Origin of the sequence: Phaeobacter sp. A36a-5a (assembly GCF_037911135.1) — a bacterium.
GTDB lineage: Bacteria > Pseudomonadota > Alphaproteobacteria > Rhodobacterales > Rhodobacteraceae > Phaeobacter > Phaeobacter bryozoorum.
Genome location: NZ_JBBLYU010000001.1, coordinates 453,467 through 510,699, shown reverse-complemented (window position 1 = coordinate 510,699; position 57,233 = coordinate 453,467). Strand labels below are relative to the sequence as shown.

General features: G+C 61.9%; 51 protein-coding genes and 1 tRNA gene (2 of these 52 running past the window's edge). 23 read left to right on the top strand and 29 right to left on the bottom strand.

The genetic code is table 11. The annotated features are described in order from the left end of the window. Both WLQ66_RS02350 and WLQ66_RS02345 read left to right on the top strand, forming a co-directional pair. Positions 1-572: the 3' portion of an SCO family protein gene (locus WLQ66_RS02350; RefSeq protein ID WP_340544736.1), read on the top strand. It extends 178 nt beyond the left edge of the window; the window shows 572 of its 750 coding nt (coding positions 179-750); the start codon falls outside the window, past its left edge; its stop codon occupies positions 570-572. Continuing rightward, positions 569-1,789, top strand: coding sequence for a cytochrome-c peroxidase (locus tag WLQ66_RS02345; protein WP_340544734.1), 1,221 nt, complete (start codon positions 569-571; stop codon positions 1,787-1,789). Before WLQ66_RS02350 ends, WLQ66_RS02345 begins: the two co-directional genes overlap by 4 nt. Positions 1,790-1,879: 90 nt before the next feature. Here WLQ66_RS02345 and WLQ66_RS02340 read toward each other — a convergent pair whose 3' ends face one another. After that, the gene (locus WLQ66_RS02340; RefSeq protein WP_340546287.1) at positions 1,880-2,329 is read right to left on the bottom strand and encodes an Lrp/AsnC family transcriptional regulator; all 450 of its coding nucleotides are present in this window, start codon (positions 2,327-2,329) and stop codon (positions 1,880-1,882) included. A 152-nt stretch (positions 2,330-2,481) separates the two neighbouring features. Here WLQ66_RS02340 and WLQ66_RS02335 point away from each other — a divergent pair, with 152 nt between their 5' ends. Then, on the top strand, positions 2,482-2,916 hold the full coding sequence (locus WLQ66_RS02335) for a universal stress protein (protein ID WP_340544733.1): 435 nt from the start codon (positions 2,482-2,484) through the stop codon (positions 2,914-2,916). Positions 2,917-2,935: 19 nt separating this feature from the next. Then, positions 2,936-4,480 (top strand): alanine/glycine:cation symporter family protein, encoded by a 1,545-nt coding sequence (locus tag WLQ66_RS02330; RefSeq protein ID WP_340544732.1) that lies wholly within the window; start codon positions 2,936-2,938, stop codon positions 4,478-4,480. A gap of 37 nt (positions 4,481-4,517) precedes the next feature. Here the strand turns inward: WLQ66_RS02330 and WLQ66_RS02325 are convergent, their stop codons facing one another. After that, complete coding sequence (locus WLQ66_RS02325) at positions 4,518-6,887, bottom strand: Hint domain-containing protein (protein ID WP_340544731.1); 2,370 nt, start codon at positions 6,885-6,887, stop codon at positions 4,518-4,520. A gap of 409 nt (positions 6,888-7,296) precedes the next feature. On the opposite strand from WLQ66_RS02325, the gene mscL reads away from it, so the two are divergent. Both mscL and WLQ66_RS02315 read left to right on the top strand, forming a co-directional pair. Beyond that, positions 7,297-7,731, top strand: a complete 435-nt coding sequence (gene mscL, locus WLQ66_RS02320) for a large conductance mechanosensitive channel protein MscL (protein ID WP_340544729.1) — start codon at positions 7,297-7,299, stop codon at positions 7,729-7,731. Positions 7,732-7,861: 130 nt separating this feature from the next. Continuing rightward, complete coding sequence (locus tag WLQ66_RS02315) at positions 7,862-8,668, top strand: mechanosensitive ion channel family protein (RefSeq protein ID WP_340544728.1); 807 nt, start codon at positions 7,862-7,864, stop codon at positions 8,666-8,668. Positions 8,669-8,728: 60 nt separating this feature from the next. On the opposite strand, the gene WLQ66_RS02310 is transcribed toward WLQ66_RS02315, so the two are convergent. The 3 genes from WLQ66_RS02310 to WLQ66_RS02300 form a co-directional block, all read right to left on the bottom strand. Further along, the gene (locus WLQ66_RS02310; protein ID WP_340544726.1) at positions 8,729-9,256 is read right to left on the bottom strand and encodes a GNAT family N-acetyltransferase; all 528 of its coding nucleotides are present in this window, start codon (positions 9,254-9,256) and stop codon (positions 8,729-8,731) included. Beyond that, positions 9,253-9,702 (bottom strand): YtoQ family protein, encoded by a 450-nt coding sequence (locus WLQ66_RS02305; RefSeq protein ID WP_340544724.1) that lies wholly within the window; start codon positions 9,700-9,702, stop codon positions 9,253-9,255. Before WLQ66_RS02305 ends, WLQ66_RS02310 begins: the two co-directional genes overlap by 4 nt. 178 nt (positions 9,703-9,880) lie before the next feature. After that, the gene (locus WLQ66_RS02300; RefSeq protein ID WP_340544723.1) at positions 9,881-10,516 is read right to left on the bottom strand and encodes a class I SAM-dependent methyltransferase; all 636 of its coding nucleotides are present in this window, start codon (positions 10,514-10,516) and stop codon (positions 9,881-9,883) included. An 87-nt stretch (positions 10,517-10,603) separates the two neighbouring features. Here WLQ66_RS02300 and WLQ66_RS02295 point away from each other — a divergent pair, with 87 nt between their 5' ends. Continuing rightward, the gene (locus WLQ66_RS02295) at positions 10,604-11,482 is read left to right on the top strand and encodes a LysR family transcriptional regulator (RefSeq protein WP_340544721.1); all 879 of its coding nucleotides are present in this window, start codon (positions 10,604-10,606) and stop codon (positions 11,480-11,482) included. A gap of 67 nt (positions 11,483-11,549) precedes the next feature. On the opposite strand, the gene pheT is transcribed toward WLQ66_RS02295, so the two are convergent. The 7 genes from pheT to pyk all read right to left on the bottom strand — a co-directional run bounded on the left by pheT (position 11,550) and on the right by pyk (position 18,750). Next, positions 11,550-13,946, bottom strand: coding sequence for a phenylalanine--tRNA ligase subunit beta (pheT, locus tag WLQ66_RS02290; protein WP_340544720.1), 2,397 nt, complete (start codon positions 13,944-13,946; stop codon positions 11,550-11,552). Positions 13,947-14,035: 89 nt separating this feature from the next. After that, entirely contained in the window at positions 14,036-14,857 is an 822-nt protein-coding gene (locus WLQ66_RS02285) for a CE1 family esterase (protein ID WP_340544718.1), read from the bottom strand. A gap of 127 nt (positions 14,858-14,984) precedes the next feature. After that, complete coding sequence (pheS, locus tag WLQ66_RS02280; RefSeq protein ID WP_340544717.1) at positions 14,985-16,058, bottom strand: phenylalanine--tRNA ligase subunit alpha; 1,074 nt, start codon at positions 16,056-16,058, stop codon at positions 14,985-14,987. A gap of 215 nt (positions 16,059-16,273) precedes the next feature. After that, complete coding sequence (gene rplT, locus WLQ66_RS02275; RefSeq protein WP_014873789.1) at positions 16,274-16,639, bottom strand: 50S ribosomal protein L20; 366 nt, start codon at positions 16,637-16,639, stop codon at positions 16,274-16,276. A gap of 15 nt (positions 16,640-16,654) precedes the next feature. Further along, positions 16,655-16,855, bottom strand: coding sequence for a 50S ribosomal protein L35 (gene rpmI, locus WLQ66_RS02270; protein ID WP_014873788.1), 201 nt, complete (start codon positions 16,853-16,855; stop codon positions 16,655-16,657). A 190-nt stretch (positions 16,856-17,045) separates the two neighbouring features. Then, positions 17,046-17,267 (bottom strand): hypothetical protein, encoded by a 222-nt coding sequence (locus WLQ66_RS02265; protein ID WP_340544710.1) that lies wholly within the window; start codon positions 17,265-17,267, stop codon positions 17,046-17,048. Positions 17,268-17,304: 37 nt separating this feature from the next. Next, entirely contained in the window at positions 17,305-18,750 is a 1,446-nt protein-coding gene (gene pyk / locus WLQ66_RS02260) for a pyruvate kinase (RefSeq protein WP_340544709.1), read from the bottom strand. 120 nt (positions 18,751-18,870) lie between these two features. Here pyk and WLQ66_RS02255 point away from each other — a divergent pair, with 120 nt between their 5' ends. Both WLQ66_RS02255 and WLQ66_RS02250 read left to right on the top strand, forming a co-directional pair. Continuing rightward, positions 18,871-19,608 carry an N-formylglutamate amidohydrolase gene (locus WLQ66_RS02255; protein ID WP_340544708.1) on the top strand — a complete coding sequence of 246 codons (738 nt, stop codon included), beginning with the start codon at positions 18,871-18,873 and terminating at the stop codon, positions 19,606-19,608. Between the two features lie 88 nt (positions 19,609-19,696). Beyond that, positions 19,697-20,014 carry a DUF1244 domain-containing protein gene (locus tag WLQ66_RS02250; RefSeq protein WP_340544707.1) on the top strand — a complete coding sequence of 106 codons (318 nt, stop codon included), beginning with the start codon at positions 19,697-19,699 and terminating at the stop codon, positions 20,012-20,014. A gap of 136 nt (positions 20,015-20,150) precedes the next feature. On the opposite strand, the gene WLQ66_RS02245 is transcribed toward WLQ66_RS02250, so the two are convergent. Further along, on the bottom strand, positions 20,151-20,582 hold the full coding sequence (locus tag WLQ66_RS02245) for a DUF1489 family protein (protein WP_340544706.1): 432 nt from the start codon (positions 20,580-20,582) through the stop codon (positions 20,151-20,153). 185 nt (positions 20,583-20,767) lie between these two features. Here WLQ66_RS02245 and WLQ66_RS02240 point away from each other — a divergent pair, with 185 nt between their 5' ends. Continuing rightward, positions 20,768-23,062, top strand: coding sequence for an adenosylcobalamin-dependent ribonucleoside-diphosphate reductase (locus WLQ66_RS02240; RefSeq protein WP_340544705.1), 2,295 nt, complete (start codon positions 20,768-20,770; stop codon positions 23,060-23,062). Between the two features lie 535 nt (positions 23,063-23,597). Here the strand turns inward: WLQ66_RS02240 and WLQ66_RS02235 are convergent. Both WLQ66_RS02235 and WLQ66_RS02230 read right to left on the bottom strand, forming a co-directional pair. Continuing rightward, positions 23,598-23,684: transfer RNA gene (locus WLQ66_RS02235), tRNA-Leu, on the bottom strand. A 156-nt stretch (positions 23,685-23,840) separates the two neighbouring features. Next, positions 23,841-25,514: a peptidoglycan-binding domain-containing protein gene (locus WLQ66_RS02230; RefSeq protein WP_340544704.1), complete on the bottom strand. Its 1,674-nt coding sequence runs from the start codon at positions 25,512-25,514 to the stop codon at positions 23,841-23,843. 124 nt (positions 25,515-25,638) lie between these two features. Here WLQ66_RS02230 and lipB point away from each other — a divergent pair, with 124 nt between their 5' ends. Then, entirely contained in the window at positions 25,639-26,310 is a 672-nt protein-coding gene (gene lipB, locus WLQ66_RS02225) for a lipoyl(octanoyl) transferase LipB (protein WP_340544703.1), read from the top strand. Positions 26,311-26,339: 29 nt separating this feature from the next. On the opposite strand, the gene WLQ66_RS02220 is transcribed toward lipB, so the two are convergent. Both WLQ66_RS02220 and WLQ66_RS02215 read right to left on the bottom strand, forming a co-directional pair. Beyond that, positions 26,340-28,253 (bottom strand): alpha/beta fold hydrolase, encoded by a 1,914-nt coding sequence (locus WLQ66_RS02220; protein ID WP_340544702.1) that lies wholly within the window; start codon positions 28,251-28,253, stop codon positions 26,340-26,342. A gap of 451 nt (positions 28,254-28,704) precedes the next feature. Then, entirely contained in the window at positions 28,705-29,133 is a 429-nt protein-coding gene (locus tag WLQ66_RS02215) for an HIT family protein (RefSeq protein WP_340546286.1), read from the bottom strand. A 326-nt stretch (positions 29,134-29,459) separates the two neighbouring features. Between WLQ66_RS02215 and WLQ66_RS02210 the strand changes: the two genes are divergently transcribed. The 3 genes from WLQ66_RS02210 (at position 29,460) to WLQ66_RS02200 (ending at position 32,834) form a co-directional block, all read left to right on the top strand. Then, the gene (locus tag WLQ66_RS02210; protein WP_340544700.1) at positions 29,460-31,133 is read left to right on the top strand and encodes a cytochrome c oxidase subunit I; all 1,674 of its coding nucleotides are present in this window, start codon (positions 29,460-29,462) and stop codon (positions 31,131-31,133) included. A 157-nt stretch (positions 31,134-31,290) separates the two neighbouring features. Next, positions 31,291-31,782, top strand: a complete 492-nt coding sequence (locus tag WLQ66_RS02205) for a DUF2244 domain-containing protein (protein WP_340544699.1) — start codon at positions 31,291-31,293, stop codon at positions 31,780-31,782. Positions 31,783-32,012: 230 nt separating this feature from the next. After that, positions 32,013-32,834 carry a prephenate dehydrogenase/arogenate dehydrogenase family protein gene (locus tag WLQ66_RS02200; protein WP_340544697.1) on the top strand — a complete coding sequence of 274 codons (822 nt, stop codon included), beginning with the start codon at positions 32,013-32,015 and terminating at the stop codon, positions 32,832-32,834. 27 nt (positions 32,835-32,861) lie between these two features. Here the strand turns inward: WLQ66_RS02200 and WLQ66_RS02195 are convergent, their stop codons facing one another. After that, positions 32,862-33,335, bottom strand: a complete 474-nt coding sequence (locus tag WLQ66_RS02195; RefSeq protein ID WP_260087338.1) for a GatB/YqeY domain-containing protein — start codon at positions 33,333-33,335, stop codon at positions 32,862-32,864. A 220-nt stretch (positions 33,336-33,555) separates the two neighbouring features. On the opposite strand from WLQ66_RS02195, the gene carA reads away from it, so the two are divergent. Both carA and WLQ66_RS02185 read left to right on the top strand, forming a co-directional pair. Next, entirely contained in the window at positions 33,556-34,719 is a 1,164-nt protein-coding gene (gene carA, locus WLQ66_RS02190) for a glutamine-hydrolyzing carbamoyl-phosphate synthase small subunit (protein ID WP_260087337.1), read from the top strand. 137 nt (positions 34,720-34,856) lie between these two features. Continuing rightward, positions 34,857-36,809 carry a glycosyltransferase gene (locus WLQ66_RS02185; RefSeq protein ID WP_340544696.1) on the top strand — a complete coding sequence of 651 codons (1,953 nt, stop codon included), beginning with the start codon at positions 34,857-34,859 and terminating at the stop codon, positions 36,807-36,809. Here the strand turns inward: WLQ66_RS02185 and WLQ66_RS02180 are convergent. Continuing rightward, a complete protein-coding gene (locus WLQ66_RS02180) occupies positions 36,806-37,459 on the bottom strand; it encodes a GntR family transcriptional regulator (protein WP_340544695.1) in 654 nt (217 codons plus the stop codon). The genes WLQ66_RS02185 and WLQ66_RS02180 overlap by 4 nt on opposite strands. Positions 37,460-37,639: 180 nt before the next feature. Here WLQ66_RS02180 and WLQ66_RS02175 point away from each other — a divergent pair, with 180 nt between their 5' ends. The 3 genes from WLQ66_RS02175 (at position 37,640) to WLQ66_RS02165 (ending at position 40,014) form a co-directional block, all read left to right on the top strand. After that, positions 37,640-38,281, top strand: coding sequence for a pyrimidine 5'-nucleotidase (locus WLQ66_RS02175; protein WP_340544694.1), 642 nt, complete (start codon positions 37,640-37,642; stop codon positions 38,279-38,281). Positions 38,282-38,463: 182 nt separating this feature from the next. Continuing rightward, on the top strand, positions 38,464-38,706 hold the full coding sequence (locus WLQ66_RS02170; RefSeq protein ID WP_340544693.1) for a hypothetical protein: 243 nt from the start codon (positions 38,464-38,466) through the stop codon (positions 38,704-38,706). A gap of 111 nt (positions 38,707-38,817) precedes the next feature. Continuing rightward, positions 38,818-40,014 carry a UbiH/UbiF family hydroxylase gene (locus WLQ66_RS02165; protein ID WP_340544692.1) on the top strand — a complete coding sequence of 399 codons (1,197 nt, stop codon included), beginning with the start codon at positions 38,818-38,820 and terminating at the stop codon, positions 40,012-40,014. 88 nt (positions 40,015-40,102) lie between these two features. Here WLQ66_RS02165 and WLQ66_RS02160 read toward each other — a convergent pair whose 3' ends face one another. Together WLQ66_RS02160 and WLQ66_RS02155 are read right to left on the bottom strand one after the other, a co-directional pair. After that, the gene (locus WLQ66_RS02160; RefSeq protein ID WP_340544690.1) at positions 40,103-40,561 is read right to left on the bottom strand and encodes an Lrp/AsnC family transcriptional regulator; all 459 of its coding nucleotides are present in this window, start codon (positions 40,559-40,561) and stop codon (positions 40,103-40,105) included. Next, positions 40,558-41,013: an Lrp/AsnC family transcriptional regulator gene (locus WLQ66_RS02155; protein ID WP_340544689.1), complete on the bottom strand. Its 456-nt coding sequence runs from the start codon at positions 41,011-41,013 to the stop codon at positions 40,558-40,560. The genes WLQ66_RS02160 and WLQ66_RS02155 overlap by 4 nt, the downstream gene beginning before the upstream one ends. A gap of 132 nt (positions 41,014-41,145) precedes the next feature. Here WLQ66_RS02155 and ilvC point away from each other — a divergent pair, with 132 nt between their 5' ends. The 3 genes from ilvC (at position 41,146) to WLQ66_RS02140 (ending at position 44,177) form a co-directional block, all read left to right on the top strand. Continuing rightward, positions 41,146-42,168 carry a ketol-acid reductoisomerase gene (ilvC, locus tag WLQ66_RS02150; protein WP_340544688.1) on the top strand — a complete coding sequence of 341 codons (1,023 nt, stop codon included), beginning with the start codon at positions 41,146-41,148 and terminating at the stop codon, positions 42,166-42,168. Positions 42,169-42,257: 89 nt separating this feature from the next. Further along, a complete protein-coding gene (locus WLQ66_RS02145) occupies positions 42,258-43,166 on the top strand; it encodes a DMT family transporter (protein ID WP_340544687.1) in 909 nt (302 codons plus the stop codon). Between the two features lie 93 nt (positions 43,167-43,259). After that, a complete protein-coding gene (locus WLQ66_RS02140; protein WP_340544686.1) occupies positions 43,260-44,177 on the top strand; it encodes a DMT family transporter in 918 nt (305 codons plus the stop codon). A 117-nt stretch (positions 44,178-44,294) separates the two neighbouring features. Here WLQ66_RS02140 and glmM read toward each other — a convergent pair whose 3' ends face one another. The 8 genes from glmM to WLQ66_RS02100 all read right to left on the bottom strand — a co-directional run bounded on the left by glmM (position 44,295) and on the right by WLQ66_RS02100 (position 55,201). Next, a complete protein-coding gene (gene glmM, locus WLQ66_RS02135) occupies positions 44,295-45,641 on the bottom strand; it encodes a phosphoglucosamine mutase (RefSeq protein ID WP_340544685.1) in 1,347 nt (448 codons plus the stop codon). 21 nt (positions 45,642-45,662) lie between these two features. Continuing rightward, positions 45,663-46,658, bottom strand: a complete 996-nt coding sequence (gene folP, locus WLQ66_RS02130; RefSeq protein ID WP_340544684.1) for a dihydropteroate synthase — start codon at positions 46,656-46,658, stop codon at positions 45,663-45,665. Beyond that, a complete protein-coding gene (locus tag WLQ66_RS02125) occupies positions 46,655-47,575 on the bottom strand; it encodes a dihydroneopterin aldolase (RefSeq protein ID WP_340544682.1) in 921 nt (306 codons plus the stop codon). Before WLQ66_RS02125 ends, folP begins: the two co-directional genes overlap by 4 nt. A gap of 151 nt (positions 47,576-47,726) precedes the next feature. Continuing rightward, on the bottom strand, positions 47,727-48,410 hold the full coding sequence (locus tag WLQ66_RS02120; protein WP_340546285.1) for a cell wall hydrolase: 684 nt from the start codon (positions 48,408-48,410) through the stop codon (positions 47,727-47,729). Between the two features lie 135 nt (positions 48,411-48,545). Continuing rightward, positions 48,546-51,125 (bottom strand): putative PEP-binding protein, encoded by a 2,580-nt coding sequence (locus WLQ66_RS02115; RefSeq protein WP_340544681.1) that lies wholly within the window; start codon positions 51,123-51,125, stop codon positions 48,546-48,548. Positions 51,126-51,328: 203 nt separating this feature from the next. Then, positions 51,329-53,557 carry a glycine--tRNA ligase subunit beta gene (gene glyS / locus WLQ66_RS02110; RefSeq protein WP_340544680.1) on the bottom strand — a complete coding sequence of 743 codons (2,229 nt, stop codon included), beginning with the start codon at positions 53,555-53,557 and terminating at the stop codon, positions 51,329-51,331. A gap of 145 nt (positions 53,558-53,702) precedes the next feature. Next, positions 53,703-54,236, bottom strand: a complete 534-nt coding sequence (locus WLQ66_RS02105) for a DUF6446 family protein (protein WP_340544679.1) — start codon at positions 54,234-54,236, stop codon at positions 53,703-53,705. 35 nt (positions 54,237-54,271) lie between these two features. Continuing rightward, positions 54,272-55,201, bottom strand: coding sequence for a glycine--tRNA ligase subunit alpha (locus WLQ66_RS02100; protein ID WP_340544678.1), 930 nt, complete (start codon positions 55,199-55,201; stop codon positions 54,272-54,274). Between the two features lie 258 nt (positions 55,202-55,459). Between WLQ66_RS02100 and WLQ66_RS02095 the strand changes: the two genes are divergently transcribed. Next, a protein-coding gene (locus WLQ66_RS02095) for a serine protease (protein ID WP_340544677.1) crosses the window boundary here: on the top strand, positions 55,460-57,233 show its 5' portion. It continues 17 nt past the right edge of the window; 1,774 of the gene's 1,791 nt are visible here — the first part of the coding sequence; its start codon is at positions 55,460-55,462; its stop codon lies off the right edge, out of view.

Here is a 57,233-nt window from a genome sequence, read left to right as displayed (position 1 = left end):
TCAGCCCACCGGAACCGGGATCCTACAGGCTGAACCGGCTGAAGCCCGCACCCGATGGCGCGGTTCTGACCACAAACGGAATACAAACCCGCCTGCACCAGCTGTTCGACGAGAAAATCACCCTTGTCAGCTTTGTCTATCTTACCTGTGGCGATGTGGACGGCTGCCCGCTGGCCTTCTCGACGCTTTATGACATTCATGATGCCAGCGCCCAGCTGCCCGGACTGCGCCAGAAGGTGCAGCTGATGACCATCAGCTTTGACCCCGAGCGCGACACGGTAGAGGCGATCGCCGCTTTTGCCCACCCGGTCAGCAGCGACCCCGCCAGCGCGCAGAAACTGGACTGGCACGTCCTGACCACCGCTGACGCGGAGGCGCTGCGCCCCTTGCTGGATGGATTTGGCCAGGTTGTTGATCGCGGATCCTCGGATGATCAGATCAATCACCTGCTGCGGATGTATCTGGTCGACACCCAAGGCATGATCCGCAACGTCTATGGTCTTGGCCTGATCGACCCGCGCCTTTTGATGACCGACGTGGAGACCCTACTGATGGCGGAGGCCGCAGAGTGACCCGCCGCCCGCCTGCCTTGCTGCGCCAACATCTTGCACCATGTGCGGCGCTTCTGGCTCTGCTCTGGACCGTCCCGGCATCGACTGCGGCACCGCTACAGATCTCGGCGGAAACCTGTGAACGCTCGCCCGATAATTGGGCTGAAGCTGCGTCAAGACGTAGCCGGACGCCGCAGCTCGGCCTACCGCCATTGCAACATCCGGCCGACAACCCGCCCACAGCAGCACGCATTGCGCTTGGCCGACGGATCTTTTTTGATCGCGCCTTGTCGATCAACAACACCATGTCCTGCGCCATGTGCCATGTGCCGGAACAGGGATTTGCCAATTGGGAGCTGGCGACCTCCATCGGCGTCGAGGGCCGCAGCGTGAAGCGCAATGCTCCCAGCCTGATCAATGTCGGCCTGCTGCGGCCCCTGTTCCATGATGGGCGCGACCCTACACTGGAAACCCAGTTCATCGGACCGCTCACCGCCCGTAACGAGATGGCAAACCCATCGGTGGGCCACGTGGTTGCCTATCTTCAGGAGCAGGCTGACTATGACCGATTGTTTCGCGAGGCATTTGGTGCCTCCGCGTCTCTGGATCGCATAGGTATGGCGCTCGCGGCCTACCAGCGCGCGTTGACGCTGGGCAACAGCTCGTTCGATCGGTGGTTTTATGGCGGCGACAGCGCTGCTGTTTCTGCAGCGGCCAAACGTGGTTTTGACCTCTTTCGCGGCAAGGCAGGCTGCGTCTCCTGCCACAGCATCGGACCAGATGACGCGCTCTTCACCGATCAGCAGTTCCACGACACAGGCTACGGGCAGATGCGCGAACTGGCGCGACAGAACCCGCCCGAAACCCTGCCGGTTCAGGTCGCTCCCGGCGTGGTCCATCAGATCGACTACGCGCTGGTTCGCGCCGTCAGCGGTCCGCGGGAGGCCGATTTGGGGCGCTACGAAGTCACCGAGGATCCACGCGACCGATGGCGTTTCCGCACGCCGACGCTGCGCAATCTCGCCGTCTCGCCGCCCTATATGCACGACGGCGGGTTCGGCACCCTTGCTGAGGTGATCGACTTCTACAATGGTGGCGGTGCCAATCTGCCCGGTCAGGATCCGCGCATTCGACCGCTCCGTCTGACCGATGGCGAACAGCGAGACCTGCTGAGCTTCCTCGAGACGCTCACCTCTTCGGGACTGGACTGCCTCGTCGCGGAGGCACGCCAGCGATAGGCGCCGAACCGCCCGCAAAACCGGTCGGGCGTCCTGAAATCGCCCAAACTCCATGATCAATAGCCGAAACAGACCTGAAGAGGGCGCGTCTCACTCTAGGTGATAGCCGCGAAACTCCTTCACCGTAGAAACCGCCAGCAAGGTCTTCATCTGTGCGACCGACGGGATGTCCGACAACCGGTTGCGATAGAGGTTTTCATAGGTTTCCGTATTGCGCGCCGCGACGCGTATCAGATAGTCGAACTCCCCCGAAATCAGGTGGCATTCCAACACCTCGGGCATACGGGCAATGGTGTTCTCAAAGGCCTGGATATGCTCGCGCTGCTGACCGACCAGCTTGATCTCGATAAAGATCTGAAGCTCCAGACCAATCTTCTTGCGATCCAGCCGCGCGGCATAGCCTTCGATCATACCGCTGGCTTCCATCAACTTGACACGACGGTGACATGCGGACAAAGACAGCCCTACTTTCTCCGAGAGGCGCGCCATTGATATCTGACCATCCTGCTGCAGGGCGGAAAGAATACGAGAATCCAGCATGTCCATCGGAAATTTTCCCAATACTTAATCGTTATCCGCACATTTTTCCGAAATTTTCCGAATAGGCAAGGAAATCGAGAACCTTTCCTATCAACAACGTCATAAAATTGAGACACTTCGTCACAGGGATGACGTAACCAAGGGAGGGGCAGATGGCCTCAAAAATCGTAGTTGGCTACGACGGCAGCACAAGCGCGCGGAGTGCGCTCAACTTTGCGCTGGGTGTAGCAAAGGCACAGGGCGGCAGCATTGTAGTCGCGCATGTGCTGGAATGGTCACCATATTCTTTTCTATCCGCAGCCGAGCTGGCAGAGCGCCACAAGCGCCGCACCGAAGAGCTTGAACGCGCCGAGACCGCGCTGATCCAGCCCCTGCTCAAGGATGTTGAGACCAGCGGTGTCGAGGTCACGGCCACCGTGAAATACGGCAATATCGCCGAGGTTCTCGTGTCCATCGCGAAGTCCGAAGGGGCCAATCACGTGGTTATCGGGCGCACCGGCCATTCCGCATTGTCATCGCGGCTGTTTGGTTCGGTCGCAGGCAGTCTGGCGCAGGCCGCGCCGGTTCCGGTCACCATTGTCCCATAACTGATCGACAGGGGTCATCATGAACAGTTTTTCCAAAGCGGCCGCACTGGCCGTCCCCGGCGCCCTAGTGCTGTCGGGTCCGCTAATGGCACAGAGCATCGACCAGAAGGTCAACGATCTCTTTGCCAGCTCCACGGGCTGGTTTGTCAATTTCATCTTCAGCCCATTTCCGGGCACCAGCTTCCCGTGGATCGTGGCATGGCTGGTAATTGCAGCGACGATTTTCACCATTTATTTCGGCCTGATCCAGTTCCGCGCCTTCCCGCACTCGATCTCGCTGGTGAAGGGCGACTACTCCGACCCGAATGACGCAGGCGAGGTCAGCCATTTCCAGGCTCTGGCCACCGCGCTTTCCGGCACCGTTGGCCTTGGCAATATCGCAGGCGTCGCGGTTGCGGTTGGCATCGGTGGTCCTGGCGCAACCTTCTGGATGATCCTCGCGGGTCTGATGGGGATGGCGTCGAAATTCACCGAATGTACGCTCGGTGTGAAATACCGCAACGAATACCCTGACGGCACAGTTTCCGGTGGCCCGATGTACTACATGACCAAGGGCTTTGCTGCACGGGGCCTGCCCGGGGGCAAGTTCATGGCGGTCCTGTTCTCGATCTTCTGCATTCTGGGCGCCCTTGGTGGCGGCAACATGTTCCAGGCCAACCAGGCCCATGCCCAGCTGACCAATGTTCTGGGCGACTATCCGGGCTGGGTCACCGGCGTTATCTTCGCTGGTGTCGTCTTTGCCGTGATCATTGGTGGCCTGAAGTCGATCGCCAAAGTCACCGAAAAAGTGGTGCCGTTCATGGGCGTGCTCTATGTGCTGACCGCGCTGGTGATCATCCTGATGAACTTTGACAAAATCGGCTGGGCCTTTGGCCAGATCTTCGACGGTGCCTTTACCGGTCTTGGCGTTGCGGGCGGCATGGTTGGCGCACTGATCCAGGGCTTCAAACGCGCGGCCTTCTCCAACGAAGCGGGCGTTGGCTCCGCGGCAATTGCCCACTCCGCCGTGCGGACCAAGGAGCCGATCACCGAAGGTTTCGTCTCGCTCTTGGAGCCGTTCATCGACACCGTGGTGATCTGCACCATGACCGCCTTGGTGATCATCATCACCGGCCAGCTGGTCAGCAACCCTGAAACCGGTCTCTACGTGCTGAACGAGGCAGGAAGCGCGATCCAGACCGTGGATGGCAATTCCGGCGTGGCTCTGACATCTGCGGCCTTCTCGTCGGCATTTGGCTGGTTCAAGTATATTCTGGCCATTGCGGTGATCCTGTTTGCCTTCTCCACCATGATCAGCTGGTCCTACTACGGCCTCAAAGCCTGGACCTTCCTGTTCGGTGAGGGCAAGACGACTGAACTGGTCTTCAAGGTGATCTTCTGCCTGTTTGTCATCATCGGCGCCGCGGCCAGCCTGGGTCCGGTCATCGACTTCTCCGATGCGGCAATCTTTGCCATGGCCGTGGTGAACATCGTCGCGCTCTACTTCCTGATGCCAATCGTCAAGGGTGAGCTGAACAGCTACATGGCACGCCTCAAGACCGGTGAAATCAAGAAGTTCCAGTAACAAAGCAGCAACCCGGCCGCCGATGGTGGTCGGGTTATTAGGCTGATCCGTCGCCGCGATTGTGCCGACCTGCGGACAGCAACACCCGCGCCTCATGGCTGCGCAAGGACCGCCGCGCCGTCGGAAAGGCCTGCCCCATACTCTCCAGCTCCGGGAACAGTTGGCAAAGCTCTGACCGCTGGGCCATATCCATCCCCGCCAGTGTCAGGTCACCGGGTTGAAAACTCTCGCTCCAGGCTCCATCGGCGCAGATGATTTCATGCTGATCGAAGAGCAGATGAATATAGGTCACATCCAGTGTTCGCGCCCGGCGGATATCGCGATCGTTGATCAGATGCACAGCCGCCACCAGCACCTCGTTTGAGCCGAACAGCAGTTCGGCACGGCTTCCCGTCAGCAGCATCCTGTGTTGCGGTGACACCATCATATCCTGGTTCGGCACAAGCTCGGCCCCCTCCTGGCCGAGCGCCCCGGCCTCAATCAGGATCGGTTGGAACTGAGGGCGGCGTGCCAACTCTGCCGTTGTAACCACCCGTCGCGCGATCCAGCGCAGGGTTTGCAGCCCGCTGTCGCGCGTCAGGACGCGATCACCAATCTCTAGATCCTCGACCGGAACCGCACCCTGCGGTGTCAGGACAAGGCTGCCCGGCGTAAAACAGGGAATGACCTCTTCGATGTTATAGAAGGTCAACGTTCCAACGGTGTCATTGTTGTTGTTCGTGACCTCGACCCGGCCGTCCTCGCGGTCAGCGCTGGTATAGATGATCCGGGTGTTTCCAAGCGCGCGCAGCTCGCTGATATCAAGCCGGTCGTAATCATCACCACCTTCGCCACCATCGACGATATCCCCGGCCCCGCCGATCAACAGATCCCGGTCATCCTCGCCGTATAGGCTGTCCGCACCCGCACCGCCGATCAGCGTATCAGCGCCGCTTCCGCCTTCGATTATGTCATCTTCGCTGCCGCCATCCAGCGAGTCGCCGCCTGCGCCGCCACTCAGCTGGTCATAGCCCTCGCCGCCCAGCAACGTGTCATTGCCGACGCCGCTGTTCATCACGTCGTCGCCACGGCCACCTTCGCCATAAAAGGATGACCCGGCGGTGCTCCCATCGAGATAGTCATTGCCATCATCGAGGAAGATGCGGTCGGAATCTTCATAGACACCGATAAAGGCGAGGTCGTCGCCATCGCCGCCATGGATCTCATCATTGCCCTGGCTGCCCGCCAGAATGTCATTGCCAGCCCCGCCCCAGACGGTGTCGGTTCCCATGCTGCCGATCAGCGTGTCATTGCCGTCTTCACCATAAATCAGGTCATCCTGATCGCGGCCAAAGACATGGTCGTCCCCTTCCCCCGCATAGATCAGATCGTTACCATAGAGCCCTTCGAGCTGGTCATTGCCAGCCCCGCCATAGATCGTGTCATCGCCATAGCCTGCGGTGATCGTATCGTTGCCATCGCCGCCCAACAGCAGATCGTTATCGTCGCCGCTGCTAAGCGAGTCATGCCCGATACCACCTTCCAGCGTGTCGCGCCCGGCGCCGCCCTCCAGCGTGTCGCTACCGATGCCACCTTGCAGCAGATCATCACCGGCGCCGCCCTGTAGCAGATCGTTCCCATCGCCGCCAAACAGGGTGTCCGACCCGATACCCCCTTCGACCGAGTCATCGCCGGCGCCTGCATCGACCCGGTCATCCCCCTCACCTGCGATAACGGTATCATTGCCGCCGCCGGCCTCGATCACGTCATCCTGAGAGCCATCAGCCGCGTCGGCGCTGTCGACCCGATCGCCTTCGGGATCGCCCAGATAGTTGACGTCGATGCGCTCGCCGGAATCGGTGCCTTCGACGATGTAATCCAAGGCCGGCGGGATCGTGAACGTCAGATCGGACAGTCCCGCTCCGCCGGAAACAGGTGCGTCCCCCCCATTGTCAAAGATCACATCCAGCTGCGAAACGGGGCCGTCGATTGCAATACCGATATCGGCGGCTGTGCTGCCCTCAGCCTCGATCGAGACCGTGCCATCGGCGTTGACCGTGACCTGATGGTGGGTAACCCCGGTCAACCCCGCGATGATCTGCGATGCGGGGATCAACACACCGCTTGCGTCCAGCACCCGAAGCGTAAACTTATCGTCATTCGAACTGCCGTTCGAATTCACATGCTGAAGATCAAACCGTAAATTTGTGACAGGATTGGAGAACCCGTAACTTGCGGTGATGGGATCGCTGACGCCAAAGGCACCGAAATCGGAAACCGCGTAGCCATCCTGCGAACTGTCCCAGCTGTCCGCTGTGAACGTGCCTGTCACAACCGTGGTATTGCCGCCTTCACTCAGTGAGGTAGACCCACTTTGCGCGGTGCCGTTGATGCCGGTCAACCAGATCGCATTGTCAAGAATGGCCATGTCTCGCGTCTACCTTGTACCTAACAATTAACTCCGCTCCAGCAACAGCAGCGGACACCCCGCGCCGATACAGCCGGCTCCCCCGATGACGCGCCCGCGCCCAGATCCCACAGGCGGCGCGCTGTTCGGGTCCAGGGAAAAACACATCCAACGGCCAAGATTTACCCGGCAAACACGTCCAACACAGGACCGCTCTGGGACCGGTGCTGGCCCATTTTGCGGTCAGAATATGGCGAAACGCCGGACCGGTGCCGCTGCGATGGTCCGCGCGACAGGGCTACGGCTAGAGTTTTCAATGCAAAATCAATAGCAGCGGCGGCCAAAACCTGACTAAACTGCGGTCATGCAGCGCGCAGATGATCGCGACGTCTGCTCAATGAAAATGACTTCGTTAACAGGGACAAACAACATGCTTCAGGAATTCAGAGATTTCATTGCCAAGGGCAATGTGATGGACATGGCCGTCGGCATCATCATCGGCGCCGCCTTTACCGCGATCGTCAGCAGCATGGTCAACGACCTGATCAACCCCATCATCGGATTGTTCACTGGCGGGATCGATTTCACCAACTCCTACCTGGTCCTTGCGGGCAACGTCCCTGAAGGTGCCAGCCTGGAGGCCGCACGTGAGGCGGGCGCCGCTGTGTTTGCTCACGGTGCCTTTGTGATGGCAGTGATCAACTTTCTGATCATCGCATTCGTGGTGTTCATGCTGGTGCGCTACGTCAACAAGGTCAAAGACGCCGCTTTCCGCAAGCAGGAAGCCATGCCCGCCGAGGAAGCCCCCGCCGGCCCCACAGAGCTGGATGTCCTGTTGGAAATCCGCGACTCCCTGAAACGGTAAGCAGACACAGACGATCCGCAGGTGGCATCCTGCGGCCGGTCGGACTAAGGCCACATCTCGGGCACCGGCGACCTCGCGTTGCCGGTGATCGGGCATTCCTTTGAGACAATGGCAGGGACCAGACAACGACATGGAAGAATGGATCGAACAATTGGGCGCGCTCTGGCCCTTGCTAATCAGTGCGGCCAAGGCGCTGGTTGTGCTGGTGCTTGGCTGGATAACCGCCGGTATCATCAGCAGCACCGTGCGCCGTCGCATCAACGCTACGCCACATCTGGATCAAACACTCGGTAATTTTGCCGCCAGTGCCGTCCGCTGGATATTGCTGGCCATCGTGCTGGTCGCCGTGCTTGGCATCTTTGGGATAGAGGCCACCAGCCTGGTCGCCATGCTCGGCGCTGCGACCCTGGCGATTGGCCTTGCTCTCCAGGGAACGCTGAGCGATCTGGCTGCGGGCGTCATGCTGGTTCTATTTCGCCCCTACAAGCTCGGCCAGTATGTCGATATCGGCGGCACCTCCGGCACCGTGGTTGACCTGAACCTCTTCGTGACCGAACTGGTCACACCGGACAACGTCCAGATCATCATTCCCAACGGTCAGGCCTGGGGTGCAATCATCACCAACTACTCTGCCCATGACACCCGCCGCGTGGATATGGTCTTTGGTATCGACTACGGCGACAGTGCCGATGACGCCAAGGAGATCATTATGGCCCTCGCCGAGGCCGATACACGGGTCATGGCGGATCCTGCTCCTTGGGTCCGGGTGACCAATCTTGGCGACAGCTCGGTCGATCTCACCGCACGTCTGTGGTGCAAGGCCGCGGATTATTGGGAGCTGAAGTTCGCAATGACCCAAGCCGTCAAAGAGGCTTTTGACGACAAGGGCATCTCAATCCCCTACCCGCACAGCGTGGAAATCAAGAAAGAGGGCTGATCTCCCGGCAGCCGCCCCGGATCTACGTACAGGGCGGCTGTCTATGGCTTCGAAAGCGTGTTAGCGCGGGATCGCTCTGGTCATCACCAGTGTCGGCTCTTGACGGTAGTTGGCTTCGTGACTGGCGCTGTAGCCCATCTTCTCGGCGACTCGGATCGAGGCTGCGTTGTCAGGATCCAGAAGACAACAGGTTGATCGCCATTGGGTCTCCTCGGCAGCCCACCGGTGTATGCGCTCGACCGCCTCTGTCGCCAGCCCCTTCCCATGCTCCGCTGGCATCAGCCCCCAGCCCGCCTCGGGCACCGAGCCGAGCGGAGGGTCGATATCGCGCTGATAATCGGCAAAGCCGGCGGTGCCGAGATACCGTCCGTCGTCGCGGCTGGTGATCGCCCAGTAACCGTAACCCAGCACCTGCCAATGTCCGATGTAGCGCAACAGGCGCGTCCAGGTTTCCTCGCGGCTGGCCGGGCGACCGATTGTATGACGGACAACCACCGGATCCATCCACAACGCCGTCAGCGCATCAAAATCCTCCAGCCGGTGCGGGCGCAGCGACAGCCGCTCCGTCGTCAATGTCGGCCCGGTCACGCAGGCAGGCTCCCCTGCAACACGTAGCGCAGGATTTCGACAACCTGCCGCGGTTCTTTCGCGACAGCCAAGGCAGCGGCATGTACCTCTTTCAAGGCATGCTGATGCTCATCCTGGGACAGGACAATCAGCGACTTGCCCAGAGCGGCCGCATAGCCCGCATCAAAGGCCGCGTTCCACTGTTTGTATTTTTCGCCAAAGCGGACCACGACGATATCCGCGTCTGACAGACCCTTGCGGGTGCGAATGGCATTGACCATCGCGCCTTTGTGGTCGTGCCAATACTTGTTCGGCTCACTGCCCAGAATAGCCACACCGCAGTCATCGCTGATGTCATGATCGGTAACCGGGCTGGCAAAATGCACATCCAGGCCCGCTGCACCATCAATAATCTGGTCCCGCCAATCGGTGTGAATTTCGCCTGAGAGATATACGTTCAAAGTCACGGAATGTCCTTTCCTGCGCGAGCAGCTGACGGTTTCGGCCCGCCCTGCCAGATCCTGTCTGTTGCTGGCCCCGCCAATGTGATGTGCCCTGGCGCCGGGACCATAGCCCATCCGGCCAGCAGGCAGAGTATCCACCAGCTGCAACAATTCGTCCACCGCTTCGCGTCAGGTCAGGAAGCTAGCGCCGCCGTGCCACCAGATAACGGCTCGGTATCGAGATCGGGTAATTGCCGGTCTCGATAATCTCGAACCCGGCCCGCTCCACGGCGGCCTCCAGCTCAGCAATACTTAGCAAAGCCACCGAGCTCGGCGCCTTTCCGACCAGACGCATCAATGGGATCAGTACCGAGAACATCCAGTACTTCAGGCTGCCACGCGCCTCGCCCAGACAGGGTGTCTTGGAAATGAACAGCTTCCCGCTCGGCACGCGTTCGGCGACCGACGCAAGTGCGGCATCCACATCCGGAACCAGATGCAGAAGGTTGAAAGCCATCACCACGTCAAACGGTCCGGCTGGCAGCGCGTCGTCACCGCAATGTTCAAAGGTCACGTTGTCCGCCCCGGCCTGCGCGGCCCTGTCGCGACCGATGCGCAGCATTCCCTCCGACAGATCGGTTGCAGTCATCGCCGAAACCGCGTCCGACAGTGCGATCGCGGTGGATCCCGTACCGCAGCCCACTTCTAGCACGTGGTCGCCCGCCTTCAGATAGGCTCTCGTGCGCTCCAACGTGTATTGATAGGCGGCCTCATCCCGGATTTTGGATTTGGCGTATTTGGGGGCAGTCCTGTCCCAGAAGCGCGCATCGGTTGTCATCTCTGTCCTCCTAAGATGGCTACAGGCTACCCATGCAGAAACCTAAGTAAAATTGCCAAAATTTGCAGGTGAGGTATACATATTTGTATGGATAAACTCGACTGGAATCATATCCGGGCGTTTCTGGCGACGGCAGAAACCGGCTCCCTCTCCGCCGGTGCGCGCAAGCTGGGGCTGACCCAACCGACCCTGTCCCGACAGGTCGCAGCCCTAGAAGCCGATCTCGGTGTGATGCTGTTTGAACGTCCGGGGCGCCGTCTGGCACTGACTTCCGCAGGGCAGGATCTGCTGGACCACAGCCGCAGGATGGGGGCCGCAGCCGAGGGCCTGTCACTGGCGGCCAGCGCCTCGGCCCAAACCATCGAAGGCACCATTCGGATTACCGCAAGCGACGTCGTGTCGGCCTATGTGCTGCCGCCTGTGCTGCGCCAGATCCGACAGCGCGCGCCGCGGCTGACGATTGATGTCGTGGCCGCCAACGACATCCGGGACCTGATGCGACGCGAAGCGGATATTGCCATCCGCCATGTGCGCCCTGACCAGCCGGAACTGATCGCGCGCCTCGTGGGCGAAGCCCGGGCGCATTTCTACGCGGCCCCGAGCTATCTGGAGCGACGGGGTCGTCCGGCATCAACCAAGGAGTTGGCAGACCACGATTTTGTCGGTTTTGCCGATGTGGACCGTTCGATTGACTTCCTGGCACCGCTTGGAATCCATCTTGCGCCGGAAAACTTTCGGATCAAGTCCTCCAGCGGTCTTACCGCCTGGGAGCTGGTCAAACAGGGCTTCGGCATCTGCCCGATGATGGAGGATGTGGCCGAGCCCACGCCCGGCATTGAACGGCTACTGCCGCGGCTGGATCCAATCGTATTTCCGATCTGGCTGACCACTCACCGCGAGCTCCACACCAGCCGCCGCATCCGGCTGGTCTTTGACATTCTGGCAGATTTTCTCGCCCAGAACTGAAAACGCGCCCTCAACCGGGGCGCGTTTCCAGAATAATACAGGTTTCAGCCAGAGGTCACAGGCGCCGTTATCCGCGCAATGTGCCGCCGGTGGCCTTGGTGACTTTTGTGACAATCTTGTCGCTGACCGCTTCGATATCCTTTTCGGTCAGGGTTTTTTCGGTCGGCTGCAAGCGGACCGTGATGGCCAGAGACTTGTTGCCCTCTCCCAGGCTGCCGCCGATGAACTCGTCAAAAACGCGCACATCATCAATCAGCGCCTTGTCGGCGCCTGCGGCGGCATTGACCAGGGTAAGGGCTTCGACGTCCTCGGCCACGACAAAGGCGAAATCACGCTCGACCGCTTGCAGGTCGCTTTGAACCAGCGCACCACGATTGGCCCCGGTTTTGCGTGGCATCGGAACTTCGTCAGGCCAGATGGTAAAGGCAACAGCGGACCCCTTGATCCCCATTTCGCTCAGAACCTTCGGGTGCAGTTCGCCAAAGACACCCAGCACTTTCTTCGGACCCAGGCAGATTTTGCCATGCCGCCCCGGATGCCACCAGGGCTCTGCCCCGCGAAGGATCTGGACCTTGGCAGGCGCACCGATTGCGGCCAGAACCGCCTCGATATCTGCCTTGGCGTCAAACGTGTCGACCGCGCGGCTGGTGCCATGCACGTCCTTGGGGCCGGTACGGCCAACCAGAAGGCCGGAAATCAGGTTATGCTGCTCACCCGGTTCACCACCGTGAAAAGCAGGTCCCGCCTCGAAGAGCGCCAGATCCATGAAGCCACGCGCCTGATTGCGTGCGGCAGCCTGCAACAGCCCGGGCAACAGTGCCGGACGCATGTGCGACATCTCGGAGGAGATCGGATTGGCCAGCATGGTCGCATCGTCCCCGCCACCAAACAGCGTTGCAGAGGCCTTGTCGATGAAGGTGTAGCTCACCACCTCGTTATAGCCGAGGCTGGCGCAGGTCCGGCGCGCGATCTGCTGGCGGCGTTGCTCAGGGGTCATCACCGGTGCAGGGACGCCATCTGTCAGGCGCGGCAGCGGCTTGCCTTCCAGTTTCGTGAGCGACGCGATACGCGCCACCTCCTCCACCAGATCAGCCTCCCCCATCACATCCGGGCGCCAGCTCGGAACATGGGCCATATTGCCCTCAAGCCGGAAACCCAGACGGGTCAGGGTCTGGCGCTGCTCTGATTCCGGGATATCCATCCCGACCAGCGACTGGACCCGCTCGGGATCCAGCTTATAGGCGCGCGCGTGATCCGGTACAGCGCCTGCGATCACCACATTCGACGGCTCGCCACCGCAGAGGTCGAGGATCATCCGGGTGGCATGATCGAGACCTTCACGGGTGTATTCGGGGTCGACGCCCCGCTCGAAACGGTAGCGCGCGTCCGAGTTGATTTTCAGCGCCCGGCCAGTGGTCGCGATCTGTACATGGTCCCAGAATGCGCTCTCAAGGAACACATCGGTCGTTTCCTCGGTGCACCCGGTGTCGGCCCCGCCCATGATGCCCGCAATGCTCTCCGGGCCATTGTCGTCGGAGATGACCATCTGCCCTTCGGCGAAGGTGTAGTCCTTCTCATCCAGCGCGGTCAGCGTCTCGCCACCCGCTGCCCGGTGGATGCGCAGATTGCCCGCCACCTTGGCCGCGTCAAAGACATGCAGTGGGCGGTTCTGATCGAAGGTGAAATAATTGGTGATATCAACCAGTGTCGAAATCGGACGCAGACCAATGGCGCTCAACCGGTCCTGTAGCCACTGCGGGCTAGGGCCGTTCTTCACGCCGCGGATCAGGCGACCGGTGAACAGCGGGCAGCCATCCAGCGTATCTGCGTCGATATTGACCTTGATCGGGCTTTCGAATCCGCCGTCGACCGGCTCGATATCAAGCGGCTTCAATGTGCCCAGCCCGCGTGCGGCCAAATCCCGCGCGATCCCCCTAACCCCCAGCGCATCCGGGCGGTTCGGCGTGATGGCGATTTCAATAACGGGATCGACCTTGGCCGGGCTATTCTCGGACAGCCAATCGACGAAGCGATCGCCGACATCGCCCGAAGGCAGCTCGATGATGCCGTCATGTTCATCCGACAGTTCCAGCTCGCGCTCGGAGGCCATCATGCCAAAGCTCTCGACACCGCGGATCTTGCCCACACCGATGGTGATGTCGAGACCGGGAATATACATGCCCGGTTTGCAAACCACGACGGTGATACCTTCACGGGCATTGGGCGCGCCGCAGATGATCTGCATCTCGCCTTCATCGGTGTCGACCTTGCACACCCGCAGCTTGTCCGCGTCGGGGTGTTTCTCGGCATGTTTCACATAGCCCAGCGTAAAATCCTTCAGCCGGTCCGCAGGGTTCGACACACCTTCGACCTCAAGCCCGAGGTCGGTCAGTGTTTCGGTGATGTCCTCGACGGAGGCCTCAGTGTCGAGGTGGTCTTTCAGCCAAGAAAGAGTGAATTTCATCGGTCCGGTTTCCTATGGCAAGCCATGCATGTTGCAGCAGGCAATGACAAAGATTGCCCCCATGTGCAAGCCTTGGCTCCGCTCTCGGCCTAAGGATAGCTGGGGGTGAGACCCAAAAGCTCATCCAGCTGCCGACCGATCCAACCATGCGGGATGAAATGCCCGCCCGGGTGCAGATCCAGGGTGACATCATGCCCACCGCAGCTCCAGCCGGTGCGCGAAAATGTCAGGAAACTGCGGACCTGCCAATCTCCCTGCGCCTCGCCTCCGCCGGAACAGTCGAACGCCCGCCGCCACAAGGCCACCGGATAGGTCACATCATCCCCCGGCCCCATCGGAAAATCCATCACCGTGTCCGCAAGCCCGTGCACATGCCGAACCTCCTGCGGGGCCTCGGCGCAGATTTCGGTTTGATCAATACTGCCCGCCACCGCCAGCAATGCCGCAATCCCCTTGCCGCTCTGGCAGGCGTAACGCCAGGCCATGGCGGATCCGTAGGAATAGCCCGAGACAAAGACCTGTTCGGCATCGACCGGGTAGCGTTTTGCCACATCCGCCAGCACCGCATCGGCAAAGGGCACATCCTCGGTGTCTGCCGTCCAGAAATTCCAGCTCTTGCCACGGCCATTCGGGGTGACCAGCAATACGCCCCGCCGTTTGGCCGAGGCCCCGACCCGATCGGAGCGCAACGCATGTTTGCCTGTTCGCGACCAGCCATGAAAATGCATCAGAACAGGCAGCGGCGCGACACCGTCCCAGTTATCAGGCTCCATCACGTGATAGCTGCGATCTCCCAGCGCGCAGGCCAGCTCTTCGCCGCAGGGGTCTGCAGTTGCCTTCCACGGCCCCATGGCCGCGACAGAGGTGGCACACATGTAAGCGGTTGAGAGCAAGAGGAGAAAACGTGTCATAGACGGGAGACTACCCGACACCACGCCCCTGTCATTTCACATGTTTGTGGGGCGGTGAACCTAGGCCCCCAAACCAAAACGCCCGCCTCAGGTACGAGGCAGGCGTTCAGAAGTCCGTCATCCGGGCCTAGCGGCTCAAACCACCGTGCAGCGTCGGCACGTCGAGACACTGGAAACCGTAGTGGCGCAGCCAGCGCAGGTCGCTGTCGAAGAAGGCGCGCAGATCAGGAATACCGTATTTCAGCATCGCGATCCGGTCGATCCCCATCCCGAACGCAAACCCCTGATAGATGTCCGGGTCGATCCCGCCAGCGGCAATCACCTTGGGGTGCACCATGCCGGAGCCAAGGATTTCAAGCCAGTCGTCACCCTCACCGATTTTCAAGGTGCCATCTTTCCAGGAACAGCGGATATCAACCTCGGCCGACGGTTCGGTGAAGGGGAAATGCGACGCACGGAAACGCAGATCGACGCTGTCCACCTCAAAGAAGGATTTCACGAATTCTTCCAGCACCCATTTCAGGTTCGCCATGGAGATGTTCTTGTCCAGCGCGAGGCCTTCGACCTGATGGAACATCGGCGTGTGGGTCTGGTCGTAATCAGCGCGGTAAACGCCACCCGGACAGATGATGCGCAAAGGCGCACCCATCTTCTCCATCGAGCGGATCTGGACGGGGCTGGTATGGGTGCGAAGCACATGCGGCGGGCGGTTATCGCCCTCGGCGCGGTGCATGTAGAACGTGTCCATCTCAGCGCGTGCCGGATGGTGGCCGGGAATATTCAGCGCATCGAAATTGTACCAGTCGGTGTCGATACGCGGACCTTCGGCAACGGAGAAACCCAGCTCGGCAAAGATCGCGGTCAACTCCTCGCTGGCCTGGCTGATCGGATGCAGAGTCCCGCTGCGCGTCGGGCGGGTCGGCAAGGTGACGTCCAGCCATTCGGTCCGCAGGCGCGCATCCAATGCGGCATCGGCCAGCCCGGCCTTCTTGGCGGCGAGTGCGGCGTTGATCTCATCCTTCAGCGCGTTCAGGGCCGGACCCGCAACCTGACGCTCTTCAGGCGTCATCTTGCCCAGCTCACGCATCTTCAGCGCGACTTCGCCCTTTTTCCCAACTGCTGCAACCCGGATGGTCTCCAGCGCGTTTTCATCGGCAGCATCGGCGATCTGCCCGAGATATTTTGCTTTAAGATCGTCCATGACGGTCCCCTGAATAATGCTGCAGCCCTGCTACCACAGCAGAAGCTGAAAGCAAGCTTTTGAACCGGTTCTCTGCCAATCGGGCGGCAATCGCGACAATCCGGCAGCCTCCCCGCCTCCGTCAGACCGTATAGCCTGCCTCTCTAGCAGATCAGCAACAGCAAAAGGGCCGCCCTTTGCAGAGCGGCCCTTTCGGAATTGTCTTGCGCCTAAGCTTAGGCTGCCAGTGCGCTCTGTGCCTGCTTCACGATGGCACCGAATGCTTCGGGCTCGTGTACGGCCAGATCGGCAAGCACTTTGCGGTCCACTTCGATACCGGCCAGGGTCAGGCCGTTGATGAAGCGGGAGTATGTCAGAGCCTCGTCGTGGCTACGCACAGCTGCGTTGATCCGCTGGATCCACAGCGCGCGGAAATTCCGCTTGCGGTTCTTACGGTCGCGGGTTGCGTATTGGTTTGCCTTGTCAACAGCCTGACGCGCGACCTTGAAGGTATTCTTGCGACGGCCATAGTAGCCTTTTGCGGCCTTGATGACTTTCTTGTGACGGGCGTGAGTTGTGGTACCACCTTTAACGCGGGACATATCTCAGATCTCCTCTTAGCGGTCGTAGGGCATGAAGCCCTTGACGATCTTTGCGTCGGGTGCCGACAGGGTAGTGGTGCCGCGGGCGTCGCGGATAAACTTGCGGGTCCGCTTGATCATGCCATGGCGCTTGCCGGCCTGACCTGCGAGGACCTTGCCGGTCGCGGTCACTTTGAAGCGCTTCTTGGCGCTCGATTTTGTCTTCATTTTGGGCATTTCCGTCTCCTTCAATGCGGGTTCGGTCTATGCGCGACTCGGCATGCCACATTGGGCCGGCCACGCGAACAGGGCTGCCGTTTACGCAAGCTGGACCATAAGGGCAAGCAGATTCTTCGAGCAGACGGCCAATCCGCCCTCCTTGAGGTTCAGTCAGCGCGGCCTCGACAGTCAGCGCGCGCCATGACGCTCAGGTAAAGCGGCCAATCACCCGGAAAATGGCTTTCGGGATATCGTCGATCTGATACCCGCCGGATTTTGTACTGAACGCATATAGGAGCAGACCCACCGCCACGACAAGAAAAACCGCCGACACCCTGGGGGTGCGGCGGTCGGTAGCGGCAGACAACAGCGCGGGTATTGCCAGAAAAGCCAGCAACAACCCAAGCACCAGTGCCAGATCCGTATCCATGCTGCGCGTCCTCGCAGAAGACTAAGACGCGTTCAGGTTACTCCGGGTCGGTGCTGTAGATCAAACGTTCATCGCAGGGTGCCACACGCAGGATGTTGGTGGTGCCCGGAACGTTGAAAGGCACACCGGCCGTCACGACGATCTGATCGGTTTCCCCGGCGAAGCCGCCGGAACGGGCGGCACGCGCGGCACCGACCACAGCGCCTTTGAAGCGTTCCTGATCCGGCGTCACCACACAGTTGCAGCCCCAGCTCAGCGCCAGACGGCGGGCTGTCCGGTTCAGCGGCGTCAGCGCAATGATCGGCACGCCCGGACGCTCCCGTGCGGTCAGCAGCGCGGTGGTGCCGCTTTGGGTATAGCAGCAGATCGCCTTGATCTCGGTCTTCTCGGCGATTTCACGCGCGGCAGCGACAATCGCGTCGGCGACGGTATCGCCCTTGGCCGAGCGGGAAGAGGCAATGATCTGGCTATAGGTCGGATCCACCTCTACCTCGGTGGCGACATTATCCATCGTCTTCACCGCTTCGATCGGGTACTGGCCTGCCGCGGATTCAGCGGAGAGCATGATTGCATCCGCCCCCTCGTAGATCGCGGTTGCCACATCGGAGACTTCGGCGCGGGTCGGCATCGGGCTTTCGATCATGCTTTCCAGCATCTGGGTGGCCACGATCACCGGTTTGGCAGCTGCACGGCAGCGACGCACCAGACGTTTCTGGATCGGCGGCACTGCAGCAACCGGCAGTTCAACACCCAGATCGCCGCGCGCAACCATGATCCCGTCGGAGGCATCTAGGATTTCATCGAAATTGTCGACCGCAGCCGGTTTTTCGATTTTCGACAGCACTGCCGCGCGACCATCCGCAAGACCACGTGCCTCGTAGACGTCCTTGGCGCGCTGAACAAAGGACAGCGCCAGCCAATCGACGCCCAGCCCGCAGACAAATTCCAGATCGCCGCGATCTTTCTCCGACAGGGCCGCCAGCGGCAGCACCACATCGGGAACATTCACCCCCTTGCGGTTGGAGATTGTCCCACCTGTGGTGACGGTACAATTGGCGAAGTGGTTGCCGCAGGTCTCCACCTTCAGGCGAATCTTGCCATCGTTGACCAGCAGATGGGCACCGGGCTGCAGGGCTTCGAAAATCTCGGGGTGGGGAAGACAGACGCGATTCACGTCACCCTCTGCCTTGTCCAGATCCAGCCGGAAGGACGCACCTTCGACCAGCTCCTCCGAACCATTGGCAAAGACGCCGACACGCAGCTTCGGCCCCTGAAGGTCGGCGAGGATGGCAATCGAGCTGTCCAGATCGGCCTCGACCTTGCGAATAATCGCATGTTTGGCGGCAATCTCTTCGTGGCTGCCGTGCGACATGTTCAGACGGAACACATCTGCACCCGCCTCATGCAGGGCACGGATGGTCTCATAGGTTTCGGATGCCGGCCCAAGGGTGGCAACAATCTTTACATTGCGCGATCTTCTCATGGGGTCATCCTCTTCATCGGCTGGAACGGTGTTATCGCAAACATTGCTGCGGCGCTTATCGCCTAATTCCCATTTTGCCGCAACTCCCCTAAAGCTTCATCATCAAATGGCGACGGACAGATGACATATTCACCATTCTTCTTGCATGGGGCCGGGCGCCCTGCCCGCTGGGTGATCTGCTGCGATCACGCCACCAATCATGTCCCCCCCTTTGTGAACAACGGCGAACTTGGCCTGCCGCGCGCGGACATGGAGCGCCACATTGCCTATGATATCGGCGCCTATGGGGTGGCACAGCAGTTGGGGCAGCTTCTGGATGCGCCGGTCATCGCCTCCAATTTCTCGCGACTGGTGATTGATCCAAACCGTGGCCCGGATGATCCAACCCTGCTTATGAAACTCTACGACGGGACCATCATTCCCGGCAACCGCCACGCCGATGCGGCCGAGCGAACGGCGCGGATGGCGGCCTGCTACCACCCCTATCATGATGCCCTGGCCGAGCTGCTGATGCGGCCCGACGCAATTCTGGTGTCCATCCACTCCTTCACCCGCCAGCTGCGCGGACGTCCGCCACGGCCCTGGCACATCGGAATCCTGTCACCTGACAACGAGCCCCTGTCGCCCCATATCGTCACCGAGATGAAGGCGCAGCCGGACCTCTGCGTCGGCGTGAATGCGCCCTACACAGGCTATCTGCCCGGCGATACGCTGGATCGACATGGTACCGCCCATGCGCGCCCAAACACGCTGATCGAACTGCGCAACGATCTGATTGCCAGTGCGGCCGAGCAGCAGGACTGGGCCGAACGTCTGGCCAATGTACTGCCCTGCGCCTTGAACAAATCAGGTCTCTGACACCCGATAGGGCGCGACCATCGGTGCGAGTTGCTCCGCCCGGGTGCAACTGCTAGTCACGCAGATAGTGTCATGGAAGGAGCCCGACATGGACAAGCAGACCCAGATCGAACTAGAGGCGGCCGCCTTCCGCCGGTTGCGCCAGCACCTGATGGAAGACCGCACCGATGTGCAGAACATCGACATGATGAATCTCACAGGGTTCTGCCGCAATTGCCTGTCGCGCTGGTATCAGGAAGCCGCCAATGAACGCGGCATCGAGATGGGAAAAGCCGAGGCACGTGAAAGCTTCTACGGCATGACCATGGATGAATGGAAAGCCAACTATCAGACCGAGGCCTCTGTCGAGAAACAGGCCGCTTTTGAGACCGCATTTCAAGAGAATGTAGGAAAAGAGCCCTCCTGACGGTCCAGCGCCGCCACCGACGGACCGCGAAGTTACTGCCGCGTGAAGCGACCTGATGAAGGCCCCGGCAGGGGCCTTTTTTGCGTCACTGCGCCCCTGACACATAGGCGATCATAGCCGATTGGTCGTCGGCTGGTCAGATCACGCCGATTTCCGCAAGCGCCTGCGACAGCTCAGGCGGCAACGGCTTTTCTGCCAAACGCCCTTTTCGCAGATCCGGCGGCGTGTCCTCCGGCTTCAGATAGCGCCACCCCTGAAAAGCCCGCCGCGTTGCGACCTGTGTACGGTGGATTTCCGGCTCCAGAACAATTGCACAGCGGCGGATTCCGTCGCCACCGATCACCTCGTCCAGCCGCAAAATGCGTTGACGACACTGGATTTGTCCCTTGATCACCCAATAGATCGACCCACCATTGAGGATCTCCGCTTCGCGCTTGGGCCACATCCGCGTAACATGGCGCGGCAATCCCTCCGGCAACTGCTTGCGGTACTCCGCCTGCCAGGCTGCCAGCCCGTCAACAGTTTCAGTCCCAACGGAAAGTTTCACGAGGTTGATATAGTTATCCACAAGATGCCCACAGAGTCGTCCAGATGATCAACTCTATATTGTAGGTCAGACTGGCAGATCGACAAGGTGTTGTGGTACGATGATGATAAATTTACGCCTCCGCGCGATTTCTGCGTTGAGGATATCGGCGCGGCTGGTGTAGTCAGGCCGCCACCTTGCCACGACCGACCATAGGGATTCGCCATATGAGCCGCTTTGCCGCCCCGATTGCCGAACAGATCTGGGACATGAAATACCGTTTCAAACAGGCCGATGGCACCCCCATCGACCAGACCGTCGAAGACAGCTGGCGCCGCATCGCCCGCGACCTGGCACGGGCTGAGACCGATCCCAAGATGTGGGAGGACAAATTCTACGGCGCGCTTGAGGACTTCCAGTATCTGCCCGCTGGTCGGATCACCGCCGGTGCCGGCACCGCGCGGCAGGTGACCCTGTTCAACTGCTTCGTGATGGGCACCGTCCCCGACAGCATGGCTGGCATCTTCGACATGCTGAAAGAGGCCGCGCTGACCATGCAGCAGGGCGGTGGCATCGGCTATGACTTCTCCACCATCCGTCCGCGCGGCGCCGATGTGAAAGGTGTTGCCGCAGACGCCTCTGGCCCGCTCAGCTTCATGGATGTCTGGGACGCCATGTGCCGCACCATCATGTCCGCAGGCTCGCGCCGGGGCGCGATGATGGCGACCATGCGCTGCGACCATCCCGATATCGAGGCCTTCATCACCGCGAAATCCGACCCCGCCCGCCTGCGCATGTTCAACATGTCCGTGCTGGTCACCGACCCCTTCATGGAAGCGGTAAAGGCAGATGGATCCTGGGATCTGGTTTTTGGTGACAAGGTTTATCACACCGTCCAGGCGCGGGACCTGTGGAACAAGATCATGCAGGCGACCTATGATTACGCCGAACCCGGTGTGATCTTCATCGACCGCATCAACAAGGCCAACAACCTGTCCTACGTGGAACAGATCGCGGCCACCAACCCCTGCGGCGAACAGCCCCTGCCCCCCTATGGCGCCTGCCTGCTTGGCTCGATCAATCTGGCGCGCCTGGTCAAGAACCCCTTCGAGAAAGACTCCGAACTGGATCCGCAGGCCCTGAAAGAGCTGGTCGCCACCGCGGTGCGGATGATGGACAACGTTGTAGACGTGTCGAAATTCCCGCTGGAGGCCCAGGCACAGGAAGCCCAGAACAAGCGCCGCATCGGTCTTGGTGTAACAGGCCTTGCCGACGCACTGCTGATGCTGGGGCTGCGCTATGGCTCGGACGAAGCCGCGCGGCAGACCGAGGATTGGCTGCACGCGATCGCCCGCGCGGCCTATCTGGCCTCGGTGGATCTGGCCAAGGAAAAAGGCGCCTTCCCGCTGTTCGATGCGGACGCCTACCTGGCGTCGGGCACCATGATGAATATGGACGAGGATGTGCGCGACGCAATCCGCGAACACGGTATCCGCAACGCGCTGCTGACCTCCATCGCACCGACCGGCACCATCTCGCTTTATGCGGGCAACGTGTCCTCGGGGATCGAACCCGTCTTTGCCTATGCCTATACCCGCAAGGTCCTGCAAAAGGACGGCAGCCGCACTGAAGAGGAAGTCGTGGATTACGCCGTGCAGATGTGGCGCGACAAATTCGGCGACAAGGAGCTGCCCGACTATTTCGTCAACGCCCAGACCCTGCCCCCCTCCGACCACGTTAAGATGCAGGCGGCGGCGCAGAAATGGATCGACTCGTCGATCTCCAAGACCATCAACTGCCCCGAAGACATTTCCTTTGATGAGTTCAAGGACGTCTACATGCAGGCCTGGGACCTTGGTTGCAAAGGCTGCACCACCTATCGCCCCAATGACGTAACCGGCTCAGTCCTGACCGTCAGCGAAAGCTCCGACAAGGCGCCGGGCGAAAGCGCCGATGCACCGCATCAAAGCGATATGGGCGAGAATGGCGCCGAAGTGGTCTATATGTCAGAGCCGCTGGACCGCCCGCAGTCTCTGGAAGGCCACACCTACAAGCTGAAGTGGCCGGATTCCGAGCACGCCATTTACCTCACCATCAACGACATCATCATCAACGGCCACCGCCGCCCGTTTGAGGTCTTCATCAACTCCAAGAACATGGAGCACTATGCCTGGACGCTGGCGCTGACCCGGATGATCTCGGCCGTGTTCCGCCGTGGCGGCGATGTGTCCTTTGTCGTCGAGGAGCTGAAAGCGGTCTTCGATCCGCGGGGCGGCGCCTGGGTGCAAGGCAAATACATCCCCTCCATTCTGGCGGCGATCGGCGGCGTGATTGAAACCCATATGGTGGCAACCGGCTTCATCGAAGGTGAAGGCATGGGGCTGAAATCAGATCCGCAAGCGGAAGTGGTTTCCCTCAATGCTCCACGCGGCAAACCCTGCCCCAGCTGCGGCCAATACGATCTGCAGATGGTGGAAGGCTGCATGACCTGCCGCAGCTGCGGCCACAGCAAATGCGGGTAACCTGCGGCACCTGATGTCTCGACAGTCGGACGCAGCATGACCTTCGCATTCAGAGGCGCTTCCTAGCCTTCTGATGCACAGCAAATAGACCACCGGGAGCCCCGCTCTCGGTGGTTTTCTATTAGGCATACTTTCTGCAAAACACCGACTTTGTTGGAGGTTTCTTTCAGGAGAAGCAGCCTGCCTTCAACGTGGGGTTCGCCATCGGCTCCCGGGAAGAGCGAAAAAAAACTCGCTAGCTGCGCATCCGTCAGCTAGAAGAGATCAGACATGGTCAACACTCAGTTTTCGAACCGTGAGTCACGCATCCTGCCAGAAACCAATCGGCCTCCCCCTCGGTGAAACGATCGAGCCTGTGAGCGATTTCCTGTCAAGCCCCTGGAATGCCGACGAAAAGCGATGGCTCTTGGGACAAGAACCATCTTCAACGCGGCCATCAAACCACCATGGGCCTACGACAGATAGACCGTTTTCCGCAGGGTGCAAGATGCTGAGAGTTTTGGATTTTTGGATGTCTTCACATCAAAATGTGAAATGGTGCGGTCGAGAAGACTCGAACTTCCACGGGTGTTACCCCACAGCGACCTCAACGCTGCGCGTCTACCAATTCCGCCACGACCGCACTGTCTTGACTTGGTGTAGCGGCGTATAGACGAGCGCGGGACGGTTGTGAAGATGCAAAATGATCATTTCTCAGGCTTTTCTGCTCGCCCGAAAAAGGAACGGGGGCGGATGATCATTCCGCCCCCGTTGACAGGTCTGATGGTGTGAAAACCGATCAGTCCGTTGAGAAACTCGGCAGCGCGGCTGCGGTGCTGGACGCCGGTACCGGTTGTGCCAATGCGCCGGTCAGGCCCGCAGCGGCGGCCTTGATCAGGGCGACTCGTTCCGGCTGTCCGGGTGCGAAGACCGGATCAACCCCGGCCTCCAGCGCGGAAACCGCTGTCTGATACCAGCCCTGTGCCTGCTCGGGCGATTTCGCAACGCCAAAGCCCTGCGCCAGGTGATGGCCGATCAGCTCGGCATAGGGACGCTGGCCGACACCAACCATGATGAGCGCCGCTCCTAGCGCCACCTCCATATTGTCACGGCGATACCCCGAGAACAGGCAGATCCCGGCGGTATTGGACAGCTGCTCGATCGACATGTTGGATTGCAGCACAAATTTCTGCACGTCGGAAATCAAGGCGTCACTGCCCGTGGTCGCCAGTTTGGCAAGATAGGGTTGAACAGCAGGCCCAAAGGCGTCGCACTGGCTGTCGACCTGTGCCTGGCTTACTCCCTGAACCTTGGCCACAAGCGCTTCGCCGGAATTGATCGCATAGGACCGGGTCAGGCAGAACTGCTCTCCCAATGCCAGCTCCGGGTCGCGCAGATTGGCAACGGTCATATAGCCACCGTTGGAACTGGTGAGCAGGCTGACCTTGCTGCAATGGCTGGTGAGCGACGCGGTGCTTGCCGCCGGTGCCGGTTGCTGGAACAGCTGAATGCCGGCCAGCCCGCCTCCGGCAGGAGCGGGTGCGGGAGCAGGCGCCGGAGCGACGGCCTGCGGCGCGGAGGCCAGCACAGTTGCTCCCGGAGCGGGTGCGGGCGCAGGGGCCGGGGTTGGCACAGCCGCCTGAACCGTGCCCGACGTCGGCTCATCCGTCATCCGGCAGACGCCCTGATGACAGGCGAAGTTTGCCGTCGTGACGCCCCGCGCCATGAAGTCATTGCGCTGATAGCCCTGCGGCGTTGAGGCAAAGACCATGACGGAGCAATGCGACGCACCGCACCAGAAGGAGCTGCCGGACACCGAGGTGTCGATCATGTAGTCGTTCTTGCCATCGCCGTTCAGATCCGCCAGCTGCATGAAACCCGAACGTTGCAACAGCTGTTCGGCGCTGGGATCGGCGCTGGCCGCGATTTCATCCACGGCCTGGCTGACTTCAAACGGCAGGCCGCCGTAGCTGCCATAGCCGGCTGCACTCGCGCTGCGGGTGCCGGTCGCCTCATCCCGCCAGATCCGCAACAGCCCGCGGACGCCATTGGGGCCCTGCATCGCCTTGATCACCTGCGGGCCGCCAATCTGAGCGCGGCTGTAGGACGACACCAGGAAATCCCGTTCATATTGTGTCAGCTGCCCGGTCGCCGGGAAACCCATATGCCCCTGATACTGCGCCACGGCGCTGCGGGATTTGCGCCCCATCACGCCATCGGGGGAGCCGGCGGGAAAGCCGAAGTAATTCAGCGCCGTCTGCGTTTCACGGTTCTGCGCCCGCGCGGGCGAATAGGTCCGTTTGCGGGTCACTGGCTGTTTGCGCGCGCGGTTTTTATGCGCTTCATTGACGATCACGCCGCCGATGATACTGCCGACCAGCGCCGCGCCAAGATTGTCGGCAACCGCCGGAGCAGCGCCGGAGGTCGCCAGAATTGATGCTGCCAATGTAGTTTTAAGAGATTTTGAGAACATATTACGCGTCCCCCCCATTGATGAATACACGCAATCACGGTAGCGCACGACCCATCACGCAGGCCAGAAAATTCCGCGCATTGCTCTATAGTGGTTACAAAAGTCATAACAAAGGACACCGTCGATGGTTGAATGGATCACCACCTCCGGCCTGACCGGCTATGACGAGGCCGTCACCTTCATGGAGGAGCGTGCGGCTGGTATTGCCGCAGGAACCCACGAGGAATGTATCTGGCTGGTTGAACATCCCCCGCTCTATACGGCCGGCACCTCGGCGCGGCCCGACGATCTGACCGACCCCGACCGTTTCCCGGTCTACGCAAGCAAGCGCGGCGGACAATATACCTACCACGGACCCGGCCAGCGCGTGGTTTACGTCATGCTGGATGTCGCCAAACGGGGCCGCGATGTGCGCTGTTTCGTCCGCCAGATGGAGCGCTGGGTGATCCTGGCGCTCGACCGGTTCAACGTGACCGGCCATATCCGCGACGGCCGTGTCGGCGTCTGGGTGGAGCGGGACGACAAACCCCTGCGGCCCAACGGAGAGAAGACCGAGGACAAGATCGCTGCAATCGGCATCCGCCTGCGCAAATGGGTGAGCTTTCACGGCATTTCGATCAACGTGGAGCCCGACCTCAGCCATTTTGACGGCATCGTCCCTTGCGGCATCACCGAATTTGGCGTCACCAGCCTCGTGGATCTGGGGTTGCCGGTCACGATGACGGATGTGGATGTGGCGCTGAAGCAATGTTTCGATTTCGCCTTTGCCACAACCGATACCTGTGCCCTCGACTAGGCGTCAGCCCCCGTTGCGCGACAGGCCGATCATGACGTCATGCGCTGACGCAGGTCGTCGATCGCTGCAAACACCAGCTCCGGCTGGGCATAGAGCAGCATGGTACCGGCGCGTTTGCTGACCCGGATCTGAAGGTTGGCGTGACCACTCCCCAGCGCGGCCTGCAATTTGTCGACCGGCGTCACGGTATCTTCTCCGCCATGCAGATAGATGGTCGGCGCGGCCTTGGCACAATGGCGCATGTCGCGCGAGCGAACCGCCAGCCGCAGATCAATTTCGTAGCCGCCGCGCCCCTGCTGCATCATCATCCTGTGGCTCTGGTCCAGAACCGCGCTCAACGCGGGGTCGGCCAAGAGTTGACGGTCCGCGCTTTCGCGGGCGATCTGGCGCGACACCAGGACCTGCGGCCCCTTTTGCCGCACGGACCGTGACCAGCTGCGCACCACAAGCGGCAGAACCGCGCTGGCATGGACCGCGCTCAGCGCTAGCGCGCGCTGATGCCCGCGCAGGGCCCTTGCATGTCCGATACTGGGCAATGGCAGTGTCGCGCCGATACAGACCACCCCGCCCAGCCGGTCACGCAGCCTGCGCCCGGCGGCGGCGGCAAACAGGCATCCGCTGCGATGCCCCATCAGGATGGGATTGACCAAACCCTCCGCGTCGATCAGCGCATCCAACTGGGTTACGAATAAATCAATCGGATCAGTCCCGCTCGGCAAACTGTCCGAGCCACCATAGCCGCAGCGCAAAGGTGCCAGACACCGCAGGCCACGCGCCCGCAACTGCGGTTGCAGCCGCTGGATCGCCGCAACCCCGTCAAAGATACCATGGACAAAGATCACCGGCTGGCCGCGCTCGGCGCCAAACTGCAAATATTGTGAAGTCAGCCCGGACGCCAGGCTCAGTACGCGTTGTGGGGGTGACGCGCGACCCGCAGCTATATCGTGATCGCGAGTCGTCTGCTGCATGAGATAGGCAAGGAACCGCAGCATCTCAGGGCAGTTTGGCGCTGCAGTTTTGCTGAGCATCTGGCCCAGAAGGGCAAGTTCAGGCCCGCGTTCGGCACCGGTCCCGATGCGCAGCTCAATCCAGTCGGCCTCAATCAACAGATGACGCAGCAGCGACATTTCCTCCGGATCAAAGCCGAACCGCAATGCCACCTGATCTGCCGCCACATCCGACCAGCCGGTCGTAAGCTGTTCCACCAGAACCGCCGGTGCCGAGGGGTCCACGGCCCGTAATCGGCCGCGCCATGCAGCCATGTCAGACGGACTCGCGCCAGAAAGACCATCGACGGCGCCCAGCCTCTCCCCGCGGCCGCCCACCGCTTGGCACATCAGCAGCCGCCCCCCCTCGCCCCGCAGCAACGTAAGTGCTGGGCGCGGGCTATCCTCATCAAAAAGCGTGTGCCACAGCGGCAGCTTGGCATCCGCAACCCCGATGGCCTGAGCGATCCAGGGCGCGGTGATGCGCCCACGACTCGGCCAGTCATCACCTGCGGCCAGAATCTCCGCCTCGCGCGATACCAGCAGCCAGTTTCTCGCACCGCAGGGAAGCACTGCCTGAAGCTCTGGCCAGGATCCATGGTTCTGCGCCGCGATCAGGCGACTCCTGAGATAGATGGCGCGGTCAAAGTGACGTCCGATCAGCGCCGCCCCGGCAAGCTCGCCTTCAGGTGACAAATGCGCCGAAAGCCCCACCCCATCAGAAGAGCCCGCAGATCCCTGCCAGGAGCTGGCAACCGCCTTACCGGCGCCAACCGGCGTCGATCCTATCAGTGCGCTCTTGGCTTTCCCGGCGACACCATCATAGCCCGCACGGATCAGCCGGTCCCGCCAGGCGACCGCATTGGACGCGCCAAGAACAGAGCCGTAGACGGCCGCTGCCACTGTCTCGTCCGACAGCCCCCTTAGATCACCACTATCCTCTGCCGTCTTACCCACGGCCCCTCCTCAGCAACATACACAGGCCAAACGCCCGTCACTTTGCAAAACCATGGCGCATCTGCGCAGGTTGGTATGAACACAACCAGCCCCGACCGATACGAGACTGCCGCAACTTTCATTTCCGGTTCCCCTTCGCCGGGCGCTGCAAAGACACCACGGGCAGGCCAGGGACAGGCCGCCATAAACATGAAACCCACATCGCTCCGCCTGGACAGCTGCGCTGCCAAGCCCCCTCCCGATATCGGTTCAGTTCTCAGTTCTTCAGGCCCTATGGCCGAGACTGCCGGGACCCTAGGATAAACGGGTCACACATATCAATATAAATTTCATCCAAAGGTAGAATAACTGGTCCGCGACTTCGCGCCTGTGCATCAGCACAGCAACACGAGCCGCGACAGGCCAGGACAGCCCGCCGGTAATCGCTTACTCTGAGAACATGCGGCCTCTATCAGGCGGCGGCGTCCACGGCCTTACGCATTATCTCCGCATGTGCCTGCAAAACACCCGGATCGGCCATTATGCCCGGTGGTCGCACTGTATCGCCGTCGCGACGTGGCAGCACGTGGAAATGCAGATGGAACACCTCCTGCCCACCCGCAGCCTCGTTGAACTGCTGAATGCTAATCCCTTGGGCGTCAAATGCCTGCATCGCGATCCGACCGATCTTCTGCACGGTCGCCATGACCGCCGCCAGCTGGGCCGGCGATGCGTCAAGGACATTCCGGCAGGGCGTCTTGGGGATCACCAGCATATGCCCGTCGGAGCGCGGCATGATATCCATGAACACCAGCGTGTCATTGTCTTCGTAGACTTTGTGCGCTGGCAGTTCTCCGAGCAGAATTTTTGCGAAGATATTGTTTGGATCGTACACCGCCACTATCTGCCCTCCGTAGCTATCAACGGGAACTTGCGCGGCTATCGCCCGCTGGTCAAGCACACAAGGACCGCCCGTTCGATAAAACACGGCTAAATCCTTCCCGGACGACCCAAGGCCGGGGGGCGCTTCGCCGTGACATACGCCGGACCACGGCGCCAAAGGATCAGAAAGGCAGCCCGAAAGGGCCTGCCCGCGACAATTATTCTTGATCCATATCAAACTCCGCCATTGAAGGCCTGTTGCCGGCGAACTAAAACGCAGGATGAGTCTAGGCCCGCCGGGGACGGTGTTTGTTGGCCTATCGTTATGCAACAGGAGGCACCTTAATGGCAGATGCAGCCATTCATGGTCACGGCCACGAAGACGAGCGCGGTTTTTTCACCCGCTGGTTCATGAGCACGAACCATAAGGATATCGGCATTCTCTACCTGATCGTTTCGGCGATCGTTGGTTTCATCTCCGTCGCGTTCACCGTTTACATGCGGCTTGAACTGATGGATCCCGGCGTTCAGTACATGTGCCTTGAAGGTGCACGTCTTTTTGCAGATGCGTCTGCGGCATGTACCCCCAATGGGCATCTGTGGAACGTTCTGATCACCGGCCACGGCATCCTGATGATGTTCTTCGTGGTTATTCCCGCGCTGTTCGGCGGGTTCGGCAACTACTTCATGCCGCTACAGATCGGCGCGCCGGACATGGCGTTCCCGCGGATGAACAACCTGTCGTTCTGGATGTATGTCGCGGGCACCTCGCTGGCGGTTGCCTCGGTCCTCGCACCGGGCGGCAACGACCAGGCCGGTTCCGGCGTCGGCTGGGTTCTCTACCCGCCGCTGTCCACCAACGAAGGCGGCTTCTCCATGGACCTGGCGATCTTCGCCGTTCACGTCTCTGGTGCGTCCTCGATCCTCGGTGCGATCAACATGATCACCACCTTCCTGAACATGCGTGCCCCCGGCATGACCCTGTTCAAGGTGCCGCTGTTCTCCTGGTCGATCTTCGTCACCTCCTGGCTGATCCTGCTGTCCCTGCCCGTTCTGGCCGGCGCGATCACCATGCTGCTGATGGACCGCAACTTTGGGTTCACCTTCTTTGACCCTGCCGGCGGCGGCGACCCGATCCTGTATCAGCACATCCTGTGGTTCTTCGGCCACCCGGAAGTGTACATCGTGATCCTGCCGGGCTTTGGCATCATCTCCCACGTGATCGCGACCTTCGCCCGCAAACCGGTCTTCGGCTACCTGCCGATGGTCTGGGCGATCATCGCGATTGGTGTTCTGGGCTTTGTCGTCTGGGCGCACCACATGTACACCGTCGGCATGTCGCTGAACCAGCAGGCCTACTTCATGCTGGCCACCATGGTGATCGCGGTTCCGACCGGGGTTAAGGTGTTCTCCTGGATCGCCACCATGTGGGGCGGCTCCATCGAGTTCAAAGCTCCGATGATGTTCGCCTTCGGCTTCCTGTTCCTGTTCACCGTCGGTGGTGTGACCGGTGTGGTTCTGTCGCAGGCGGCTGTCGACCGCGCCTATCACGACACCTACTATGTGGTTGCGCACTTCCACTACGTGATGTCGCTGGGTGCTGTCTTTGCGATCTTCTCCGGTGTGTACTTCTACTTCGGCAAGATGACCGGTCGTCAGTACTCCGAGCTGGGCGCCCAGATCCATTTCTGGATGTTCTTCATCGGCGCCAACCTGACCTTCTTCCCCCAGCACTTCCTGGGCCGTCAGGGCATGCCGCGTCGTTACATCGACTACCCGGAAGGCTTTGCGTACTGGAACAAGATCTCGTCCTATGGCGCGTTCCTGTCCTTTGCATCGTTCCTGCTGTTCTTTGGCGTTGTGATCTACTCGCTGCTGCGCGGCGCCCGCATCACCCAGAACAACTACTGGAACGAATATGCGGATACGCTGGAGTGGACCCTGCCCTCTCCGCCGCCGGAGCACACCTTCGAAATCCTGCCCAAGCAGGAAGACTGGGATCGCTCCCATTCGCACTAAGGTGTTGATGAACTGAATGACAGACAGGCCCCGGAGCACCCGCTTCGGGGCCTTCTTTCTGCCCGCAGCACCGACCCGGTTCCCCCCCTTTTGCAGCTGCGACGCATGGCCCTGTCGAGATGCTGGACAGGCCGCTGGCGGACGCTAAATTCACGCCATGCCGTATCAATGGATCACAGCCCGAACCGACAGCAATCAAGAGCTGCACCTATGGCCGCATCAGTCGCTGCCGCCAGAGGGCTATGTCCGCTTTCTGGGGGTGCTTGCGGCGCTGATCACCATCCCGATGATCCCCCTTTTGGGCAGTGCGGCGCTCTGGGGGGTTCTGCCCTTTGTGACAGCGACGCTGTTTGCGGTGAAATGGGCGCTGGATCGCAGTCGCCGTGACCGGCATGTGCTGGAAGTGCTGACGCTGGACTCCACCGAAGCGCATCTGGAGCGCATCAACCCGACCGGACAGCGCCAGAACTGGCGTTGTAACCGCTATTGGACACAGGTCGAGCTGCATGCCGATGACGGACCCGTGCCGAATTACGTCACCCTGCGCGGCAGTGGCCGAGAGGTCGAAATCGGCGCCTTCCTGTCCGAGGAGGAACGCAAGGCGCTCTATGAGGATCTGAAGACCGCGCTGCACCGGCACAGCCCGTGACACCCCGATGCCGGAGCGCCCCGCATAACTGCACCTTTGACTTTGGCCGGGGCGCCGCGTATCAGAGGCATATGTTCAATACGTCCGTATCCTTTTCGATCCAGTATTATCCGCTGTTTTCATAACGGCGGACGTATTCTCATTTCTTGATGTTCATCCCGCCGCGTTCCGGCGGACAGAGGCAGCATCTCACATCATCCCAACGGCAGCGCGGCACAGACCGGAGCCCGATGTCGATGTCGCTTTCCACCAGATTTCCCCGCGTTGGCCTGATTGGTTTTGGCGCCTTTGGCCAGCTGATCGCCCGTCACCTGTCGCCGCTGGTGCCGATCTGCGTGCATGATCCAGCCTCAGGCTGTGACCTGCCGCAACACCCGTCCCTGCGTTTCTGCCCGCTTGCCGAAACCGCCGCCTGCCCGCTGGTCATTCTTGCCGTCCCTGTCAGTGCGATGGAGCAGCTCTGCCACGAGATTGCACCGCTTCTCACCACCGGCGCATTGGTGATGGATGTCGGCTCTGTCAAAATGGCGCCGGCGGAGGTGATGCTGCGGACCCTGCCGCCTGAGGTCCAGCTTCTGGGAAGCCATCCCTTGTTCGGCCCCCAAAGCGCCGCGCAGGGTCTCGCCGGTCAGAAAATCGCTCTCTGCCCCTTACGCGGCGGGCGCCCCTTGCGTCTGGCGGCGCTGCTGCGCCATGTCTTCGGGCTCGATGTCATCTGGACCACACCCGAGGCCCATGACCGCGAATTGGCGACAGTACAGGGTCTGACCCATCTGATCGCCCAGGCGCTCAGTCAGGTTGCCCCGGGTCCCCTGCGGATGACCACAGCCAGTTTCGAACTGATGCAACAGGCCAGCCGGATGGTCGCCGGAGATGCCCCTAACGTGCAGCAGGCGATCCTGCGCGACAATCCCTTTGCCGCTGAGGTGCGCGCCACCTTCCTGCAATGCGCGGCCGACCTCGGCCAATCATCCACATACCAGCCCCGGGCAACCCCCTGGTCGGCAACCCAATGCCCAGCAAAAAGCCCGCCAAAGGTGGCGGGCTTCTGATCTGACAGCGATTGGCTCAGGTCAGCGTCAGCAGTCGCCGCTGTGGCAGAGCTGATCCTTCACCAGGGGGCCGACTTTGCCGAAATCCATCTGGCCGGTGTATTTGCCCTTCAGGGCGCCCATCACCTTGCCCATGTCACGGATCGACTGCGCACCGGTATCAGCAACCGCAGCCTTGACCGCCTCGGCGATTTCGTCGTCGCTCAGCTGTTTGGGGAGGAACTCCTCAATGATAGCAATCTCACCCAGCTCGCGTTCGGCCAGGTCCAGCCGTCCGCCTTCCTCGTAGGCGCGTGCGCTTTCGTTGCGCTGCTTGGTCATCTTGCCCAGAATGGCGAGGATCTCTGCATCGCCAATTCCGCCCCCTTCACCATCGACCCGGTCGGCAATTTCACGGTCCTTGATCGCGGCATTGATCAGACGCAAGGTTGCCAGTCGGGCAGCTGCGCGGTCCTTCATGGCCTGTTTCAGGGCCATATTGACCCGAGTTCGCGTATCCATTTATCTGTCCATTCCCACGGAGTCGGAAACCGGATCTTTACCTAAAGTGGTAGTCAAGTTCAAGTTGGGGCCAGACAAATGACGTTGGGGCACCCAAACACCGTTAGATGGTGCCGGCCTCGCCCCGCAAACAGGCCCAGATCGCAGCGACGGAGGCTTGACGGCTTGGCGCACACCCCTTAGATACCCGTGAATTTTGCCCATATTGGAGAGTCGCGCCATGGCCGATACCGTCCCACCCAAGCCCACCGCATGTTTGGCACTGGCTGATGGCACCATCTTTTATGGAAACGGCTTTGGTGCCACCGGCGAAACCGTCGCAGAACTCTGCTTCAACACGGCCATGACCGGCTATCAGGAAATCATGACCGACCCCTCCTACGCGGGGCAGATCGTGACCTTCACCTTCCCTCACATCGGCAACACCGGCGTCACCCCCGAGGATGACGAAACCGCCGATCCCGTCGCCGCAGGCATGGTGGTGAAATGGGATCCGACACAATCCTCCAACTGGCGCGCCACCGAAGAGCTGAAAACCTGGCTCACCCGCACCGGACGTATCGCCATCGGCGGCGTTGACACCCGCCGCCTGACCCGTGCGATCCGCCAGCAGGGCGCCCCGCATGTGGCCCTGGCCCATGATCCCGACGGCAATTTCGACATCGAAGCACTGATCGCCAAGGCCCGCGAATGGTCGGGCCTCGAAGGACGCGACCTGGCCAAGGACGTTACCTGCGCGCAAAGCTATCGCTGGGACGAAATGCGGTGGGCCTGGCCCGAGGGCTATACCCGTCAGGAAGACCCCAAGCACAAGGTTGTCGCCATCGACTACGGTGCCAAGCGCAATATCCTGCGCTGCCTCGCCTCGGCGGGTTGTGACGTGACCGTCCTGCCGGCCTCTGCCACCGCTGATGAGGTGCTGGCCCATAACCCCGATGGTGTCTTCCTCTCCAATGGTCCCGGTGATCCCGCCGCCACCGGCGTCTATGCCGTGCCGATGATCCAGCAGATCCTCGACACCACGGATCTGCCGATGTTCGGCATCTGCCTCGGCCACCAGATGCTGGCACTGGCGCTTGGCGGCAAGACTGTCAAAATGAACCACGGCCACCACGGCGCCAACCACCCGGTGAAGGAGAACGCCACCGGCAAAGTTGAGATCACCTCGATGAACCACGGGTTTGCCGTCGACGGGCAGAGCCTGCCTGACGGTGTCGAAGAGACGCATGTGTCGCTGTTCGACGGCTCCAACTGTGGCATTCGCATCTCCGATCGTCCGGTCTATTCGGTGCAGCACCACCCCGAAGCAAGCCCAGGCCCGCAGGACAGTTTCTACCTGTTCGAGCGCTTCGCCGAGGCTATGGCTGCGCGCAAATCTGCGTAAATTCAGCGGGGCTGAGATAAGCCTACGCAAAAAACACGGCTCCATGGCAAGCTTTTGCCATGGAAAACAAGGGCTTGATAAATGCGCCCCTGTAAAAACCTCTTGCTCGAATCCATGACCGCATAAACTGTGCTGTCATGGTTGAACACAACCTCAAATTCCTAGAGGCGGCACGACCCCTCATTCGGCGCGAACGCCAGACCTCCTTTGAACGGCGGCTGGTGGAAGATCACGCCGTCAGCAAGGATCACCTGATGCGGGCGCTGGTTCTGCGTCAGCATCAGCGCGCTCCGATTGATCAGATCCTTGTTTCCGAAGGGTGGGCCAGTCAGGAGCAGGTTCTGGATGCGCTGTCGTCCCAGCACGGGATGCCACGGGTTGATCTGGGCGGTCATCGCCCCCAGGCGCGTCTGCTCGCGCGCAAACCCGCCCGGTTCTGGCTGCGTCGCTGTGCGCTGCCATACATGCAACTGGGGCAGACCGTGATCGTCGCGATAGCGCATCCAGCCGCCTTTGCCGAGGTGCAGCGCGACCTTGCAGAAAGCTTTGGCGATGTGCGACCGGTGATCGCAAGCGAAGCGCAGATCACCGAACTGCTCAGCAGTCATTTCCGCGAGGATCTTGCCCGCGACGCCAGCGCCTCTGTACCGCTGCGCTATAGCTGCCGCACTTTGCGCCAGCCGAACTGGCTAGGCCTGCCGCTGCTGACGGGACTCGCCGGCCTTGGCCTGACCGCGACCCGGCCAAGGCTGGTTTTCACCCTACTCTGCGGGTTGGCGCTCTTTACGCTCTTGCTGTTCATTCTGCTGAAATGTGCAGGTTTCGTATCCCATTTGCAGGACCGGCGGCGGCGACGTCTGCACGAGAGCACGCAGCCTCTACCAAAGCAGCCGCCCAGCGCAGGCCCTCTACAGCTGGCGGCCACGGGACGGCGCCTGCCGCGCATGTCGATCCTTGTCCCGCTCTACAAAGAGGCCGAAATCGGCCGCGCCCTCCTGCGACGCCTGTGCAAACTCACCTACCCGCGCAGCCTGCTCGAAGTGCTTCTGGTCCTCGAAGAAGACGACGAGGTCACCCGCAACGCCATCCATTGCGCCGATTTACCCGATTGGTTCCGCGTGATCGAAGTACCCGCCCACGGCGGCCTGACCACCAAGCCACGGGCGATGAACTACGCGCTGAACTACTGCCGGGGGGAAATTATCGGTGTTTGGGATGCCGAAGATGCCCCGGATCCCGACCAGTTGGAACAGGTCGCACGTGCCTTTGCGCAGGGCGATAACGATCTGGCCTGCCTGCAAGGCGCGCTCGACTACTACAACCCGGATCAGAACTGGATCTCGCGCTGTTTCACCCTCGAATACGCCAGCTGGTTCCGCATCGTACTGCCGGGCATCGCCCGCCTTGGGCTGGTGGTTCCGCTGGGTGGCACCACGCTGTTTATCCGCCGTAACGTTCTGGAACAGCTGGGCGGCTGGGACGCCCATAACGTGACCGAGGATGCCGATCTTGGCGTCCGCCTCAGCCGCCTTGGCTATCGCACGGAAATGCTGCCCACCACCACCTATGAGGAGGCCAACTGCCGCGCATGGCCCTGGATCAAGCAACGCTCGCGCTGGCTGAAGGGGTTCATGGTCACCTATCTGGTGCATATGCGCCGCCCCGCCGTACTGGCGCGGCAATTGGGCTGGCGCCAGTTCCTCGGCCTTCAGGCCTTCTTCCTCGGCACCGTTGGCCAGTTCCTGCTGGCGCCCTGCCTCTGGACCTTCTGGCTGATCACCCTCGGCCTTGGCCATCCCAGCGCCCCGCTGCTGCCCGCAGGCGCGCCCTATCTGGCCGCTGCCGCCCTGGTTTTCTTTGAACTCCTTGGCATCATCATCGCCGTTACGGCGGCCTTTGCCAGCGGTCGGCGATCGCTGGCGCTCTGGGCGCCCAGCATGATGCTCTATTTTCCGCTGGGTGTGATTGCCGTATACAAGGCGCTCTACGAGCTGATTTTCAAACCGTTCTTCTGGGACAAGACCGCGCACGGCCAACCCGCGAAGGCTCGCAAGCCGCTCGCCCCGAGGCTCCCGACCGGTGGCACCTAGCCCTTGCTGCGATCGCCCGCGTCCTGTTTCAGCCGGGTCATGAAGGCGACAGAAATATGGTCCTTCAGCGCCCGCCCCGCCGCCTCTTCATCGCGACGCTCGATCGCGTTCACGATGGTCTTATGTTCGGCCTGCGCAATCCGGCCCCGCCCCTCCGCCGCCAGCGAGGTGGTCGCCATCAGCGCCATCGTGCGGTGGACCAGGTTCAGCTGCTGCACCAGATACCGGTTATGTGACGCCAGATGGATCTGCTCGTGAAACCGGCGGTTGGCCTTCGCAAGCTCCGTCGGATTGTCTACAAAGGCATCGTCAGAGGCGACCATCTCCTGCAGTACCCGGACCTCCTCCTCGGTAGCGTGCCGCGCCGCAAGGCTGGCCGCCAGCCCTTCCAGTTCGCGCCGCACCACATATAGCTCCGCCATCTGGTTGTGATCCAGCGAGGCAACAATCAGCGACCGGCCATCGCGCTCCAGCAGCGATTGGGTCTCCAGCCGCTGCAACGCCTCGCGGATGGGCGTGCGCGAGACACCGAACCGTTCGGCAAGGTCGCTCTCGACCAGACGGTCTCCGGGCCGGTAAACCCCGACATCAATGGCTTCAAGGATCAGCGCGTAAGCGTCGGTCTGGCTGGTGCTGCGGGTCAGGTTCATGTCGATCCTTGGGTTGTTGACCCCCGATGTCTACAGGTCCGGCCGCCGTGCAATCAACCCCGCCCCGACCACGCAGTTAAAATCAGCCCCTCGGATCGACCCGAAGACGCCACGACGATGTAGTGCACCGGCGCATGGCGACAGTTGCAATCATGCGGCGGGCGACCTAGGTCACAGGCCATGGTATCGCAATCTTTTTCTCACGTCCGCCATTGGGTGTTCGATCTCGACAACACCCTCTATCACCCCTCCGCCCGGCTGTTCGATCAGATCGAGGTCAAGATGACGGACTACGTCATGACCGCGCTTGGCGTCGACCAGCAGATGGCCAATAAGCTGCGAGATGACTACTGGCGCGAACATGGCACCACCCTTGCCGGGCTGATGGCCCATCACGATCTGGACCCGGACCCGTTCCTGATCGAGGTCCACGACATCAATTTCGATCATCTGGAGCCGGACAGCCTGCTGGCCGAACGGATCCGGGATCTGCCGGGCAAGCGGATCATCTATACCAATGGCACCGCCCCCTATGCCGAGCGGGTGCTGGCGGCGCGGGGTCTTGAGGGCTGCTTTGACGAGATCTACGGGGTTGAACATGCCAATTACCGCCCCAAACCCGAACGTCAGGCCTTTGACATCATCTTTGCCAAGGCAAAGATCGACCCGACAAAGGCTGCGATGTTCGAGGACGATCCGCGCAATCTGCAGGCGCCGCATGATCTGGGGATGCGTACGGTGCATGTGGCACCAACCGCGGCGACCGGCGCGCATATTCACCACCACACGGATGATCTGACCGGGTTTCTCGGGTTGCTGTAGCCGCCTGCGGACAGCGTAAGCTGGCCCCCGGCCTGCGCATCCTGTCGCACCCCCGTGGCGCGCAGCCGCACCCGACTTTTTCCGGGGCTGCTAACCTCTATATGGCAGGTATCTTTTCCGCGCAGGCCCGGCCCTTCCGCCATCAGGCTGCGCACTCCGCCACAGCCAAGGATGCCCGCCCGATGAATGACCTGACGTTCGACCACAGCCAGCACCGCACCACTGTGACCGCAGCCCCGGCGGCGGCTCCCGTGCCTGCCGACAGCCATAACAGTGGCGCCACAAAGGCGCTTCTGGCTATCCTCCTTTATGTTCTGCTCTGGGGCCTCGCTGTTGCGATCTGGGGCCTGCCCGCGCTGTTCCTCCCTGCGGTCGCCAAGACCGGCATCATGTTTGTCGTCTTGGTGATGATCACCCGTGGCTAGGGGCGCGGCGCCAATTGAACCCCGAAAAAGGCCCGGCATAAGGACAGTATGTCGCTTGTCATTCCAGCTGCCAGCGGCCTATCTCAGGACCAGTGATGAAAGGCAGGTCTGATGACTGACAGCTGTGACATTCTGATTTCGGGTGGCGGTATCGCCGGGCTCACCGCCGCCGCAACCTTTGGCGCCGCCGGGTTCCGGGTGATCTGCGTCGACCCGACCGCGCCCGTAACACTGCGCGACGAGGCCGGTGCCGATCTGCGAACCACCGCAATACTGCAACCGGCAAAGGCGCTGTTGCAGGACGCCGGGATCTGGACCCGGCTCGACGCCCACGCCGCGCCGCTGGACATCATGCGGATCATCGACGCTGGCGGGGCAGAGCCGGTGGCCCGTGTCACCAAGGATTTCAAATCCGCCGATATCTCCGATCAGCCCTTTGGCTGGAACCTGCCCAACTGGCTCCTGCGGCGGGAACTTTTGGCGCGTCTGGACGATCTGGAGACGGTGGATTTCCGTGCGGGTCTGGGCACCACCGGCCTGTTCACGCGCACGGACTCCGCCCAGGTCACCCTGAGCGATGGCACCCGGGTCACGGCCCGTCTTGTGCTCGCCTGTGACGGGCGCGACAGCCCGATGCGGCGGGCAGCGGGCATCCCTGTGCGGACCACCCGTTACGGACAGAAGGCGCTGGCCTTCGCCGTGACCCACGACCTGCCCCATCAGAATGTCTCGACCGAAATTCACCGCTCCGGCGGCCCCTTCACTCTGGTGCCGCTGCCCGATCACGACGGTCGGCCCTCCTCTGCGATTGTCTGGATGGAACGCGGCCCAAGAGCCGAGGCATTGCAGCGGATGGATCAGGCCCCGTTCGAAATCGAGATGAACCGGCGCAGCTGCGGTGTGCTGGGAGAACTGCGGCTGGCCTCCCGCCGCAGCATCTGGCCGATCATCAGCCAGTCTGCCGCCCGCATGTCGGGCGAACGCCTTGCCCTGATGGCCGAAGCCGCCCATGTGGTGCCACCAATCGGCGCCCAGGGCCTGAATATGTCGCTGGGAGATCTGCGGGTGCTGCTGGATCTGGCACAGACCCGGCCCGAGGCCCTGGGCGACGCCAGGATGCTCGAGAGCTATCACAAGGCCCGCCATGGCGACATTCTGATGCGGGTGAAGGGGATCGACCTATTGAACCGGACCTCGATGCTGTCGCCTCGCCCGCTGCGCGATTTACGCGCGTTTGGCCTGAATGCGCTCTATTCCATGGCCCCCGTACGCAAGACCCTGATGCAGATGGGGCTTGGGGTAAAATAAGGATCCGCCCCCCTGCGGGGACCGGTGCCTTCGGCGAGAGTATTTGGGGAAAGATGACAGGGCTGTCGCATCCGGGCGACGGCGGCGTCTAGCCGAGCGGGCCGGGTCGGCGCTCTTCGCTCAGCAGCACATTGGCATCCACATTGCCCACCCCGGGCAGGGTCATGATCCGGCGGCGCAGCACGCGTTCAAAATCAGCAATGTCGCGCGCCGTCACCCGCAGGCGATAGTCATACATGCCCAGCACATGTTCGACCGTCTGCACCTCCGGGATGGCAGTCACCGCACGTTCGAAATCCTCAAGCGAGACGCGCCCCTTGGTGGCCAGTTTGAGCCCCAGAAAGACCGTCACACCAAAGCCCAGCTTGCCGGCATCAAGATCCAGCTTGCGGCCCCGGATGATCCCCGTCTCCTGCAGGCGGCGGATGCGGCGCCAGGTTGCGGGCTGGCTCAGCCCCAGTTCGCGCCCCAAGGCGCCGGCCGATTGCGTGGCATCCCGTCCCAATGCGCGCAGCAGCGCGTGGTCGATGTCATCCAGAGCCATCATATCGGCAGCGCCTCGTCCGATTTGATGCGTGCCACATGCATCAGCGCCTCGATGTCGGTGATATGCGGCAGGATCAGGATCTGGCTGCGGTAAATCCCCTGATAATGTGCCATGTCCCGCGCAATCACCGAGAGCCGTACATCGACCTGGCCGAGGAAGGTCTGGATTTCCAGCACCTCCGGGATCTCACGCGCGGCGGGGATGAATTCATCAAAGGCGCGGGGATTGGTCTTGTCCAGCGTGATCCGCAGCGAAACCTCCACCTCATAGCCAAGCGCACGCCAGTCGATCACCGCCCGCTGCCCAAGGATCACGCCGGTCTCGCGCAGCTTCTCCAGCCGCCGCGACAGGCGCGAGGCGGTGAGGCCAAGGCGATCCCCCAGATCAGGCAGCGATTGTTCTGGATCCGCCTGAAGATGGCGAAGTATGCGTCGGTCCAAGTCATCAAGCATGATTTTCATCATAATTGCATAGTACACGAATGACCATTGCAATAATTTGCAGATTTTCGCGCCAGATACGCCTCTCCTTTATTGAAAACATGCCTATGCTGCATCCAAACACGAACCAAAAGGACGATGATCATGCGTGTATACTATGACCGCGATTGCGACGTTAACCTGATCAAGGACAAGAAAGTGGCCATCCTGGGCTATGGCTCTCAGGGCCACGCCCACGCGCTGAACCTGCGCGACAGCGGCGCCAAGAACCTTGTCGTCGCCCTGCGCGAAGGCTCCCCCTCCGCGAAGAAAGCCGAAGGCGAAGGCCTGCAGGTGATGGGTATCGCAGAAGCGGCGGCCTGGTGTGACGTGATCATGTTCACCATGCCCGACGAACTGCAGGCAGAAACCTACAAGAAATACGTCCACGACAACATCCGTCCGGGTGCCGCGATCGCGTTTGCCCACGGCCTGAACGTGCACTTCGGCCTGATCGAGCCGAAAGAAGGCGTCGACGTCATCATGATGGCCCCCAAAGGCCCCGGCCACACCGTGCGCGGTGAATACACCAAAGGCGGCGGCGTGCCCTGCCTGGTGGCTGTTGACACCGACGCCACCGGCAAAGCGCTGGAAATCGGCCTGTCCTATTGCTCCGCCATTGGTGGCGGCCGCTCCGGCATCATCGAGACCAACTTCCGCGAAGAATGCGAAACCGACCTGTTCGGCGAGCAGGCGGTTCTCTGCGGCGGTATCGTCGAGCTGATCCGTTGCGGGTTCGAAACTCTGGTCGAAGCCGGTTACGCACCCGAGATGGCCTATTTCGAGTGCCTGCACGAAACCAAGCTGATCGTTGACCTGATCTATGAAGGCGGCATTGCCAACATGGATTACTCGATCTCCAACACCGCAGAGTACGGCCAGTATGTCACCGGCCCGCGCATCCTGCCCTACGAGCAGACCAAAAAAGCCATGAAGGACGTGCTGACAGACATCCAGCAGGGCAAATTCGTGCGCGACTTCATGCTGGAAAACGCTGTGGGCCAGCCCACCATCAAAGCGTCGCGTCGTGCCAACGACGAGCACCAGATCGAAGTGGTCGGCGGCAAGCTGCGCGACATGATGCCGTGGATTTCCGCAGGCAAGATGGTCGACAAAGAGAAGAACTAAGGCGCCCGCGAGACTGCTCGCACACCCTAGCTCTCCGGGGCGCTCCTGTTTGGGGCGCCCTTTTTCATTTATTTCACTGAGGTGATCCGATGCCAGACTCCCCCGGTGCCGCCAATTGGGCCAAGCTGTTGTTCCTAGGTGTGATCTGGGGCGCCTCCTTCATGGCGGTATCACTGGCGCTCAGGGGCTTTGCGCCGCTGACCATTGCCGCGCTCAGGATCTCCATCGGTGCAGCCTGTCTGCTGGCGGCTGTCTACGCCATGGGAATCGGCCTGCCCACCCTGCGCAACCGCGACGGCCGCATCATCTGGGCCTGCGCGGCTGGCATGGGGCTCTTTACCAATGCGCTGCCCTTCACCCTGCTTAGCTGGGGGCAGACTTTTGTGGCCAGCGGCTTTGCCGGGGTCTGCATGGCGGTGGTGCCGCTGTTTGTGCTGCCGCTGGCGCATTTTCTGGTGCCGGGCGAACATATGACCCTGCGCCGCAGCATCAGCTTCCTGATCGGCTTTGCCGGTGTGGTGGTGCTGATCGGGGTCGACGCCCTCCGCTCTGCCGGAACGGATTATGAATCGCTGGCCCGCCTCGCCTGCCTTGGGGCCTCGCTCTGTTATGCCATCGGTGCGATCATCACCCGGCTCTGCCCACAGGTGAATATGCTCTCGCTCTCGGCAGCAACCCTCCTGTGCGGAGCCACAATGATGGTGCCGGCCGCGCTTTGGGCCGAAGGGCTGCCAGAGCTGCCCGCCCCCCTGCCACTGCGCGCCGTGATCTACCTTGGCCTCTTGCCCACCGCGCTCGCCCAAGTGCTGCTGGTGCAGGTCGCCCGCAGCGCAGGCCCGGCCTTCCTGTCCACCGTGAACTATCAGGTGCCGGTCTGGTCGGTGATCTTTGGTGCGGCGCTGCTGGGGGAAACCCTGCCACCGCAGCTGTTTGCCGCGCTGGCGCTGATCCTCGGCGGCCTGCTCCTCAGCCGCAGCCGCCGCCCGCGCATGGCCTGAACCGCAAATCGTTCGATAGCGGACAAAGCAATTGCGATTGACCCGGCCACTCCGTCGGGGTCTTGTCGCGCGACACCACAAAGGGAGATCGCGATGCCCGATATCGCCCCGCGCTACTGGCTGATGATCGCCACCCTGGGCTTTGTCTGGGGTGGGACATTCCTGCTGATCAAGCTGGCCCTGACGGGCACGACGCCGTTCTGGCTCGCGGCCAGTCGCATCGGGTTTGCAGCTTTGCTGCTGACCGCGATCTGGGGTCTGCGCGGGTTCAGGCTGTTCAAGGATGAGACCAACTGGCCATCGCTGGTGATCATCGGCGTCCTCAGCACCGCGCTGCCCTTCATGCTGATTTCATGGGGCCAGCAGCATGTCTCCTCCGGATTTACCGGCGTCAGCATGGCGGCGATTCCGCTGATGGTGCTGCCCTTGGCGCATGTCTTTGTGCCGGGAGAGCAGATGACCCTGCGCCGCCTGATCGGGTTTTCCATCGGCTTTGTCGGGGTCGCGGTCCTTATCGGCAGCAAGGCGTTTCAGAGCACCGGCGCCGCATTGGAGGGCTATGGCCGGGCCGCCTGCCTGTCCGCCGCCGCCTGCTATTCGGTCAGCTCCATCCTGACCCGGCGCCTGCCGCCAGTGGATCCGCTGGGGCTGGCCGCCATCCTGCTCATCATCGGTTCTGCCGTGACCCTGCCTGCGGCCTGGCTGCTGGAGGGACCACCGGTGATCCCGGACATGCAAACCCTGGGCATTGCAGCGGTTCTGGGCCTGATCCCCACCGCCGCTGCCAATCTGCTGCGGGTCATTGTCGTTCGTGAAGCAGGCCCCACCTTCATGACACTGACCAACTATCAGGTTCCGGTCTGGGCGGTGGTTCTGGGGGCCATATTTCTGGGCGAGGAACTTCCGCCCTCCATGCTGCTGGCGATGACCCTGATCCTCGGCGGTCTGGGCATCAGCCAGTTCGGTGCGTTGCGGCGATTGTTTGGCTCCCCGCGCAAGCTGCGACCCTGAGACAAAGCAAAACCCGCCACCCGGTCACGGGTAGCGGGTCCATCTCAGCTGTCCATCGGCCTGTCACAAGCCCTGTAATGTCACATGCCCTGTCACAGGGCATATCCGACGACCGGACTATTCAGCCACAGCCGCCTCAACCGCAGCAACCACGCTATTCACTGCCTCTCTCAGCACGGCAGCATCTTCGCATTCGGCCATGACCCTAACCAGCGGTTCGGTGCCTGACTTGCGGATCAGCAGACGTCCCTGCCGCGCAAGAGAGGCTTCGGCGATCTGGATCGCGCTCTGCACCTGATCTGTTTCCAGCGGTGTCTGCCCGGCGGCAAATCGGACATTCTTCAGCAGCTGCGGCACCGGGGTGAACTGCTGCGCCAGCTGCGACGCCGGGCTGTCGGAGCGGATCATCTCCGCAAGAAAATGCAGCCCTGCCATCAGCCCGTCGCCGGTGGTCGCGTAATCTGACATGACAATATGGCCGGACTGCTCGCCGCCGAGGTTGAAGCCGCCTTCGCGCATCCGTTCCACGACATAACGATCACCAACTGCCGTCCGCTCAAGCCCGATCCCGCGCGCTTCGAGGTGCCGCTCAAGCCCCAGATTGGACATCACCGTCGCCACCAGAGCCTTGCCGGACAGCAGGTCATCCTCGGCCCAGCGGGTCGCCAGCAGCGCCATCAGCTGATCGCCATCCGCCACTTTTCCGGTCTCGTCGATCAGGATCACCCGGTCGGCATCCCCGTCAAGACAGATCCCCACATGGGCGCCATGGGCCACAACGGTCTCCGCCGCGGTCCCCGGATGAGTAGAGCCACAATCGCGGTTGATATTGGTGCCATCGGGTGAAACACCCACCGGTATCACATCGGCGCCCAGCTCCCACAGGATTTCCGGCGCAGCCCGGTGGGCAGCCCCATTGGCGCAATCAATCACCACCTTCAGCCCGTCCAGCCGGATATCGCGGGGCAGCGAGCTTTTGACCCGCTCACCGTAGCGGAACCGCGCGTCATCAATCCGTTTCGCACGCCCGATATTCTGCGCCTGCGCGGGTTCGACACCGGCCTCGATCAGAGCTTCCAGTTCCATTTCGACGGTATCGGACAGTTTGAAACCATCCGGTCCAAAGAACTTGATCCCATTATCCGCCGCCGGATTGTGGCTGGCCGAGATCATCACGCCAAGATCGGCGCGCATCGAGCGCGTCATCAGCCCCACCGCCGGTGTCGGCACCGGGCCAAGCAGCAGCACATTCATACCGGTCGACGTCAGCCCCGCGGTCAGTGCGCTTTCGAACATGTAGCCCGACAGGCGGGTGTCCTTGCCAATCACCACACGGTGCACCCCTGAGGCGTCGCGGCGGAAATACCGGCCGACAGCCGCGCCAATGCGCAGCGCCATGTCCGCTGTCATAGGATGGATATTGGCCGTGCCACGCACGCCATCCGTGCCAAAAAACTTGCGCATATCAGCCCTTTCGGTCGGGTCTTATCGGACGGCCTGCCACAGGCGAACCGCCTGCGCCGTCTCGGCAACATCATGCACCCGCAGGAATTGCACGCCTTGGGCCAGGGCTGCAAGCCCTACCGCGATAGAGCCCGGCGCGCGGGCGGCAGCATCCGGCTCATGGCCCAGCTTGCCGATAAAGCCCTTGCGCGACACCCCCAGCAGGATTGGACACCCCAACCCATGGAACAGGCTGAGATTGCGCAACAGGGTCAGATTGTGGTCCAGCGTCTTGCCAAACCCGATGCCCGGATCAACCACGATCTGTTCCCGCACCACCCCGATATCTTCCAGCCTGTCGATCTGCCCCTTCAGGAAATCATAGACATCCAGCAGGACGTTCTCATAGGTCGGATCGTCCTGCATCGTCGCCGGGTCGCCCTGGGCGTGCATGATACAAGCAGGAACCCCGGCCTGCGCAGTCAAGGGTGCCAGAGCCGGATCAAAGGTAAATCCCGACACGTCGTTGGTCAGGCTCGCTCCGGCATCCAGCGCCTCGGCCAGAACGACCGCCTTGCGCGTATCAATGGAGATCGGCACCTGCGAACGGGCGCGGATCGCTTCAATCACCGGAGCGGTGCGGCGGATCTCCTCATCTTCGGGGACCAGCGCGGCACCGGGGCGGGTGGATTCTCCGCCAACGTCGATGATGCTTGCCCCATCGGCAACCATCTGCAAAGCCGCCGCGCAGGCGGCGCTGACCTCATCATGCTGCCCGCCATCCGAGAAACTGTCAGGGGTCACATTCAGGATGCCCATGATCTGCGGCTGCGTCATATCCAGCCCGGCAATCGTTGCCCGCCGCGCCGTCAGCCGGTGGCGCACATCCTCGGGCAGCAGACCGGCAGGCATCAGCCGCGGTGGCGCGCCGCGCTCCAGCACTTCCACCTGGGTAAACCAGAGCCCGCCACTGATCAGCGACAACGCCCCCTCGGGGCGATTGTCCCCGTGTTGTACCAGCGGTCGGTAATAACTCACAGTTGGGTCTGCTCCACATCCACGGCGCGCAGCGGCACCCCCGGATTGCCAGGCAGTGCGGCGCCAATCACGATCATCTCGCCGGCCTCGAATGTGGCGGCGAACCAGGCAGCCAGCGCCACCGCGTCAGAGGGCGCCGCCGAAGGGCCATCTACCGCATCCAAAACGATTTTTGACGGAGCCCAGACGCAAATCTGCCCGTTTTTCATGGCCCAGTCCAGCTCCGTTCTCGTCGAAACGACGACACAGCGATCATCCTTTGCCGCGAGCCGCCAGGCGTTCTGTTCAATCGCCAGCAGATCAATCCGGCGCTGGGTCCATTTGTGACCGGTCTGCGGTGTGGCCAGCTCATGCGCCCCAACACAGAGGATCAACGGACGCTTACGGCACTGCATCTGGTCGATCCAGCCGGTCAGGTGGTCACTGTCGATGGCGCGGTTGGACAAATACATCAGCCGCGGATGCGGGCGCTCTTCACTGTCGACACCGGTCGCGACCTGATTGCGGGCGCGCACGATTTCCACACCCAGCGCCCCCGGCCCGCGATCCAGTTTCTCAATCCGCACAAAGGCCCGCACGGCCTGCGGTTCCAGCAGGATCCGCTCGGCCACGCGCTCCGCCAGGGTTTCCAGCAGGTTCAGACGTTCTTCGGACAGCTCACGCGCAATCGCCTCTGTCACCCGGTCATACGACAGGATGCGATCGACATCATCATCCAGATCCGCAGGCAGCGGCGCAACTTCGACAACCACATTGAAGCAGATACGCTGGGTGGTTCCGCGTTCTGCCTGAAAGGCGCCGATTTCCACCTCGACGATGTGATCCCTGAGCGAAATCCGATCCAGCGGTCCGCGCGCTGCAGTGGCCTCCGACCGTTCGGAAGGATGCGCAAATGCGAGACGAATTTCTGAAGACATGACGGTCGAGCCCCTGAACTGGCTATCTGGCGGTGAGGTTCCAGCATAAACATGCCGCGCCCGCATAACAGGCCTTCATGCGCCATACCAGTGGCCGAAAACGGCGCTGCCAGGGTTTCAACCACGGCAAGCACCCGCCCCCTGACACGCCTTAGTTGTTGAGCGCAGTCCGAAAACGATCATCGCGGTAAAAGAGATGGACGCCGATCCGCGCGGTCTTGGTGAAGCTCTTGCTCCAGCGCGGACGCACCGCTGTGGTATGGTAATAGGTCGCGCCATCGGTGATCCCGGTGATCGCCCCATCCATCACCAGACGGGCCACTTTGGAGACCCGCTCAAACGCGGTTTTCTCGCGGATCACTTCCTTATGGCCGTCGCAGGTGTAGGTGAACTGGCACTGATACTTGCGCCCGGTCCCCTGGTTGATCACGCCGCACAGGCTGTCAGGGAACTGCGAGGATTTCACGCGGTTCATAATCACCTCGGCAACGGCGAACTGGCCCTTCACGGTTTCACCGCGCGCCTCGAAATACAGCGCTTCGGCGAGGCAGGCAAAATTCTCGCCCCCCTTGGCGGCCGGAATGGTGTCCAGCCATGCCTTGGTGAATTTCACTTCGGTCGCCTTGGCCTTCTTGGCCGAGCGGTTGAAGTTGAAGAAATTGTTCAAACGCCCGGTCGGCACGGCGTTCAGGGTGGATTGCTCACGTTCGAACAGCGCGTCCAAACCGGAATCCGCATATACATCTTTGGCCGCTGCCAAGGCGGCAGCAAACACGGCAGCTACAGTCAGAATCTTCATAAGGGCATCCCCACTAGACAGATCGCGCACGGCCATCCCAACGTCACGCGATCGCACCTCCTAGTGGAAATCCCTCCAAACGTCCAGCGACGGGACAGCGCACCCCGCTGCCCCTTGGTTAAGCGCCAATCCGCTGCTTTCTGCTGCCCCTGCGAAAGCCCCTTGTTTTCTTTACGATTTTACAGATTCTCGTGGTGAATCTCCGGTTTGGCTGGAAATCGCCAATTGCGCCGCAGCAAGCCGTGCAACGGGCACCCGAAACGGGGAACAGGAGACGTAATCGAACCCGGCCTCGCGACAGAACGCAATCGATTCGGGGTTGCCGCCATGCTCGCCACAGATCGACAGCGTGATCTGCGGGTTCTCTGCACGGCCCCGCTGAACCCCCAGTTTCAGCAGCTCGCCGACCCCGTCTGTATCCAGCACGTGGAACGGATCCTCTGGAAAGACGCCCTGATTGACATAGGCCGACATAAACCGCCCCGCATCGTCCCGCGACATGCCATAGGTCATCTGGGTAAGGTCGTTGGTCCCGAAGCTGAGGAACGAGGTATGCGGCGAAATCTCACCCGCGCGCAGGGCCGCACGCGGGGTCTCCACCATGACCCCCAGACGATAGGTGAAATCCTCGCCACGCTCGGCCTTCACCGCGAGCGCGACGGCATCAATGCGCGCCTTCACCAGCTCCACCTCACGTTTGGCCGAGACCAGCGGGATCATGATCTCCGGCACCACCGGATCGCCCTCCTTGGAGGCATCCAGAGTGGCCTCGAAAATCGCCCGTGCCTGCATGTCGTAGATTTCCGGAACCGTCACCCCCAGCCGCACGCCGCGCAGGCCCAGCATGGGGTTGTATTCCTCCATCTCCTCGACCCGGCGGGTCACATCGCTCACCGGGATACCCAAGGCTTCCGAAAGCTCCCGCTGCCCGGTTTTGGAGGTCGGCAGGAATTCATGCAGCGGCGGGTCGAACAGCCGAATACAGACCGGCAGCCCTTCCATGATGCGAAACAGCGCAAAGAAATCCTCCCGCTGCATCGGCAGCAACCGCGCCAGCACCGCAGCCCGCCCCTCCGAGGTCTCGGCAAAGATCATCTCCCGCATCACCGTCAACCGGCCGGGATCAAAGAACATATGCTCGGTCCGGCACAGGCCGATCCCCTGCGCGTTGAACTTGCGCGCGGTCTCGGCATCCTCCGGCGTGTCGGCATTGGCGCGGATGTCGATATCGCGCACCTCATCGGCCCAGGTGAGAAGGGTCTGAAAGGCGCCGTCCTCCGCCGCCTCCAGCATCTCCGGCTCGCCCGCCAGCACCTCGCCACTGCTGCCGTCGATGGTGATGATATCGCCACGGCTGAACACCCGGTCGCCCTGGGCCACCAGCTGCTTGCGCCGACTGTGGAACTTCAGGTTAGAGGCCCCGACGATACATGGCAGCCCGAGGCCGCGACCGATCACCGCCGCATGGCTGGTGATCCCGCCGCGCTCCGTCAGCACCCCGACCGCCGCGTGCATACCCCGCACATCCTCGGGCGAGGTTTCGCGCCGCACCAGAATGCAGGGCTCACCGCGCGCCGCACTGGCCTGCGCCTCCGCAGCGGTAAACACCAGCCGCCCGGTGGCGGCACCGGGGCTGGCGGCAATGCCCTTTCCGATCACATCACGGGTCGCCCCCGGCGCCACCTGCCGGTGCAGCAGCTCGGTCAGAATATGCGCGTCGACCCGCATCACCGCTTCCTGCCGCGGGATAATGCCATCCTCGGCCAGCGCCACCGCGATCCGCACCGCCGCCTGTGCCGACCGGGTGACCCGCACCCCGTCCAGGATATGCACCGCGCCGCTCACGATCACGAATTCCACCTGCATCTCTTCGCGCAGACGCTGTCGCATCAGCCGGGCATGGGATTTCAGATCGGCAAAGGCCTCGGGCGCCGATTCCTCCAGCGATGGCCCGCGCGGGTCACGCTCCAGATACAGCGCCTCTGCCCCCGCCCCCAGCGCATCGCGCCCCTGGCTCTGGCTCAGGTACCGCCCGGTGATCTGCGGCTCACCAGTCTTGGTATTGACCAGCTGCAACACACCCGAACCGCATTCGCCCTGACCAAAGCCCGGCACCATCTCCTGCACCACCAGACCCAGCCCGGCATCCGCAGGCGCGCCCTTGGCCTGCCGCAACAGTCGGGCCGAGGTGCCTTCCCAGGCCCGCGCCATCGACCGCAACACCGCCGCCAGCTGCTCCGCCGGATCCTGTGGAAACGGCTCATCGGTCTCCGCCTCATAGGCGTGCAGAACCTCGCTCAGCGCATCCGGCCCACCGTCCTCCACATCGTCAAAGACATCCGGGTCCAGCCGCGCCACATGCACCGCATAAGACTGCACAAACCGCAGATACAAGGCCGCCGCCCCGTCGCGCCCAAGACTGTCGCAAAGGTCGACATAGCGCGCATCATTCATGCCGATATTGAGGATCGCACCGGGGCCGCCCCAATCGGGATCCTGTGACGACGGGCGCACACAGAGCAGCGCATCCGACGGAAAGGCGTCAACAATCGCTGCCATATCGGGCATCTCGCCCTGGGCGATCCCGTGCACCGCCTGAAACGACAGCGCCACGGTGCGCGGCACCGGCAGATCCAACCGCACCAGCCGTTGCAGGCATTTCGCCCGCCCGCCATGGGTGTGATTGGCAATGGGCGCCACCGGCGTGATCAGCACAAAATCCGGCGTCTCATCCTGTGGGGCACGAGCCATGTCTCGATCATTTTTCTGCACTGCGGCGCCTTTCCTTTGCTATGCAGCATAGCCCTGTCGTCCATTCCCGCAAGGAAAAGCACGTGGACCAAAAGGAGAAAACCGGGACGACCCTGCGATCACCCCGGTTTCTCGTTGTTTTGCCTGCCCGGACTGCCCGGACTGCCCGGACTGCGCGGTCAGATCGCGGCCCTGCGGGGGGCTCAGCCCTCGATCCGGGTCAGATCGGCGACCTGCCCGCAGACCTTGCGGATCTGGCTCAGCAAGTTCAGGCGGTTGCGGCGCACCACCTCATTGTCGGAATTGACCTGCACCGCTTCAAAAAACGCATCCACCGGGGCGCGCAATGCGGCCATGCTGCCCATGGCAGCCGCGAAATCTTCGGCCTCGATGGCCGAAGAGATCGCCCCCTCGCTCTGCGCAAGCGCATCGAACAGGGCCACTTCGCTGTCATCCTCGGCGAATTTCTTATCCGCGCCGTAGGAATATTCTACGCCATCCTTCTCCTCGGCCTGCGCCAGGATATTGTTGGCCCGTTTGAAGCCCTGCAACAGGTTCTCGCCATCCTCGGAGGCCATGAACTCCTCCAGCGCACGGGCGCGTTTCACCAGCAGCGTGAGGTCATCGTTGGCCTCCATCGCGATGCAGGCGTCGATCACGTCATGACGGATGCCCTGATCACGCAGGAACACCTTGAGACGGTCGTGGAAGAAGGAGAGGAGGTCACGCGACACATCCGGCAGCTGCGTCTTCAGCCGCTCGATATGTTTGGGCAGATCCCCGTCAAAGGCATCCAGCACCGTGCGCACGGCAGAACCAAAGACACCGTGATCGGCGATCTCGTTCAGCATGTCCTGCATCAGCCCCGTAGCAATCGGGTCACCACCGTTCTGGGCCATTTCATGGCGCAGCAGATGGGCATCAATTGCTCCGTCCAGCCGCATCCGCACATCATTGTCCAGCACCAGCCGGATCACCCCCAGCGCGGCACGGCGCAGGGCAAAGGGGTCTTTGGAGCCGGTGGGTTTTTCATCAATCGCCCAGAACCCGGTCAGCGTGTCCAGTTTATCGGCCAGCGCCACGGCAACCGAGACCGGCTCGGAAGGCACATCATCCGACGGGCCAAGCGGCGAATAATGCGCCTCGCAGGCATTGGCCACCTCTTGCGGCAGGCCAGCCGCCTCCGCGTAGTAGCGCCCCATCAGGCCCTGCAATTCCGGGAACTCATAGACCATTTCGGAACTCAGATCGGCCTTTGCCACCCGTGCGGCCTGCTCTGCCAGATCGGCATCGGCGCCGACAACCGGCGCGATCTCGCGGGCCAGCGCGGCAATGCGGTCAATCCGCGCCGCCTGCGTGCCCAGCTTGTTGTGGAAGGTCACATTGCCCAGCTTCGCAACCCAGGGCTCAAACCCCTGCTCGGTCACCGTGCGCAGATCATTCTCCCAGAAGAACTTCGCATCCGCCAGCCGTGCCGACAGAACTTTTTGGTTGCCCGCCAGGATGGTCGCGCCATTGTCGGCGGTCTCGCGGTTGGCGACGGTGATGAACTTCTCGATCCGCCCGGTCTTCGGATTGCGCACCGAGAAAAACTTCTGATGTTCCTTCATCGAGGTCTGCAAGACCTCCGGCGGCAGCGCCAGGAATTCATCGTCGATGGCCCCCATCAGCACCACCGGCCATTCCACCAGACCAGCGACCTCGGCCAGAAGACCCTTGTCCTCGACAACCTCCAACCCGCTGGCAAAGGCCTGATTGGTGGCCTCCTGCCAGATGGCCGCTTCCCGCTCGGCCGGATCCAGCACCACATGCGCCCGCTTCAGCTTGGCGGCATAATCGTCAAAGCTGGATACGGTGATCTGATCCGGCGCCATGAAACGGTGGCCAAATGTGGTCTTGCCCGATGCAATCCCGTCGATCTCCAGCGGCACAACCTCGGCGCCATCCTCCTTGGACAGGAGACAGAGGATCGAATGCAGCGGGCGCACCCAGCGCAGGGCGCCCGATCCCCAGCGCATGGACTTCGGCCAGGGGAAATTGCGGATGGTGTCTTCCAGCACCTCTGCAATGATCTCTGCCGCCGGGCGCCCCGGCTTTTCGATCAGGGCAAAATAGACTGCGCCCTTCGGGGTGTCGCGCTCTTCCAGCTGCTCGCGTGTGAGGCCCGCACCGCGCAGGAAGCCTTCGATGGCCTTGTCCGGCGCGCCCACTTTCGGCCCCTTGCGCTCCTCGCGCACTGTCGGGGAGTGCTCCAGCAGCCCCTCAAGCGCCAGCGTCAGACGGCGCGGCGTCGATAGCGCATGGGCACCGGCATAGGTCAGCCCCGCTTCGACCAGACCATCGGTCACGCGCTTTTTCAGATCCTCCGCCGCACGCGCCTGCATACGGGCCGGAATTTCCTCGGAAAACAGTTCAATCAGAAGATCAGGCATCAGATGTCCTTACGGATGGCCGCGCGCGGCGCGGAAAATACGTGTTGACGGAACGGAGCCGCTTCTGAACGAAGGGCTGCGCCGTCCCGCGGGGTGGCGCTATTGCGCCGCCCCAGAGGGGCGGTACTCTTCAGAAAGGCAAGCATCATTCGCCTCCGACCGCCTCTGGCCGGGGCGGGCATTCCTCGCCCACAACCGTGCCGTCATAGGCTTTCTGGCCGCAATCGTTCAGCTCATGCCAGACATAGCCGCGCCCTGCGTCGGTGATCGCTACGATGCGGTCCACCCCGTAAGAGATATTCTTGACCGACAAAAAGCTCTCGGCGCGTCCCTCGGCCAGCGCCTGACCAATAGCTTCGGCATCAAAACAGTCAAACCAGCCCGGCGCATTGCGCGGCTCTTTCTGATCCGACAGCACAAACAGTTGCGCCAGCTCTTCGGGCTTCAGATCGGTAGCGAAACAGGCGCGATAGCGAATGGGAGAACTCTCCGCGTCGATCGCCTCAAAGCCACTGTAGCGGATCGGCAGCGCCGCGCCACCACCAAGCGGCGTCAGCATCACGTCCTTGCCCGGCTGCAGCTCGACATCCTCGTAAAAGCCGTAGACCTGCAGGTAATACATCGCCGCCCCAGCCGCGAGGCCGGAGCAAATCAGGATCAGCGAAAGGAACTTGCCCATACCGTGGACTCCTATTGGCAATCAGCCTCGGGTTACTACGCTGCGTGACCGCCGGCTTCGGTCTGCACAAAGGCATCGGCGCATTGCTTGGCCAGCGCGCGCACCCGGCCGATATAGGCCTGCCGCTCGGTGACGGAAATGACGCCGCGCGCATCGAGCAGGTTAAAGACATGGCTGGCCTTGATGCACTGGTCATAGGCCGGATGGGCCATGATGATGCGTTTGCCGGTCTTGGGGTCGATATGCTCCTGCGCGAGGATCGCGGCGCATTCGGCCTCGGCCTCCTCGAAATGGCGCAGCAGCACCTCGGTATTGGCCACGTCAAAGTTCCAGCGGGCGTATTCTTCCTCGGTCTGCTTGAACACATCGCCATAGCTCAGCGGGATCAGCGCGTCCGGGTCGTTGAACGGCATGTCCATCACGTGATCGACGCCCAGAATATACATCGCCAGACGTTCCAGACCATAGGTCAGCTCGCCCGATACCGGGTGACAATCGTAGCCGCCGACCTGCTGGAAATAGGTGAATTGGCTGACTTCCATGCCGTCGCACCAGACCTCCCAGCCCAGGCCCCAAGCGCCGAGCGTCGGGCTTTCCCAGTCGTCCTCGACAAAACGAATGTCGTGCATGTCCATATCGACGCCGATCGCCTCGAGGCTGCCCAGATACAGCTCCTGCAGGTTCGGCGGCGAGGGTTTGATCAGCACCTGATACTGGTAGTAGTGCTGCAACCGGTTCGGGTTCTCACCATAGCGGCCATCGGTCGGACGGCGCGACGGCTGCACATAGGCGGCCGCCCAGGCCTTGCTGCCCAGCGCGCGCAGCGTGGTCGCCGGGTGAAAGGTGCCCGCGCCGACTTCCATGTCGTAGGGCTGCATAATGGCACAGCCTTTGGAGGCCCAATACGTCTGAAGCCGCAGAATGATCTCTTGGAACGAGCGCGGAGCGCCTTTGGTGTCGGTCATGTTTCTTCCCTATGGGGGCAGCAAATCCGGGGTTCTTCCTATGCAAGCCCCGGCGCAGGGTCAACGGCGCATCGCAGCCTCAGCGGCTCCGGCCCGGCTGAAACACGCAGCCCCCGCCCTCCAGCGCGTCCCTGAGGCCACATCAGCCGAATTTGGCGCCATCCGCCGGGTTTTCCCCCTGCGAAGAGGAGTTCCCTTCGCGGCGCGAAAGTGGTTATGTGCGCGCCAACGACCGATCACCCCGATAGAGGCCTTTTGATGAAGAGTTTGATTGCTACGCTGGCACTGTCCCTGATGGCGCTGGCATCCGCCTTTACAGGTGTTGCCACCGCCCAGACCGGCACCCAACAATCCGCGCAGGAGACGGTCTGGATCCAGGTTGCCGCCCGCGCCTCCCTGCGCGAAGCCCAGGCCGAAGCGCAGGAATTTGCCGCGCGGCTGCCCGATGTCTCCGGCTTCTCGCTTGGCGGTGGCTGGTATGGCATTCTGCTTGGCCCCTATACCCGCAGCGATGCCGACCGGGTGCTTCAGGTCTACCGCGCCGAACGGCAGATCCCGCGCGACAGCTTCATCGCGTTAAGCAGCAACCTCGGCAATCAGTTCTACCCGACAGCCGCCACCGCCAATACCGAACCGCAGGCCACCGTCGAAAGCCCGGTTCTGGAGCCGATCGACCCCGCAGTGGTGACCCAGGCCCCGGCGGAACCGGTCGAAACCGTGCTCCCCGATGAGACCCCGGCTGAGGCGCGCCGCAGCGAATCCCGTCTCACCCGCGAAGAACGCATGGATCTGCAAACCGCGCTCAAGGCCGCCGGTTTCTATACTTCCACCATCGACGGCGCCTTTGGTCGCGGCACGCGTGGCTCCATGTCGGACTGGCAGTCGGCCCGCGGCTACGCGCCCACCGGTGTGCTGACCACCGCCCAGCGTCAGGCGCTGATGGATGAATATAACGCGCCGCTGATTTCGGTTGGCATGGCCCCCCTCACCGATACCAAAGCCGGGATTTCGATGCAGGTCCCCGCAGGTGAAGTGACCTTCGATCGCTACGAATCTCCCTTTGCCCTGTTCAAGAGCAGCGGCGATCTCGGCGCGCAGCTGCTGCTGATCAGCCAGCCAGGTGACCGGCGCACGCTCTACGGTCTCTACGACATCATGCAAACGCTGGAGATCGTCCCTCTGGACGGTCCGCGCCAGCGCAGCGGCGACAGTTTCACCCTGGAAGGCCGCGGCAATGGCATCGTCTCCTATACCGAGGCCCGGCTCGCCAATGGCGAAATCAAGGGCTTCACGCTGGTCTGGCCGACCGGTGACGACGAGCGGCGCGCCCGCGTGCTGGCAGCGATGTCGGCCAGCTTCGAACGCATCGACGGCGTTCTGGATCCCGCCGCCGGTGCCGATGCCCCGCAGAATGTCGATCTGATCTCGGGCCTTGACGTGCGCAAGCCGCGCCTGTCGCGCTCCGGCTTCTATGTCGATGCCAAGGGCAGCGTGGCGACCACCGCCGATGTGGTTGCAGGCTGCACCCGGGTGACACTGGATCACGACTACCAGGCCGAGGTCGCCTATACCGACACCGCCACCGGCATCGCCGTGCTGCGCCCGGTTGAGGCGCTGGCCCCGATGGCCGTCGCCAAACTGGCCAGCGCCTCCGCCCGGCTTCAGTCCGATATCGCGGTTTCCGGCTTCTCTTACGAGGGCGTCCTCGGCGCCCCCAGCCTCAGCTGGGGCAGCTTGCAGGATGTAAAGGATCTGTCCGGCAACCCCGGTGTCTCGCGTCTGCAACTCAGCAGCCAGCCGGGCGATGCGGGCGGCCCGGTGCTGACCACCGATGGCGCCGTGCAGGGCATGTTGCTGAGCCAGACCAAAGGCGCCACCCAGCTGCCAGAAGGGGTCAGTTTTGCGGCAAATGCCGATACCCTGCGCGCCGCCCTGAGCAGCGCCGGGGTCACCGCCTCTGACGCCAGCGCTGAGGCAACCGCCTTGCCGGTCGGGGCGCTGACCCGTCAGGCCAGCGGCATGACCGTTCTGG

What these genes read in the sequence shown, in the direction of transcription:
- WLQ66_RS02340 (WP_340546287.1), bottom strand. Translation starts at nt 2,329, where the DNA reads ATGCTGGATTCTCGTATTCTTTCCGCCCTGCAGCAGGATGGTCAGATA.
- WLQ66_RS02335 (WP_340544733.1), top strand. Translation starts at nt 2,482, where the DNA reads ATGGCCTCAAAAATCGTAGTTGGCTACGACGGCAGCACAAGCGCGCGG.
- WLQ66_RS02330 (WP_340544732.1), top strand. Translation starts at nt 2,936, where the DNA reads ATGAACAGTTTTTCCAAAGCGGCCGCACTGGCCGTCCCCGGCGCCCTA.
- WLQ66_RS02325 (WP_340544731.1), bottom strand. Translation starts at nt 6,887, where the DNA reads ATGGCCATTCTTGACAATGCGATCTGGTTGACCGGCATCAACGGCACC.
- mscL (WP_340544729.1), top strand. Translation starts at nt 7,297, where the DNA reads ATGCTTCAGGAATTCAGAGATTTCATTGCCAAGGGCAATGTGATGGAC.
- WLQ66_RS02315 (WP_340544728.1), top strand. Translation starts at nt 7,862, where the DNA reads ATGGAAGAATGGATCGAACAATTGGGCGCGCTCTGGCCCTTGCTAATC.
- WLQ66_RS02300 (WP_340544723.1), bottom strand. Translation starts at nt 10,516, where the DNA reads ATGACAACCGATGCGCGCTTCTGGGACAGGACTGCCCCCAAATACGCC.
- WLQ66_RS02295 (WP_340544721.1), top strand. Translation starts at nt 10,604, where the DNA reads ATGGATAAACTCGACTGGAATCATATCCGGGCGTTTCTGGCGACGGCA.
- pheT (WP_340544720.1), bottom strand. Translation starts at nt 13,946, where the DNA reads ATGAAATTCACTCTTTCTTGGCTGAAAGACCACCTCGACACTGAGGCC.
- WLQ66_RS02285 (WP_340544718.1), bottom strand. Translation starts at nt 14,857, where the DNA reads ATGACACGTTTTCTCCTCTTGCTCTCAACCGCTTACATGTGTGCCACC.
- pheS (WP_340544717.1), bottom strand. Translation starts at nt 16,058, where the DNA reads ATGGACGATCTTAAAGCAAAATATCTCGGGCAGATCGCCGATGCTGCC.
- rplT (WP_014873789.1), bottom strand. Translation starts at nt 16,639, where the DNA reads ATGTCCCGCGTTAAAGGTGGTACCACAACTCACGCCCGTCACAAGAAA.
- rpmI (WP_014873788.1), bottom strand. Translation starts at nt 16,855, where the DNA reads ATGCCCAAAATGAAGACAAAATCGAGCGCCAAGAAGCGCTTCAAAGTG.
- WLQ66_RS02265 (WP_340544710.1), bottom strand. Translation starts at nt 17,267, where the DNA reads ATGGATACGGATCTGGCACTGGTGCTTGGGTTGTTGCTGGCTTTTCTG.
- pyk (WP_340544709.1), bottom strand. Translation starts at nt 18,750, where the DNA reads ATGAGAAGATCGCGCAATGTAAAGATTGTTGCCACCCTTGGGCCGGCA.
- WLQ66_RS02255 (WP_340544708.1), top strand. Translation starts at nt 18,871, where the DNA reads ATGACATATTCACCATTCTTCTTGCATGGGGCCGGGCGCCCTGCCCGC.
- WLQ66_RS02250 (WP_340544707.1), top strand. Translation starts at nt 19,697, where the DNA reads ATGGACAAGCAGACCCAGATCGAACTAGAGGCGGCCGCCTTCCGCCGG.
- WLQ66_RS02240 (WP_340544705.1), top strand. Translation starts at nt 20,768, where the DNA reads ATGAGCCGCTTTGCCGCCCCGATTGCCGAACAGATCTGGGACATGAAA.
- WLQ66_RS02230 (WP_340544704.1), bottom strand. Translation starts at nt 25,514, where the DNA reads ATGTTCTCAAAATCTCTTAAAACTACATTGGCAGCATCAATTCTGGCG.
- lipB (WP_340544703.1), top strand. Translation starts at nt 25,639, where the DNA reads ATGGTTGAATGGATCACCACCTCCGGCCTGACCGGCTATGACGAGGCC.
- WLQ66_RS02210 (WP_340544700.1), top strand. Translation starts at nt 29,460, where the DNA reads ATGGCAGATGCAGCCATTCATGGTCACGGCCACGAAGACGAGCGCGGT.
- WLQ66_RS02205 (WP_340544699.1), top strand. Translation starts at nt 31,291, where the DNA reads ATGCCGTATCAATGGATCACAGCCCGAACCGACAGCAATCAAGAGCTG.
- WLQ66_RS02200 (WP_340544697.1), top strand. Translation starts at nt 32,013, where the DNA reads ATGTCGATGTCGCTTTCCACCAGATTTCCCCGCGTTGGCCTGATTGGT.
- WLQ66_RS02195 (WP_260087338.1), bottom strand. Translation starts at nt 33,335, where the DNA reads ATGGATACGCGAACTCGGGTCAATATGGCCCTGAAACAGGCCATGAAG.
- carA (WP_260087337.1), top strand. Translation starts at nt 33,556, where the DNA reads ATGGCCGATACCGTCCCACCCAAGCCCACCGCATGTTTGGCACTGGCT.
- WLQ66_RS02185 (WP_340544696.1), top strand. Translation starts at nt 34,857, where the DNA reads ATGGTTGAACACAACCTCAAATTCCTAGAGGCGGCACGACCCCTCATT.
- WLQ66_RS02180 (WP_340544695.1), bottom strand. Translation starts at nt 37,459, where the DNA reads ATGAACCTGACCCGCAGCACCAGCCAGACCGACGCTTACGCGCTGATC.
- WLQ66_RS02175 (WP_340544694.1), top strand. Translation starts at nt 37,640, where the DNA reads ATGGTATCGCAATCTTTTTCTCACGTCCGCCATTGGGTGTTCGATCTC.
- WLQ66_RS02170 (WP_340544693.1), top strand. Translation starts at nt 38,464, where the DNA reads ATGAATGACCTGACGTTCGACCACAGCCAGCACCGCACCACTGTGACC.
- WLQ66_RS02165 (WP_340544692.1), top strand. Translation starts at nt 38,818, where the DNA reads ATGACTGACAGCTGTGACATTCTGATTTCGGGTGGCGGTATCGCCGGG.
- WLQ66_RS02160 (WP_340544690.1), bottom strand. Translation starts at nt 40,561, where the DNA reads ATGATGGCTCTGGATGACATCGACCACGCGCTGCTGCGCGCATTGGGA.
- WLQ66_RS02155 (WP_340544689.1), bottom strand. Translation starts at nt 41,013, where the DNA reads ATGCTTGATGACTTGGACCGACGCATACTTCGCCATCTTCAGGCGGAT.
- ilvC (WP_340544688.1), top strand. Translation starts at nt 41,146, where the DNA reads ATGCGTGTATACTATGACCGCGATTGCGACGTTAACCTGATCAAGGAC.
- WLQ66_RS02145 (WP_340544687.1), top strand. Translation starts at nt 42,258, where the DNA reads ATGCCAGACTCCCCCGGTGCCGCCAATTGGGCCAAGCTGTTGTTCCTA.
- WLQ66_RS02140 (WP_340544686.1), top strand. Translation starts at nt 43,260, where the DNA reads ATGCCCGATATCGCCCCGCGCTACTGGCTGATGATCGCCACCCTGGGC.
- glmM (WP_340544685.1), bottom strand. Translation starts at nt 45,641, where the DNA reads ATGCGCAAGTTTTTTGGCACGGATGGCGTGCGTGGCACGGCCAATATC.
- WLQ66_RS02125 (WP_340544682.1), bottom strand. Translation starts at nt 47,575, where the DNA reads ATGTCTTCAGAAATTCGTCTCGCATTTGCGCATCCTTCCGAACGGTCG.
- WLQ66_RS02120 (WP_340546285.1), bottom strand. Translation starts at nt 48,410, where the DNA reads ATGGCCGTGCGCGATCTGTCTAGTGGGGATGCCCTTATGAAGATTCTG.
- WLQ66_RS02115 (WP_340544681.1), bottom strand. Translation starts at nt 51,125, where the DNA reads ATGGCTCGTGCCCCACAGGATGAGACGCCGGATTTTGTGCTGATCACG.
- glyS (WP_340544680.1), bottom strand. Translation starts at nt 53,557, where the DNA reads ATGCCTGATCTTCTGATTGAACTGTTTTCCGAGGAAATTCCGGCCCGT.
- WLQ66_RS02105 (WP_340544679.1), bottom strand. Translation starts at nt 54,236, where the DNA reads ATGGGCAAGTTCCTTTCGCTGATCCTGATTTGCTCCGGCCTCGCGGCT.
- WLQ66_RS02100 (WP_340544678.1), bottom strand. Translation starts at nt 55,201, where the DNA reads ATGACCGACACCAAAGGCGCTCCGCGCTCGTTCCAAGAGATCATTCTG.